The sequence below is a fragment of the Streptomyces sp. NPDC000410 genome, from assembly GCF_040300305.1.
In the GTDB taxonomy this organism is placed as follows: Bacteria; Actinomycetota; Actinomycetes; order Streptomycetales; family Streptomycetaceae; genus Streptomyces.
The window spans coordinates 1-56,800 of record NZ_JBEPDM010000007.1; the positions used below are offsets into that span (position 1 = coordinate 1).

General features: G+C 71.5%; 54 protein-coding genes and 1 riboswitch (1 of these 55 cut by a window edge). Of the genes, 32 read left to right on the forward strand and 22 right to left on the reverse strand.

The features are described 5' to 3' along the window. Nucleotides 1-246 precede the first annotated feature (246 nt). A complete protein-coding gene (locus ABT342_RS11080; RefSeq protein ID WP_351570367.1) occupies nt 247-1,017 on the forward strand; it encodes an endonuclease/exonuclease/phosphatase family protein in 771 nt (256 codons plus the stop codon). Here ABT342_RS11080 and ABT342_RS11085 read toward each other — a convergent pair. Together ABT342_RS11085 and ABT342_RS11090 are read right to left on the reverse strand one after the other, a co-directional pair. Beyond that, a complete protein-coding gene (locus tag ABT342_RS11085) occupies nt 1,014-1,712 on the reverse strand; it encodes a hypothetical protein (RefSeq protein ID WP_351570370.1) in 699 nt (232 codons plus the stop codon). The two genes, ABT342_RS11080 and ABT342_RS11085, sit on opposite strands and share 4 nt — an antisense overlap. Then, nucleotides 1,705-2,484: an alpha/beta hydrolase gene (locus ABT342_RS11090; protein WP_351570373.1), complete on the reverse strand. Its 780-nt coding sequence runs from the start codon at nt 2,482-2,484 to the stop codon at nt 1,705-1,707. The genes ABT342_RS11085 and ABT342_RS11090 overlap by 8 nt, the downstream gene beginning before the upstream one ends. A 226-nt stretch (nt 2,485-2,710) precedes the next feature. On the opposite strand from ABT342_RS11090, the gene ABT342_RS11095 reads away from it, so the two are divergent. The 4 genes from ABT342_RS11095 (at nt 2,711) to ABT342_RS11110 (ending at nt 6,615) form a co-directional block, all read left to right on the forward strand. After that, on the forward strand, nt 2,711-3,451 hold the full coding sequence (locus ABT342_RS11095) for a lysophospholipid acyltransferase family protein (protein ID WP_351570980.1): 741 nt from the start codon (nt 2,711-2,713) through the stop codon (nt 3,449-3,451). 98 nt (nt 3,452-3,549) lie between these two features. Further along, on the forward strand, nt 3,550-4,761 hold the full coding sequence (gene macS, locus ABT342_RS11100; protein WP_351570376.1) for a MacS family sensor histidine kinase: 1,212 nt from the start codon (nt 3,550-3,552) through the stop codon (nt 4,759-4,761). Next, nucleotides 4,758-5,429 carry a response regulator gene (locus tag ABT342_RS11105; RefSeq protein ID WP_351570379.1) on the forward strand — a complete coding sequence of 224 codons (672 nt, stop codon included), beginning with the start codon at nt 4,758-4,760 and terminating at the stop codon, nt 5,427-5,429. Before macS ends, ABT342_RS11105 begins: the two co-directional genes overlap by 4 nt. 157 nt (nt 5,430-5,586) lie before the next feature. Next, nucleotides 5,587-6,615, forward strand: a complete 1,029-nt coding sequence (locus ABT342_RS11110; protein WP_351570382.1) for a 6-phosphofructokinase — start codon at nt 5,587-5,589, stop codon at nt 6,613-6,615. Nucleotides 6,616-6,880: 265 nt separating this feature from the next. On the opposite strand, the gene ABT342_RS11115 is transcribed toward ABT342_RS11110, so the two are convergent. Both ABT342_RS11115 and ABT342_RS11120 read right to left on the reverse strand, forming a co-directional pair. Further along, complete coding sequence (locus tag ABT342_RS11115; RefSeq protein WP_351570386.1) at nt 6,881-8,815, reverse strand: anthranilate synthase family protein; 1,935 nt, start codon at nt 8,813-8,815, stop codon at nt 6,881-6,883. Nucleotides 8,816-8,914: 99 nt separating this feature from the next. Further along, on the reverse strand, nt 8,915-8,971 hold the full coding sequence (locus ABT342_RS11120) for a trp operon leader peptide (RefSeq protein WP_078513512.1): 57 nt from the start codon (nt 8,969-8,971) through the stop codon (nt 8,915-8,917). Nucleotides 8,972-9,080: 109 nt separating this feature from the next. Between ABT342_RS11120 and ABT342_RS11125 the strand changes: the two genes are divergently transcribed. Together ABT342_RS11125 and ABT342_RS11130 are read left to right on the forward strand one after the other, a co-directional pair. Continuing rightward, nucleotides 9,081-10,427, forward strand: coding sequence for a class II 3-deoxy-7-phosphoheptulonate synthase (locus ABT342_RS11125; protein ID WP_351570983.1), 1,347 nt, complete (start codon nt 9,081-9,083; stop codon nt 10,425-10,427). 159 nt (nt 10,428-10,586) lie between these two features. Continuing rightward, nucleotides 10,587-10,868, forward strand: a complete 282-nt coding sequence (locus ABT342_RS11130) for a (2Fe-2S)-binding protein (RefSeq protein WP_351570389.1) — start codon at nt 10,587-10,589, stop codon at nt 10,866-10,868. An 88-nt stretch (nt 10,869-10,956) separates the two neighbouring features. Here the strand turns inward: ABT342_RS11130 and bfr are convergent, their stop codons facing one another. Next, complete coding sequence (bfr, locus tag ABT342_RS11135; protein ID WP_351570392.1) at nt 10,957-11,436, reverse strand: bacterioferritin; 480 nt, start codon at nt 11,434-11,436, stop codon at nt 10,957-10,959. A gap of 165 nt (nt 11,437-11,601) precedes the next feature. On the opposite strand from bfr, the gene ABT342_RS11140 reads away from it, so the two are divergent. After that, the gene (locus ABT342_RS11140) at nt 11,602-12,234 is read left to right on the forward strand and encodes a sulfite oxidase-like oxidoreductase (RefSeq protein WP_351570395.1); all 633 of its coding nucleotides are present in this window, start codon (nt 11,602-11,604) and stop codon (nt 12,232-12,234) included. A 35-nt stretch (nt 12,235-12,269) separates the two neighbouring features. Here the strand turns inward: ABT342_RS11140 and ABT342_RS38210 are convergent, their stop codons facing one another. Further along, entirely contained in the window at nt 12,270-12,692 is a 423-nt protein-coding gene (locus tag ABT342_RS38210; protein WP_502965509.1) for a DUF4396 domain-containing protein, read from the reverse strand. 24 nt (nt 12,693-12,716) lie between these two features. Here ABT342_RS38210 and ABT342_RS38215 point away from each other — a divergent pair, with 24 nt between their 5' ends. Further along, complete coding sequence (locus ABT342_RS38215) at nt 12,717-12,959, forward strand: hypothetical protein (RefSeq protein ID WP_502965510.1); 243 nt, start codon at nt 12,717-12,719, stop codon at nt 12,957-12,959. A gap of 103 nt (nt 12,960-13,062) precedes the next feature. Here the strand turns inward: ABT342_RS38215 and ABT342_RS11150 are convergent, their stop codons facing one another. From ABT342_RS11150 to thiO, 5 genes are all read right to left on the reverse strand, one after another. Next, nucleotides 13,063-13,911: a deoxyribonuclease IV gene (locus tag ABT342_RS11150; protein ID WP_351570401.1), complete on the reverse strand. Its 849-nt coding sequence runs from the start codon at nt 13,909-13,911 to the stop codon at nt 13,063-13,065. A 6-nt stretch (nt 13,912-13,917) separates the two neighbouring features. Next, complete coding sequence (gene pknB / locus ABT342_RS11155) at nt 13,918-15,876, reverse strand: Stk1 family PASTA domain-containing Ser/Thr kinase (RefSeq protein ID WP_351570403.1); 1,959 nt, start codon at nt 15,874-15,876, stop codon at nt 13,918-13,920. A 405-nt stretch (nt 15,877-16,281) separates the two neighbouring features. Next, nucleotides 16,282-17,076 (reverse strand): thiazole synthase, encoded by a 795-nt coding sequence (locus tag ABT342_RS11160; RefSeq protein WP_351570405.1) that lies wholly within the window; start codon nt 17,074-17,076, stop codon nt 16,282-16,284. A gap of 8 nt (nt 17,077-17,084) precedes the next feature. Further along, nucleotides 17,085-17,303 (reverse strand): sulfur carrier protein ThiS, encoded by a 219-nt coding sequence (gene thiS, locus ABT342_RS11165; protein ID WP_351570408.1) that lies wholly within the window; start codon nt 17,301-17,303, stop codon nt 17,085-17,087. Further along, nucleotides 17,300-18,487: a glycine oxidase ThiO gene (gene thiO, locus ABT342_RS11170; protein WP_351570411.1), complete on the reverse strand. Its 1,188-nt coding sequence runs from the start codon at nt 18,485-18,487 to the stop codon at nt 17,300-17,302. The genes thiS and thiO overlap by 4 nt, the downstream gene beginning before the upstream one ends. Then, a riboswitch (TPP riboswitch) is annotated at nt 18,485-18,598 on the reverse strand. It overlaps the preceding gene by 3 nt. A 127-nt stretch (nt 18,599-18,725) precedes the next feature. Between thiO and ABT342_RS11175 the strand changes: the two genes are divergently transcribed. The 5 genes from ABT342_RS11175 to ABT342_RS11195 all read left to right on the forward strand — a co-directional run bounded on the left by ABT342_RS11175 (nt 18,726) and on the right by ABT342_RS11195 (nt 23,203). Beyond that, nucleotides 18,726-19,958, forward strand: coding sequence for an NAD(P)/FAD-dependent oxidoreductase (locus ABT342_RS11175; RefSeq protein ID WP_351570414.1), 1,233 nt, complete (start codon nt 18,726-18,728; stop codon nt 19,956-19,958). Nucleotides 19,959-20,000: 42 nt separating this feature from the next. Next, nucleotides 20,001-20,366, forward strand: coding sequence for an Rv2175c family DNA-binding protein (locus ABT342_RS11180; RefSeq protein WP_351570416.1), 366 nt, complete (start codon nt 20,001-20,003; stop codon nt 20,364-20,366). Between the two features lie 132 nt (nt 20,367-20,498). Beyond that, nucleotides 20,499-21,149, forward strand: a complete 651-nt coding sequence (gene thiE / locus ABT342_RS11185) for a thiamine phosphate synthase (protein WP_351570419.1) — start codon at nt 20,499-20,501, stop codon at nt 21,147-21,149. 190 nt (nt 21,150-21,339) lie between these two features. Beyond that, nucleotides 21,340-22,257 carry a methylenetetrahydrofolate reductase [NAD(P)H] gene (gene metF, locus ABT342_RS11190; RefSeq protein WP_351570421.1) on the forward strand — a complete coding sequence of 306 codons (918 nt, stop codon included), beginning with the start codon at nt 21,340-21,342 and terminating at the stop codon, nt 22,255-22,257. 52 nt (nt 22,258-22,309) lie between these two features. Beyond that, nucleotides 22,310-23,203: a hypothetical protein gene (locus ABT342_RS11195; protein ID WP_351570423.1), complete on the forward strand. Its 894-nt coding sequence runs from the start codon at nt 22,310-22,312 to the stop codon at nt 23,201-23,203. A gap of 88 nt (nt 23,204-23,291) precedes the next feature. Here ABT342_RS11195 and ABT342_RS11200 read toward each other — a convergent pair whose 3' ends face one another. The 7 genes from ABT342_RS11200 to ABT342_RS11230 form a co-directional block, all read right to left on the reverse strand. Beyond that, entirely contained in the window at nt 23,292-24,776 is a 1,485-nt protein-coding gene (locus ABT342_RS11200; RefSeq protein ID WP_351570426.1) for a phytoene desaturase family protein, read from the reverse strand. A 118-nt stretch (nt 24,777-24,894) separates the two neighbouring features. Continuing rightward, on the reverse strand, nt 24,895-25,512 hold the full coding sequence (locus ABT342_RS11205) for a DUF4126 domain-containing protein (RefSeq protein WP_351570429.1): 618 nt from the start codon (nt 25,510-25,512) through the stop codon (nt 24,895-24,897). A gap of 380 nt (nt 25,513-25,892) precedes the next feature. After that, complete coding sequence (locus ABT342_RS11210; protein ID WP_351570432.1) at nt 25,893-26,501, reverse strand: TetR/AcrR family transcriptional regulator; 609 nt, start codon at nt 26,499-26,501, stop codon at nt 25,893-25,895. 29 nt (nt 26,502-26,530) lie between these two features. Beyond that, nucleotides 26,531-28,615, reverse strand: a complete 2,085-nt coding sequence (locus tag ABT342_RS11215) for a YhgE/Pip family protein (protein WP_351570435.1) — start codon at nt 28,613-28,615, stop codon at nt 26,531-26,533. Then, nucleotides 28,587-29,612, reverse strand: coding sequence for an ATP-binding cassette domain-containing protein (locus ABT342_RS11220; RefSeq protein ID WP_351570438.1), 1,026 nt, complete (start codon nt 29,610-29,612; stop codon nt 28,587-28,589). The genes ABT342_RS11215 and ABT342_RS11220 overlap by 29 nt, the downstream gene beginning before the upstream one ends. 92 nt (nt 29,613-29,704) lie before the next feature. Continuing rightward, complete coding sequence (locus ABT342_RS11225) at nt 29,705-30,688, reverse strand: MASE1 domain-containing protein (protein WP_351570441.1); 984 nt, start codon at nt 30,686-30,688, stop codon at nt 29,705-29,707. A 66-nt stretch (nt 30,689-30,754) separates the two neighbouring features. Continuing rightward, nucleotides 30,755-31,627 (reverse strand): PP2C family protein-serine/threonine phosphatase, encoded by an 873-nt coding sequence (locus tag ABT342_RS11230; RefSeq protein WP_351570444.1) that lies wholly within the window; start codon nt 31,625-31,627, stop codon nt 30,755-30,757. A gap of 163 nt (nt 31,628-31,790) precedes the next feature. Here ABT342_RS11230 and ABT342_RS11235 point away from each other — a divergent pair, with 163 nt between their 5' ends. The 3 genes from ABT342_RS11235 to ABT342_RS11245 all read left to right on the forward strand — a co-directional run bounded on the left by ABT342_RS11235 (nt 31,791) and on the right by ABT342_RS11245 (nt 33,904). Further along, nucleotides 31,791-32,366: an SAV_6107 family HEPN domain-containing protein gene (locus tag ABT342_RS11235; RefSeq protein WP_351570447.1), complete on the forward strand. Its 576-nt coding sequence runs from the start codon at nt 31,791-31,793 to the stop codon at nt 32,364-32,366. A 93-nt stretch (nt 32,367-32,459) separates the two neighbouring features. Further along, nucleotides 32,460-33,248, forward strand: a complete 789-nt coding sequence (locus ABT342_RS11240; RefSeq protein ID WP_351570450.1) for a methyltransferase — start codon at nt 32,460-32,462, stop codon at nt 33,246-33,248. Nucleotides 33,249-33,505: 257 nt separating this feature from the next. After that, on the forward strand, nt 33,506-33,904 hold the full coding sequence (locus ABT342_RS11245; protein WP_351570453.1) for an SCO2097 family morphological protein: 399 nt from the start codon (nt 33,506-33,508) through the stop codon (nt 33,902-33,904). A gap of 388 nt (nt 33,905-34,292) precedes the next feature. Here the strand turns inward: ABT342_RS11245 and ABT342_RS11250 are convergent, their stop codons facing one another. The 4 genes from ABT342_RS11250 to ABT342_RS11265 all read right to left on the reverse strand — a co-directional run bounded on the left by ABT342_RS11250 (nt 34,293) and on the right by ABT342_RS11265 (nt 39,946). Further along, complete coding sequence (locus ABT342_RS11250; RefSeq protein WP_351570456.1) at nt 34,293-36,728, reverse strand: transglutaminase TgpA family protein; 2,436 nt, start codon at nt 36,726-36,728, stop codon at nt 34,293-34,295. Beyond that, nucleotides 36,725-38,149, reverse strand: a complete 1,425-nt coding sequence (locus tag ABT342_RS11255; RefSeq protein WP_351570459.1) for a DUF58 domain-containing protein — start codon at nt 38,147-38,149, stop codon at nt 36,725-36,727. The genes ABT342_RS11250 and ABT342_RS11255 overlap by 4 nt, the downstream gene beginning before the upstream one ends. Continuing rightward, on the reverse strand, nt 38,149-39,201 hold the full coding sequence (locus ABT342_RS11260; protein ID WP_351570462.1) for an AAA family ATPase: 1,053 nt from the start codon (nt 39,199-39,201) through the stop codon (nt 38,149-38,151). The genes ABT342_RS11255 and ABT342_RS11260 overlap by 1 nt, the downstream gene beginning before the upstream one ends. A gap of 190 nt (nt 39,202-39,391) precedes the next feature. Beyond that, nucleotides 39,392-39,946, reverse strand: coding sequence for a beta-class carbonic anhydrase (locus ABT342_RS11265; protein ID WP_351570464.1), 555 nt, complete (start codon nt 39,944-39,946; stop codon nt 39,392-39,394). Nucleotides 39,947-40,270: 324 nt separating this feature from the next. Between ABT342_RS11265 and rsmH the strand changes: the two genes are divergently transcribed. The 15 genes from rsmH to ABT342_RS11340 all read left to right on the forward strand — a co-directional run. Beyond that, nucleotides 40,271-41,254 carry a 16S rRNA (cytosine(1402)-N(4))-methyltransferase RsmH gene (gene rsmH / locus ABT342_RS11270; RefSeq protein ID WP_351570465.1) on the forward strand — a complete coding sequence of 328 codons (984 nt, stop codon included), beginning with the start codon at nt 40,271-40,273 and terminating at the stop codon, nt 41,252-41,254. A 50-nt stretch (nt 41,255-41,304) separates the two neighbouring features. Beyond that, nucleotides 41,305-41,751, forward strand: coding sequence for a cell division protein FtsL (ftsL, locus tag ABT342_RS11275; protein ID WP_502965511.1), 447 nt, complete (start codon nt 41,305-41,307; stop codon nt 41,749-41,751). A gap of 4 nt (nt 41,752-41,755) precedes the next feature. Then, complete coding sequence (locus ABT342_RS11280; RefSeq protein WP_351570467.1) at nt 41,756-43,684, forward strand: peptidoglycan D,D-transpeptidase FtsI family protein; 1,929 nt, start codon at nt 41,756-41,758, stop codon at nt 43,682-43,684. A 17-nt stretch (nt 43,685-43,701) separates the two neighbouring features. Next, a complete protein-coding gene (locus ABT342_RS11285) occupies nt 43,702-45,384 on the forward strand; it encodes a UDP-N-acetylmuramoyl-L-alanyl-D-glutamate--2,6-diaminopimelate ligase (RefSeq protein ID WP_351570470.1) in 1,683 nt (560 codons plus the stop codon). Continuing rightward, the gene (locus ABT342_RS11290) at nt 45,381-46,820 is read left to right on the forward strand and encodes a UDP-N-acetylmuramoyl-tripeptide--D-alanyl-D-alanine ligase (protein ID WP_351570473.1); all 1,440 of its coding nucleotides are present in this window, start codon (nt 45,381-45,383) and stop codon (nt 46,818-46,820) included. Before ABT342_RS11285 ends, ABT342_RS11290 begins: the two co-directional genes overlap by 4 nt. After that, a complete protein-coding gene (gene mraY / locus ABT342_RS11295) occupies nt 46,817-47,887 on the forward strand; it encodes a phospho-N-acetylmuramoyl-pentapeptide-transferase (protein WP_351570476.1) in 1,071 nt (356 codons plus the stop codon). Before ABT342_RS11290 ends, mraY begins: the two co-directional genes overlap by 4 nt. Then, nucleotides 47,869-49,320, forward strand: coding sequence for a UDP-N-acetylmuramoyl-L-alanine--D-glutamate ligase (gene murD, locus ABT342_RS11300; RefSeq protein WP_351570986.1), 1,452 nt, complete (start codon nt 47,869-47,871; stop codon nt 49,318-49,320). Before mraY ends, murD begins: the two co-directional genes overlap by 19 nt. A gap of 389 nt (nt 49,321-49,709) precedes the next feature. Beyond that, the gene (gene ftsW, locus ABT342_RS11305) at nt 49,710-51,002 is read left to right on the forward strand and encodes a putative lipid II flippase FtsW (protein ID WP_351570989.1); all 1,293 of its coding nucleotides are present in this window, start codon (nt 49,710-49,712) and stop codon (nt 51,000-51,002) included. A 6-nt stretch (nt 51,003-51,008) separates the two neighbouring features. Beyond that, nucleotides 51,009-52,103: an undecaprenyldiphospho-muramoylpentapeptide beta-N-acetylglucosaminyltransferase gene (gene murG / locus ABT342_RS11310; protein WP_351570479.1), complete on the forward strand. Its 1,095-nt coding sequence runs from the start codon at nt 51,009-51,011 to the stop codon at nt 52,101-52,103. A 26-nt stretch (nt 52,104-52,129) separates the two neighbouring features. After that, nucleotides 52,130-52,948 carry a cell division protein FtsQ/DivIB gene (locus ABT342_RS11315; protein WP_351570482.1) on the forward strand — a complete coding sequence of 273 codons (819 nt, stop codon included), beginning with the start codon at nt 52,130-52,132 and terminating at the stop codon, nt 52,946-52,948. Nucleotides 52,949-53,227: 279 nt separating this feature from the next. Next, entirely contained in the window at nt 53,228-54,433 is a 1,206-nt protein-coding gene (ftsZ, locus tag ABT342_RS11320) for a cell division protein FtsZ (protein WP_351570485.1), read from the forward strand. Nucleotides 54,434-54,461: 28 nt separating this feature from the next. Continuing rightward, nucleotides 54,462-55,187, forward strand: a complete 726-nt coding sequence (gene pgeF, locus ABT342_RS11325) for a peptidoglycan editing factor PgeF (protein ID WP_502965512.1) — start codon at nt 54,462-54,464, stop codon at nt 55,185-55,187. After that, entirely contained in the window at nt 55,184-55,903 is a 720-nt protein-coding gene (locus ABT342_RS11330; RefSeq protein ID WP_351570491.1) for a YggS family pyridoxal phosphate-dependent enzyme, read from the forward strand. Before pgeF ends, ABT342_RS11330 begins: the two co-directional genes overlap by 4 nt. A gap of 147 nt (nt 55,904-56,050) precedes the next feature. Beyond that, a complete protein-coding gene (locus ABT342_RS11335; protein ID WP_351570494.1) occupies nt 56,051-56,683 on the forward strand; it encodes a cell division protein SepF in 633 nt (210 codons plus the stop codon). Nucleotides 56,684-56,752: 69 nt separating this feature from the next. Beyond that, nucleotides 56,753-56,800, forward strand: the start of a protein-coding gene (locus tag ABT342_RS11340; protein WP_351570497.1) for a YggT family protein. 249 nt of this gene lie beyond the right edge of the window; the window shows 48 of its 297 coding nt (coding positions 1-48); its start codon is at nt 56,753-56,755; its stop codon lies beyond the right edge, outside the window.

A 56,800-nucleotide genomic window follows, 5' to 3' on the forward strand; every position in this document is an offset into this window, starting at 1 on the left:
GCCCCCGATTCGGGAAGGGGCGGGGTGGGGACAAAGCCCGCCGCAGGCGCCCCCGCCCGCCGCAGGCGCCCCCGCCCGCCGCAGGCGCCCCCGCCCGCCGCAGGCGCCCCCGCCCGCCGCAGGCGTCCCCGCCCGCCGGCGCGTCCCCGCCCGCCGGCGCGTCCCCGCCCGCCGGCGTGTCCCCGCCCGCCGGCGCGCGCCCGGACACGGGGGCAACGGGGCCCCGCCCCCGTTATCTTGATCCGCATGGGGACGTCCGTGACGCAACCGCTGCCCAACTCCCGCACCGAACCCGACGGTTCCGCCGTCATCCGCGTGCTCAGCTACAACATCCGCTCCCTGCGCGACGACGAGGACGCCCTCGCCCGCGTCATCCGCGTCTGCGCGCCCGACCTCGTCTTCGTCCAGGAAGCGCCGCGCTTCTTCCGCTGGCGCAAGCACGCCGCCCGTCTCGCCGCCAAGAGCGAGCTGGTGGTGCTGAGCGGAGGGGCCACCGCCGCGGGGCCGCTGCTGCTGTGCTCGCTGCGGGCGACCGTGGAGCACACGGAGGACGTACTGCTGCCGCTCACCCCCGGCCTGCACAGACGCGGCTTCGCGACCGCCGTCGTCCGGTTCGGCGCCGCGGCCCGCGTCGGCCTGATCAGCTGCCATCTGAGCCTGCGGACCGACGAGCGGTACGCGCAGGCGGGCATGCTGCTCGACCGGATCGCGGCGATGGACGTGCCGTACGCGATCGCCGCGGGCGACATCAACGAGCGGCCGGGCGGCCGCGGCTTCCGGCGGCTCGCGGCCGAGCTCCAGGACTGCTGGGCGGTCACCCCCTGGGGCGGCGAGTACACCTCGACGCCCACCGATCCGCACCAGCGGATCGACGCGGTCTTCGCGACACCCGGCATCGAGGTCCTCGGCTGCGGCGTGCCGGTCGGCCTGCCGGGGATCAGTGACGCGGACCTGAAGGCGGCCACGGACCACCTCCCGGTCCTGGCCGCCCTGCGGATCCCGCCCCGGACCTCCTAGACCACCGCGCCCCGCCCCGGATCGTCGTCGTCCTCGTCGTCACCGTGCGCCATGCGGGCCACCAGGGTGGCGAAGCCGCCGAGGAAGCCGCCGACGCCGAGCGTGGTGAGCCACCAGGTCATCTCCCACTGGAGGAGCACGGCGAGCAGCAGCAGCACCGGGCCGCCGATCACCGCCAGCCAGGCGAACTTCGCGGCCGTGTCCGCCTCCGGCAGCGGAGGCGGCTCCGGCGGTACGAAGTGGCCCTCGTCGCTCTCGTCGAAGTCGTCGTCGCTCGCCTCGGCGACCTCGTAGTCGCGCGGGCCGCCACCGCCCACGCCCGGCGCGAAGACGATCGAGCTGCCCAGCGGCTTCCGGGAAGAAGCCCCGGGGGGCTCCTCCTTGTCCGACGCGTCCGACCCGTCCGACTCGCCCGACACATCCGGGGCGTCGTCCGATGCGTCGTCCGAGCCGTCCTTCCCGCCCTTGCGCGACGCGTCGTTCACCGGCTTCTCCAGACCCGCGAGATCCTCCACCGACTTGAACGGCTTCGCCCCCGGAGGGTCGGCCGGCTCCTCGCCGTACGCCGCGACGATCGCCGCCCAGGCGGCCTCCTCGTCGATCGGCTGCGGCGTCCTTTCACGGTCCCGGTCCTGGTCCTGGTCCTGGTCCCGCTCCCGGTCCGCGTCGTGGTCCGCGTCGTGCTGCTCAGCCACCGGTCGTGCTCCCCTTCTTCCCGACACTCGGAGCGAGGCGGCCGATGAACGCGTAACTCTCCTCGAAAATCCGCTCCGCGTCGTGGTCCAACGTCGCCACGTGGTAGCTCTGTTCCAGCAGGATCTCCCGCACGTCCGTCGACGAGACGCGGCTGAGGATCCGGGCCGAGTCGGCCGGCGGGACCACGTGGTCCTGCGGGCTGTGCAGCAGCACCATCGGCTGGGTCACCTGGGGCAGCTCGCCGTCGACCAGCCGGAAGAACTGCCGCAGGGAGTGCGCGGCGTGCAGCGGGACCCGGTCGTAGCCGATCTCCACCGCGCCTTCCTTGGCGATGTCGCTCGCGATGCCGTTGGTCGACCGGACGAAGTGGCGGGCCACCGGAAGGGCGTACGCCGACAGGCCGTGCACCTTGTTCGCCGGGTTGACGACGACGATGCCGCTGATCGCGTCCCCGTGCTTGGCCGCCAGCCGGAGTGTCAGGGCGCCGCCCATGGAGAGCCCGAAGACGAACACCTGGGAGCAGCGCTCCCGCAGCGCCCGCAGCTCCCGGTCCACCTCCGCGTACCAGTCCTGCCAGCCGGTCAGCAGCATGTCCTGCCAGCGGGTGCCGTGTCCGGGCAGCAGCGGAAGCGACACGGTCAGGCCGCGCTCCGCCAGATACTCCGCCCAGGGGCGCAGCGACTGCGGGGAACCGGTGAATCCGTGACAGAGAAGGACACCGACCTCGCCACCCTCGTGGTGGTACGGCTCGGCTCCAGGGAGGACCGGCACCGGGGTCTCCTGTTCGTGAGAAAGGATCGAAAGGAAGGATCGAAGGCTCATAGCAGGTACTCGGAAGTAAGTCTCCCGGAAGTGCCTTCACCGTACGCGACCGGACTGACACCGACCAGGGCCGACGGCGCCTTGGCGGGACACCGGGAGAGGGAGCGCAGGCCCCGCACGGGTTAAGGTCATTGCGACGACACCAGGGAAGGCATTCGAGTTGATCTACGGCGCAATGAAGTTCTCCATCGGAGGGTCGCTGAAGCTCGCCTTCAGGCCCTGGGTGGAGGGCCTCGAGAACATCCCCGCCGAGGGGCCCGCGATCCTCGCGAGCAACCACCTGTCGTTCTCGGACTCGTTCTTCCTGCCCGCGGTCCTCGACCGCAAGGTCACCTTCATCGCCAAGGCCGAGTACTTCACCTCGCCGGGAGTGAAGGGCAAGCTCACGGCGGCCTTCTTCAAGGGGGTCGGCCAGCTCCCGGTGGACCGCTCCGGTGCGCGCGGCGCCGGTGAGGCGGCCATCAAGAGCGGCATCGAGGTCATCGAGCGCGGTGAGCTGTTCGGCATCTACCCCGAGGGCACCCGGTCACCCGACGGCCGCCTCTACCGGGGCAAGCCGGGCGGTCTGGCGCGCGTGGCGCTGGCGACGGGTGCGCCCGTGATCCCGGTCGCGATGATCGACACCGAGAAGATCCAGCCGCCCGGCAAGATCATCCCCAAGCTCATGCGCCCCGGCATCAAGATCGGCAAGCCGCTCGACTTCAGTCGCTACCACGGCATGGAGCACGACCGCTTCATCCTGCGCTCGGTGACCGACGAGGTCATGTACGAGATCATGAAGCTGTCCGGCCAGGAGTACGTGGACATCTACGCGACGGCGGCGAAGCGCCAGATCGCCGATGAGGCCAAGGCGGCCGAGAAGGCGCAGAAGGCCGGGGCGAAGGCCGAGAAGGCGGAGCGGAACGGCGTCCAGTAGCGTCGCTCGCCGCAACAGGGGTGCCGCGTCAAGGGCGCTGCATCAGGGGTGCCGCATCAGGGGTGCCGGACCAGGGGTGGGGAACACGGTGGGGGAACATGGCCAAGCGTGAACGTGTCGTGCGCATGTCGGTCGAACTGCCGCTGTGGCGTGCGCTGACCGCGTACCGAGCCCTCACCATGGTGTACGCGGTGCTGATCTTCGTCGCGGCGCGCGACGACTTCGAGCGCCCCTGGGTGGCCGTCGGCTACCTCGCCTTCCTCGCCGTCTGGACCCTCGCCACGCTCCCCAAGGTGGCGAACGCCGCCGCCTGTACCAGGCGGTTCCTCGTCGTGGACCTCACCGTCGCCCTCACCGGCATCATGCTCACGCCGCTCGCCGACGACCACGCCCAGCTGATGGACGGCCCGACCCTGCCGACGATATGGACGGCCGGTTCGGTCCTCGCGTACGCGATCAAGGGCGGCTGGCGCTGGGCCGGCTTCGCGTCCTCCCTGGTCGCCGTCGCCAACATCATCGAACGCGGCCAGCCCAGCCGGGACACCCTCCACAACGTCCTGCTGGTCTGGGTCGCCTCCATCGCCATCGGATACGTCGTCGAGGTAGCCCGCGCCTCCGAACGCACCCTGGCCCGCGCCCTGGAGATCGAGGCCGCGACCCGCGAGCGGGAGCGGCTGGCCCGCGACATCCACGACAGCGTGCTGCAGGTGCTGGCCATGGTCCAGCGGCGCGGCACCGCGATCGGCGGCGAGGCCGCGGAACTCGGCCGGATGGCCGGCGAGCAGGAGGTGGCCCTGCGCACCCTGGTCGCCGGTGGACTGGTGCCCGGCTCGCGGGTCTCCGAGGACGAGACGCAGGGCGCGATCGTCCGCATCGTCGAGGAGGCCGAGGAGCCCGACGACGACAGCCCGCGCGATCTGCGCACGCTCCTCGCGCCGCACGCCGGATCGCGGGTCACCCTGTCCGAACCGGGCGCTCCGGTGCTGCTGCCGAAGCCCACCGCCAAGGAACTCGCGGCCGCTGTCAGTGCCGCCCTGGACAATGTCCGCAGACACGCGGGGGACGACGCCCAGGCGTGGATCCTGGTCGAGGACTGGCCGGACGAGGTGATCGTGACGGTCCGGGACGACGGACCCGGTATCCCGGAGGGGCGGCTCGCCCAGGCCGAGGGGGAGGGGCGGCTCGGAGTCACGCTCTCGATCCGCGGCCGGCTGCGGGACATCGGGGGCACGGCCGAGCTGATCTCGGTACCGGGCCAGGGCACGGAAGTCGAACTGAAAGTCCCACGGGGGAAGGCAGGCAGCAGATGAGCGAGCAGCAGATCAAGGTGATGGTCGTCGACGACCACCCGATGTGGCGGGACGCCGTGGCGCGCGACCTGGCCGAGTCCGGCTTCGACGTGGTCGCCACGGCGGGCGACGGCGAGCAGGCGGTGCGGCGCGCCCTGGCCGCCGCCCCCGACGTGCTCGTCCTCGACCTCAACCTGCCCGCCAAGCCGGGAGTCCAGGTCTGCAAGGAGCTCGTGGGGTCGAACCCCGCCCTGCGGGTCCTCGTGCTCTCCGCGAGCGGCGAGCACGCCGACGTGCTGGAGGCGGTGAAGTCCGGCGCGACCGGCTATCTGCTGAAGTCGGCCAGTACGGAGGAGCTGATCGACGCGGTGCGCCGGACCGCCGTCGGCGACCCGGTGTTCACCCCGGGTCTGGCCGGCCTGGTCCTGGGGGAGTACCGCCGCCTGGCCACCGACCCCGTGCCGCCCGCCGGTTCGGACGAGCCGAAGGCGCCGCAGCTCACCGAGCGGGAGACGGAAGTGCTGCGGCTGGTCGCCAAGGGGCTCTCGTACAAGCAGATCGCCGAGCGTCTCGTCATCTCGCACCGCACCGTGCAGAACCACGTGCAGAACACCCTGGGCAAGCTCCAGTTGCACAACCGGGTCGAGCTCGTGCGCTACGCGATAGAGCGCGGCCTTGACGACGCCTGACCACTCTTCGGAGTGAATTACGGTTCGTCAGGAACGGCCTCCCCTACCGGAATTCACCTTTCGTACCGCCTTCGCCCCGTCCCGGAGTGACCTGGGTCACTACTAGCGTGGCTCTCGTGTGTCACCACTGACGGCACTGACGGCGAAGGGAACTTCCATGCGGGTCGGAGTACTGACCGGGGGCGGCGACTGCCCCGGCCTCAATGCGGTCATCCGCGGCATCGTCCGCAAGGGTGTCCAGAATTACGGGTACGAGTTCACCGGTTACCGGGACGGCTGGCGCGGGCCGCTGGAGGGCGACTCCGTCCCGCTGGACATCCCCGCGGTACGCGGCATCCTGCCGCGCGGCGGGACCATCCTCGGCTCCTCGCGCACCAACCCGTTCAAGCAGGAGGACGGTATCCGCCGGATCAAGGACAACCTCGCCAAGCACGAGGTGGAGGCCCTGATCGCGATCGGCGGCGAGGACACGCTCGGAGTCGCGGCCCGGCTCTCCGGCGAGTACGGCGTCAAGTGTGTGGGCGTCCCGAAGACCATCGACAACGATCTGTCCGCCACGGACTACACGTTCGGTTTCGACACGGCCGTCGGCATCGCGACGGAGGCCATCGACCGGCTGCACACGACGGCCGAATCACACATGCGGGTCCTCGTCGTCGAGGTGATGGGCCGTCACGCCGGCTGGATCGCCCTCCACTCGGGCCTGGCGGGCGGCGCGAACGTCATCCTCATCCCTGAGCAGCGCTTCGACGTCGATCAGGTCTGCGCCTGGGTCACCTCCCGCTTCCGGGCCTCGTACGCGCCGATCGTCGTGGTCGCGGAGGGCGCCATGCCCAAGGACGGCGACATGGTCCTCAAGGACGGCACGCTCGACTCCTTCGGGCACGTGCGGCTCTCGGGCGTCGGCGAGTGGCTGGCCAAGGAGATCGAGAAGCGCACGGGCAAGGAGGCCAGGACGACGGTCCTCGGCCACGTCCAGCGCGGCGGCACACCGAGCGCGTTCGACCGGTGGCTCGCCACGCGCTTCGGCCTGCACGCGATCGACGCGGTGCGGGACGGGGACTACGGGAAGATGGTGGCGCTGCGCGGCACGGACATCGTGCGCGTACCGATCGCCGAGGCGACCGCGAAACTGAAGACGGTGAACCCGGCGCTGTACGAGGAGGCCGGCGTCTTCTTCGGCTGAGCCCTGGCCACGGGTGGGGGCCCCTGCGGCGGGCTTCTCTCCCCGCCCCGCCCCTTCCCGATAACTGGGGCTCCGCCCCCGAACCCCCGCGCCTCAAACGCCGGCGAGGCTGGGTTATGGGGGTCTGGGGGCGAAGCCCCCGATCCTTCAGCCCCGCCGGCGATTGAGGCGCGGAGCCTGGGGAGCCCCAGTTCGGGAAGGGGCGGGTAGGGGAACAAGCCCGCCGCAGGCGCCCCCGCCCCCCCACCCGCCCCGCCCCGGCCCGCTAGGCCGAAGGGGTTCGCACCACCGACGTGAGGAGCGAGCGCACGACCTCGGGCCCGCGCAGCGTCAGCACCGACTCCGGGTGGAACTGGATGCCCGCGAAACCGCGCCCCCGCAACGCGTGCACCTCGTCCGTCGCCGAGTCGCGGCTCACCTCGATCCCCCGCCCGGCCAGCTCCACCGCCGCCCCCTCGTCGCACACCGCCGTGAAGCTGTTGTAGAAGCCCACGGTCTCCTCCTCCCCGAACAGATCGATCCGCACCTGGGCGCCCTGGAAGGGCGTCCGCTTGCGGACGATCCCCAGGCCCAGCTCCGCGGCGATCAGCTCATGGCCGAGGCAGACCCCGAGCAGCCCGCCCCGGCGCCCGGACCCGTCGGAGGCGCCGCGCACCAGTTCCGCCGTCAGCGCGCGCAGGAAGCGCATCTTCGGGTCGGTGGCGTCCGACGGGTCGCCGGGCCCCGGGCCCAGCACCACGGGCCCCCGGTGGGCGAGCGCCGCCTCCCGCACCCCGGGCTCGTCGTAGCGGCGGACGGTCACGTCCAGACCGGCGCCGCGCAGCAGGTGGGCGAGCATCGCGGTGAAGGTGTCCTCGCCGTCCACCACCAGGGCCTGCCCGGTGACCCGTTCCGGCCGGGACTGCATCCTCAGCCAGAACGGCGCGAGATCCGCCCGCCGGGCGTCGAGGGCCGCCCGCACCCGGGGATCGGCGGCCAGCCGGGGCTCCCGGCCGGACTCCTCGTGCGGGCGCCCGGGACGTACCCCCAGCGCGGTCAGCACCCCCGCCGCCTTGGCGTGCGTCTCGGCGACCTCGGACAGCGGGTCCGAATGGCGGACGAGGGTCGCCCCGACCGGGACGCGTACACGACCGTTCGCCGAGATGTCGGCGGTGCGGATCAGGATCGGCGAGTCCAGGCTCTGCGCCCCGCCCGCGTCCCGCCCGATCAGCGCCAGCGCGCCCGCGTAATAGCCCCGGCCCCCTTCCTCGTACCGCTCGATCACCCGGCACGCGTTCTGCACCGGCGACCCGGTGACCGTCGCCGCGAACATGGTCTCGCGCAGCACCTCGCGCACATCGAGCGGTGAGCGGCCCCGGAGCTCGTACTCCGTGTGCGCCAGGTGAGCCATCTCCTTGAGCCGCGGGCCGACCACCACCCCGCCCGTGGGGGCGACGGTGCACATCATTTTCAGTTCCTCGTCGACGACCATGGAGAGCTCGTCCGTCTCCTTGCGGTCGCCGAGGAAGGCCAGCAGGTCCTCGGGCGACGGCCCGCCCGCCGGATAGCGGTACGTGCCGCTGATCGGGTTCATGACGACCGTTCCGCCCGACATCCGGACATGCACCTCGGGGCTCGCGCCGACCAGGGTGCGTTCCGCAGTGTGGACGACGAACGTCCAGTACGCGCCGCGCTCACCCGCCAGCAGCCGCCGGAACAGGGCGAGGGCGTCGGCGCGGCCGAAGCCGGGGATCTCCCCCGTGTACGTGCGCCGGATGACGAAGTTCGCGCCCTCGCCGCGCCCGATCTCGTCCTCGACGACCCGCCGGACCGTCTGCGCGTACTCCTCGTCGGCGATGTCGAACCCGCCGTCCTCGACCCGTACGTCATGGCGGGGCAGCCGGTCGAGCGCCTCGGCCAGCGGCAGCTCGTACGACTCGTCGGCGACCAGCACGGCGAGCGGCGTGCCGTCGTCCCGTACGTCGAACCCCCGCTCCCTGATCTGCCGGAACGGCACGAGGGCGAGCGAGGGCAGGTCCCCGACCGGGATGTCGGCGAGCCGCTCGGCCTCGTGGACGCGGCCGATCAGCACCTCGACGGTGTCGTGGCCACGGCCGGGGGTGCGCCTGCGCAGCACGGCGAAGGGCGGGCAGTCGGCGTCGAGCAGCCGGTCGAGGACGCTGGGGATATCAGAGACGCCGGGGGTACCGGGCAGGTGCATGGTGATCGGTGTTCCTTCCGTAGCGGAGAGGAACGGCCCGCGAGCATGAGAAAGGCCGCCCCTCGGGCGGCCTTCGCGATCTTCAGTGCGCGCGATCGGTCAGTGGGCCGCCGGATGAGCGGTCCACCACCAGTTCTGGGTCGTCTGCGCGAACATGCCGGGAACCCTACAACACGGAGCGGCGACGTTTCCCGTAACCCGCGTCTCACTTTCTGGTCCAGGCCTCGGACTACGCGAATCACCCCGTAATGTTGTCGAGGTGACCGTGAACGCTAAGACCACCGCAAGCGGTGGCAACACCTGGCGAAACCTGCCCGCGGCGCAGCAGCCCGAGTACCCGGATGCCGAGGCTCTGCGCGATGTGATCGCGGACCTCGAATCGTATCCGCCGCTCGTCTTCGCGGGCGAGTGCGACCAGCTGCGCGCCCGGATGGGAGCCGTCGCCAAGGGCGAGGCGTTCCTGCTCCAGGGCGGCGACTGCGCCGAGGCCTTCGACGCCGTGTCCGCCGACCACATCCGTAACAAGCTCAAGACCCTGCTCCAGATGGGCGCGGTCCTGACCTACGCGGCCTCGGTGCCGGTGGTGAAGGTCGGCCGGATCGCCGGCCAGTACTCGAAGCCGCGCTCCAAGCCGACCGAGACCCGCGACGGCGTGACGCTCCCGACCTACCGGGGCGACTCCGTCAACGGCTTCGACTTCACCGAAGAGGCCCGTATCCCGGACCCCGAGCGCCTCAAGCGGATGTACAACGCCTCCGCCTCCACGCTCAACCTGGTGCGCGCCTTCACCACCGGTGGCTACGCCGACCTGCGCCAGGTGCACGCCTGGAACCAGGACTTCGTGAAGTCGTCCCCGTCGGGCCAGCGCTACGAGCAGCTCGCGCGCGAGATCGACAACGCGCTGAACTTCATGAAGGCCTGTGGCACCGACCCGGCGGAGTTCCGCACGGTCGAGTTCTTCGCCTCCCACGAGGCGCTGCTGCTGGACTACGAGGGCGCGCTGACCCGCGTCGACTCCCGTTCCGGGCAGCTGTACGACACGTCGGGCCACATGGTCTGGATCGGTGAGCGCACCCGCCAGCTGGACGGCGCGCACATCGAGTTCGCGTCGAAGATCCGTAACCCCATCGGCATCAAGCTCGGCCCGACGACCACGGTCGACGAGGCGCTGACCTACATCGACCGGCTCGACCCGGACCGCGAGCCCGGCCGGCTGACCTTCATCGTCCGCATGGGCGCCGACAAGGTCCGCGACAAGCTCCCGGAGCTGGTCGAGAAGGTCACCGCCTCCGGTGCGGTCGTCGCCTGGGTGACCGACCCGATGCACGGCAACACGTTCGAGGCCGCCTCGGGTCACAAGACCCGGCGCTTCGACGACGTGCTCGACGAGGTCAAGGGCTTCTTCGAGGTCCACAAGGGCCTGGGCACCCACCCGGGCGGTATCCACGTCGAGCTCACCGGTGACGATGTCACCGAGTGCGTGGGCGGCGGCGACGAGATCTTCGTCGACGACCTGCACCAGCGCTACGAGACGGCCTGCGACCCGCGGCTGAACCGCAGCCAGTCGCTGGACCTGGCCTTCCTGGTCGCGGAGATGTACCGCGACCAGTGATCTCCTGAGATCACCAGAGGTACGACGGTGGGGCACGGATCGATGTGATCCGTGCCCCACCGGCATATCCGGGCTTTTGCGTCCCCCGAGCGGCGGGTAAGGTTAGGTTAGCCTCACCGATTAATCGGGACGGGCAACAGCAATCGATCCCGCCGGGAGGTGAACCGCGTGTACGTCTGCTCATGCTTCGGAATCACGGAGAAGCAGGTCAAGGAGCATGCGGAGGCGGGCGCCTGCACCCCCCGTCAGATCGCCTCGGTCTCCAAGGCCGGAACCGACTGCGGATCGTGCGTGCGCCGTATCCAGGGGATCCTCGGCCGGGGCGCGTGCCCCCGCCGTGAACTGCTCGACCAGGGCGTGGACGTCCTCGCGGTGGCCCCGGACTCCACCGCCGACCCGGCCTCCTCCGGCTCCGAGCCCGCGCTCAGCGAAGCGGCCTAGCGCGGCGAAGCGGCCTGCGAGCCGGCTGCTGACCGCCGCTGCCGACTGCTGACAGCTGCTGCCGACCGCCGACGGGCAGACTCGTCGGCTAGCCCTCCGGCTGCTCGATCAGCTGCGCGATGTAGAGCGCCTCACCGAGCTTCTCGACCAGCTCCAGCTGTGTGTCGAGATAGTCGATGTGGTGCTCCTCGTCCGCCAGGATCGACTCGAAGATGTTCGCGGACGTGATGTCGCCCTTGCTGCGCATGACCTCGATCCCGCGCTTCAGCCGGTCGATCGCCTCGACCTCGACCTGCCGGTCGGCCTGGAACATCTCGGTGACCGTCTGCCCGATCCGGACGTGGAACAGCCGCTGGTAGTTGGGGAGTCCTTCCAGGAAGAGGATCCGGTCTGTCAGGACTTCCGCGTGCTTCATCTCGTCGAACGACTCGGCCCGGGTGTACTTCGCGAGCTTCGTCCAGCCGAAGTTCTCCTGCATCTTCGCGTGCAGGAAGTACTGGTTGATCGCGGTCAATTCGGCGGTCAGCTGCTCATTGAGGAATTCGATGACCTCGGGGTCGCCCTGCATCGCAGAGGCTCCTTCCGCACGTATGACTGGGCAGATGGGCGCATCCTCGCACCGTGATCGGAGGTCGTCCAGTAAGTGCATGCTTAGTAGGAGTTGCCCGAATCGGCCCATGTCTGGTCATAGCCTGGTCATGACCACCCCTCCCGGTCTGTCACCATTGAAGGCATGGGTCAGCCGGAGAGCCGGGAACATCGCGAGTCAGAGCAGTCCGAGCTTCCTCCGGGGCAGCGGCTGCAGCGTGGCTGGCCCGTCACCCACTACGGGCCCGTCCCCAGGTTCAAGCCGGACCGCTGGGAGTTCCGCGTCTTCGGGGCCACGGCCGACGGCGACAAGCACTGCTGGAACCATGAGGAGTTCTCCGCCCTGCCCTACGCCACCGTCGTGGCCGATCTGCACTGCGTGACGAAATTCAGCATGCTGGGGGCCGAATGGGGGGGTGTGCCCGCCCGGACCGTCGTCGAACTCGCACCGCCGGCGCCGAACGTCACGCACGTCATGGTCTGGGCCGAGTACGGCTTCAGTGCCAATCTGCGGCTCTCCGACTTCATGTCCGAGCGCACTATCTTCGCCACCCACAAGGACGGTGAGCTGCTCACCGCCGAGCACGGCTTCCCGCTGCGGCTGGTCGTACCGCACCTGTACGCCTGGAAGGGCCCGAAGTGGGTGCGCGGTGTGGAGTACATGACCGCCGACCGCCGGGGCTTCTGGGAGGAGCGCGGCTATCACAACGTGGGCGACCCCTGGCGCGAGCAGCGGTACTCGTACCAGGAGGAGCCGGGCGACGGCCCCGAGCTGTAGCTGCTGTGCCGCTGTAGCCGTGCCCGGGACCGCCGTCAGTGGTGGTACTGGTGCACCACCGCGTGCCCCTTGCCGCGGCCGATCAGCCACTTGTTGACCGGAGTGGTGACCAGGAAGGCGACGAGGAAGGCGAAGGCCAGGGCGCCCCAGAAGAGGGCGTCGGAGAGGTGTGCGTCCATCGCGCCGGGCACCAGGAGCAGAACGCCGTTGTCGACGACTTCCATGACGAAGATGGAGATGGTGTCGGCGGCGAGGGCGACGCCGATGGCCGCCTTGAGGGGCAGCCCCGCGCGCAGGATCGGCGAAAGGGTCAGCGAGTAGCCGAAGAGGAACGCCAGGGCGATGGCGAGGGCCATCGTCGCGAAGGTGCCCCAGCCCAGCGCGGTGCCGATGATCATGCCGAGCACTTCGCCGATGGCGCATCCGGTGAGGCAGTGGAGGGTGGCCTTGGCGGCCATCGGCCAGCTGGCTCCGCCACCGGCGTGGTGCGCGTGATGGTGCGCGTGGCCGTGCTGGGTGTGGTCGTGGTCGCCGCCACCGTGGTCGTGCTGCGCGTGCTGGGCGTGGTCACCATGGTCGCCGTGACCGTGCTGCGTGTGCTCATGCTGGGCGTGGTCACCGTGGTCGTGCTGCGCGTGGTCGGCTTGACCGTGCTGCGCGTGCTCGTGCTGCGCGTGGTTGTGGTCACCGTGGTCGTGCTGCGCGTGCTCTGTGTGCTGCATTGAGAAGACCCCCATAGCGAGGTAGCGGTTCCTGCCGTCCCGTCGACAGCAGAACCGTATACCCCCTAGGGGTATTCCTCAATGGGGATTCATCATCCGAGATCCCTCACCGGAGCTTCTTCAGCAGCGCCACATCGGCCGCGTACGCCTCCTGGGGTCCCGGAGTCTCGATGATCAGCGGTACGCCCTCGGTCGCCGGGTGGGCCATCAGTGCCCGGAACGGCTCTTCGCCTATGTGACCCGCGCCGATGTTCGCGTGCCGGTCCTTGTGCGCCCCCACCACGTCCTTGGAGTCATTGGCGTGGATCAGCTTGAGCCGGCCCTCGCCGACCGTTTCCACCAGCAGGTCGAGGGTCTTCGCCACGCCGCCCGGCTCCGCCAGATCGTGCCCGGCCGCGAAGATGTGGCAGGTGTCCAGGCAGATGCCCAGCTTGGGATGGGCCTCCAGGGCCTCGAAGTACGGGCCGAAGTCCCAGGCCTGGGAGCAGAGCGAGAAGCCCTGCCCGGCGGTGGACTCCAGCAGCAGGTACGGGTCGTCGTCGTGCGTCAGCTCGTCCAGCAGCGGCAGCACCAGCTCGCGCACCTGCGCGAGCGCCACGTCGCGCGAGCGCCCCCCGGTCGCCGAACCGGTGTGCACGACCACGCCCAGCGCGCCGATCTCCCGCCCCCGCCGCAGCGAGTGGCGCATCGATTCCACGGACTTCTCGGCCGTCGCCTCGTTGTGCGAGCCGAAGTTGATCAGGTACGGGGCATGGACGTACGCCGGTATCCCCTCGGCCCCGCACCGCTCGCGGAACTGTTCGTCCTGCGCCGGGTTACCGGCCGGCGTCGCCCAGCCGCGCGGATTGGCGACGAAGACCTGGACGGTCTCCGCGCCGATCTCGCGGGCGTACGTAAGACCGGTCCTGGCGAGGCCGCCGGCCACCGGGACATGGGCGCCGACTGGGTTGCGCATCTGAATCTAGAGTCCCTTGGTCTTGATGGTGATCGTGCTGCCTTCGGGGGCCTGCTCGCCGGCGGCGACCGACTGGCTCTCGACGGTGTCGCCGAGGAAGGGGAAGCCGCGGTCGACATCGACCTTGAAGCCCGCCTTCTCCAGCTCGCGCGTCGCGTCGTCCACGTTGTCGCCGACGACGTCGGGAACGTCGATCATCCGCGGGCCCTTGGAGACGGTGAGGGTGACGGTGTCGCCCGCGGCGGCCTGTCCGCCGTGCGCGGGGGACTGCCTGGCGACGGCGCCGGCCGGCTCGGGGGAGTGGACCTGCTCGTCGGCCACCCTCACCTTCAGCCCGGCCTCCTGGAGCGTGCTCGTGGCGTCCTCGACGGACTCGCCCGTCACCTCCGGTACGTCGATCGGGGTGCCCTTGCTGACGACGAGCGCGATCGCGGAGTCGGGGCGGCGATCGCTCCCGGCCGCCGGGTCCGAGCGGATGACGGTGCCCTGCGCGAACTCCTCGCTGAACGCCTTCGTGATCACGCCAGTGGCCAGTCCGGCCTCACGCAGCTCGCTCTTCGCCTCGGCGAGCGTCCTGCCGCGGAGCGTGGGCACCTTGACGATCTCCGGGCCACGGGAGATGACCAGGGTGACGGAGCCGTTGTCGCGGATGCGCCGGCCCGGGTCCGGGTCGATGTCCATGACCGTGCCGCGCTTGTAGGTGTCGCTGAAGCCCTTCTTCGTCTGCTCGACCTCGAGCCCGGCGTCGGTGAGGCGCTTCTTCGCCGCGGCTTCGGTGCGGCCGAGGACGGAGGGCACCTGGGTGAACTGTCCGGAGTTGATGTACCAGACGCCCGCGCCCACGCCGATGAGCAGCAGTACGGCGACGACGGCGGCGAGGACACCACGCCGGGGCACGCTTGTCCGGCGCGCCGGGGGCTCTGCCGGGAGCGGCATCTCCAGCCGGCTGGTGTGGGAGGGGAGGGGGAGGGCCCGGGGGATCACGCTCGTGGGGTCCTCGGCGCCGTGCTGCCCCGAGGACTGGCCCTCGGCCTGGTCCGAGCCCTTGTCCGGGTCCTTGTCCGGGGCCTGGTCCGCGGTGCGGGTACGGGCCTGCGGCGGTACGGCGTCGAGCTGGTCGTCGCTCAGCGCGGCGCGCGCCTCGCGGGTCTGCGCGAGCAGCGCAACGGCGTCGTACGGGCGCACCTCCGGATCACGGGCGGTCGCGCTCGCCACCAGCGCGTCCAGCTCCGGCGCCAGGCCTGGCACGGCGGCCGAGGGGGCGGGCATGTCCTCGTTGAGGTGCCGGTAGAGGATCGCGGCGGGGGTGTCGCCCGTGTGCGGCTTGGCGCCGGTCAGCATCTCGTACAGCACGACACCGCAGGCGTAGACGTCGGCGCGGGTGTCGGCGGAGCCGGACTCGATCTGCTCCGGCGCGAGGTAGGACACGGTTCCCAGGACCGACCCCGTGGTGTTCGTCACCGAGCCCACGGCCCGAACGAGACCGAAGTCGGCGACCTTGACCCGGCCGTCGTCCCCGATCAGCACGTTCTCCGGCTTCATGTCCCGGTGCACGAACCCGGCCCGGTGCGCCGCCCCGAGCGCGGCGAGCACCGGCTCCAGGATGTCGAGCGCGGCCCGGGGCTGGAGCGCGCCGCGCTCGCGCAGGACGTCGCGCAGGGTGCATCCGGCGACGTACTCCATCGCGAGATAGACGTACGCGCCCTCCGCGCCCTGGTCGTACACCCCCACCACGTTCGGGTGGGAGAGCCGTGCCACGGACTTCGCCTCCCGGATGAACCGCTCCACGAACGAGGCGTCCGTGGCGAGCGCCGGGTGCATCACCTTGAGGGCGAGCACCCGGTCGAGCCGGGTGTCCACGGCCCGGTAGACCGTGGCCATCCCGCCGACGGCGACGCGCGCCTCGACGCGGTAGCGGCCGTCGAGCAGCTGCCCGACGAGGGGGTCGTGAAGGGTCGTATCCACGCAGGCGAGTCTACGAGCCACGCGTCCCTCCCCTGACGCCTCGGTCCCGACCGGCTGCTTTTCCCGGCAGCCCGGGGCCGGTGGGCGCCTGCGGCGGGCTTCGTCCCCTACCCGCCGCTTCCCGAACCGGGGCTCCGCCCCAGCCCCCGTTGCGGGGGCTCCGCCCCCGAACCCCCGCTCCTCAATCTCCCCCTACGCCCTAGCGGGCGTGGGGGGACCCCCAGCGGGGCTCAGAATGAGCCCGTCCGGCGATTGAGGACACGGCCGAAGGCCGTACGGGGGGCTGGGGGCTTGCCCCCAGCCACGCGGCGAAGCCGCAAGTCGACACTGCGGGAAGGGGCGGGTAGGAGAAAGAGGCCCGCCGCAGGCGCCCCCTCGGCCGGGGAGCACCTGAGGGGCCGGCCCTCAGAACGCCGGGCGTTCCGGGTCCAGGGTCGCGCGGCCCTCCGTCGGGGACGAGGCCTCCGCGAAGTGGCGGCGCGGGATCCGGCCCGCCCGGCTCGCGAGCCGCCCCGCCTCCACCGCGTGGCGCATCGCCTCCGCCATGAGCACCGGCTCCTGCGCCCGCGTCACCGCCGACGCGAGCATCACCGCGTCGCATCCCAGCTCCATCGCCAGCGCCACGTCCGACGCCGTCCCGGCCCCCGCGTCCAGGACCACCGGCACGCCCGCCTGCTCGGCGATGAGCTGGAAGTTGTGCGGATTGCGGATCCCGAGGCCGGAACCGATCGGCGAGCCCAGCGGCATGATCGCGGCGCAGCCGACGTCCTCCAGCTTGCGCGCGAGCACGGGGTCGTCGTTCGTGTACGGCAGCACGGTGAAGCCGTCGTCGACGAGGACCTCCGCCGCGTCGAGCAGCTCGATCGCGTCGGGCAGCAGCGTGCGCTCGTCCGCGACCACCTCCAGCTTGATCCAGTGCGTCCCGAGCGCCTCGCGCGCGAGCCGCGCGGTCAGCACCGCCTCGCCCGCAGTGAAGCAGCCCGCCGTGTTCGGCAGCACCTGGATGCCCAGGCGCTGGAGCACGGACAGCACCGACCCCTGCACGGTCGGATCCAGCCGCCGCATCGCCACCGTCGTCAGCTCCGTGCCGCTCGCGATCAGCGAGCGTTCGAGGACGTCGAGACTGGGCGCTCCGCCCGTACCCATGATCAGCCGGGACGAGAACTCGATCCCGCCCAGCATGAAACGGTCATCGGCCATAGCTCTGATCAGCCTCCCTGCACCGCGGTGAGCACCTCGACCCGGTCGCCCTCGACGAGCCGTGTGGCGGACCATTCGCCGCGCGGGACGACGGTCTCGTTCACGGCCGCCGCGACCCCGGACGGCGCGGCCGTCAGCGTCGCGACCAGCGCGTCCAGCGTCGTACAGGCCGCGATGTCCCGCGGCTCTCCGTTCACCGTCACGGAGACGGTCATGAACACGGTCATACGGACAACTCCTGACGTGTAGGAGAAAAGCGGCGGGGGGTGAAGGGGTGTGCCACCTCGGGCAGCTCGCCGGTGACCAGCGCGTGCGCCATCACATCGCCCGTCACCGGAGTGAGCAGTACGCCGTTGCGGTAGTGCCCGGTGGCCAGCAGCAGACCGGGCAGCCGCGTCGGCCCCAGCAGTGGCGCGTTGTCGGGCGACCCGGGCCGCAGCCCCGCCCGGGTCTCGGTGAGCGGCAGCTCGGTGATGCCCGGTACCAGCTCATGGGCGTCGCGCAGCAGCTCGTACACGCCGCCCGCCGTGACCGTCGTGTCCCAGCCGAGCTCCTCGCTCGTCGCGCCCACGACCAGCTCGCCGTTCTCGCGCGGTACGAGATAGACATGGCTGCCGCGCACCACAGCCCGTACGGTCCGTGACAGGAACGGCGCGTACGCCCGCGGCACCGTCAGCCGCAGCACCTGCCCCTTGACCGGCCGCACCGGCGGCAGCACCTCTTCCGGTACGCCCGCGAGCGTGCCGCTCAGCGACCCCGCGGCCAGCACCACCTGGTCGGCGGTCAGCTCCAGGCCGTCGTCGAGTACGGCCCCGGTCGCCCGGTCCCGTATCACCGACAACCGGTCCACCCGGCGGCGGTGGAACACCACCCCGGCCCGCTCGCACGCCACGACCAGCGCGCTCGCCAGCCGCCGCGGATCGATCTGGTGGTCGCCGTCGACCCGCAGCCCGCCGCGCACGCCCGGCGCCAGCATCGGCTCCAGGCGGCGGCACTCGCGGCCGGTGAGCCACTCCGAGTCCAGTCCCGAGCGGCGCTGCAGCTCGTGCAGCTCGCGCAGATGCGCGCGGTCGTCCGCGTCCAGGGCGACGGCGAGCGTGCCGCACGCCCGGTATCCGGTCTCCTGGCCGCTCACCTCCTCCAGCTCCGCCACGAAGTCCGGATAGCGCCGCGCGGAGGCCAGATTGAGGCCGAGCAGTGTCTCCTCGCCGTAGTGGAGCTCGGTGACGGCGGCGAGCATGCCCGCCGCGACCTGCGCGGCCCCGCCCCCCGGCTCGGGGTCGGCGAGCGCGACACCCAGTCCGCGCTGTGCCGCCCGCCAGGCGGTGACCAAACCGATGATGCCCCCGCCGATGACGAGGACGTCCGAGGTCGTACGTGATGCCGTACGGGATGTCGTACGTGAATGCATGGGCGTCCAGCCCCTCCCTTCGCCGGCATGACCCGGATCAGGTTCGTACGGTCGGAGGCCGCGTCAGCCTCCCTCTCAGCCCGGTGCGTCCGGGCTCCCGCGAGTAGCAGTACGGCCGCCAGCCTAGCTCTCGTGCCCGGCGCGGAGTAAGGGTGCCCGGACCGCGCCCCTCCCGGCTCCCTCCCGGCTTCCGTCCGGCGTACTTCCTGACGCATCGTCAGCTGGATAGGCTGGTCCGGTGAGCGAGCAGACGCAGACAGCGCAGCGCCGAGTCGTCATCGTCGGGGCCGGCATGGCCGGCGTACAGACCGCCGTGGCCCTGCGCGAAGAGGGCTTCACCGGCACCATCACCCTGATCGGCGCCGAGCCGCACCAGCCGTACGACCGGCCCCCGCTGTCCAAGGCGGTGCTGCTGGGCAAGGCCGAGGGCTCCGCCTTCGACGTCGACTTCGAGGCGATCGAGGTCGACCTCCAGCTGGGCCGCGAGGTCGGCGGCCTGCGGCCGGCGGACCATGAGCTCGACACCCCGGACGGGCCCGTCCCGTACGACGTGCTGGTCATCGCCACCGGCGCGGAACCGGTCACCCTGCCGGGCACCGAAGGTGTCCCCGGCGTCCATCTGCTGCGCACGCTCGACGACGCGGAACGCCTCCGTCCGGTACTGGAGCGGCAGCACGACATCGTGGTCGTCGGCGCCGGCTGGATCGGCGCCGAGTTCGCCACCGCCGCCCGCGAGGCGGGCTGCGCCGTCACCGTCGTCGAGGCCGCCGGACGCCCGCTCGCGGGCGCGCTGCCCGCGGAGGTCGCGGCCCCGATGGCCCAGTGGTACGCGGAGAGCGGTGCGCGGCTCCTCACGAACGCGCGCGTCGCGGGCGTCGAACCCGGCGCGGTCGTGCTCGAGGACGGCCGGAGGCTGACCGCCGGTGCCGTCGTCGTGGGCATCGGCGCCCGCCCCGCGACCCGCTGGCTCGCGGGCTCCGGCATCGCGCTGGCCGACGACGGGGCGATCGTCGCGGACGAGCGGCTGCGCACCTCGCTGCCCGATGTGTACGCCGTCGGGGACTGCGCCTCCTTCCCGTCCCGGCGCTACGGCGAACGGCTCCTCGTCCACCACTGGGACAACGCCCTCCAGGGCCCGCGCACGGTCGCCGCCGACATCATCGCCGCCGCCGTCCCGGACGCGGTGCCGCGGACGTACGACCCGGTGCCGTACTTCTGGTCCGAGCAGTTCGGCCGCTTCGTGCAGTACGCGGGCCATCACGGGGGCGCCGGGACACTCGTATGGCGGGGCGCCCCGGACGACGCGGCCTGGTCGGTGGTGTGGCTGCGGGACGGGGTGCTGGTCGCCGTGCTGGCGGTCGGCAGGCCCAGGGACCTGACCCAGGGGCGCAAACTCATCGAGACCGGAGCACGGCTCGATCCGCTGCGTGCGGCGGACCCCGGCGTCCCTCTGAAGGCGGCAGCTCTGTAGGCCCGGCTACCCACTGTCAGTCCGGGATGGCACGCTTGTCCCGTGACCGAGATTGACGCAAAGATCGATGCTCTCGTCCCCGCCTGGCTCCACCTGCCGGACATCGCGGAAATGCTCGATGTCGAGGTGACGCGCGTGCGCCAGATGGTCAAGGAGGGCCAGCTGATCGCCGTGCGCCGCGGTGAGAACCGGACGCTTCAGGTGCCGGCCGCCTTCATCAAGGACGGCAAGGTGGTCAAGGGTCTCTTCGGGACCCTGACGCTCCTGAGGGACGACGGCTTCACCGACGAAGAGATGCTGGAGTGGCTCTTCACGGCGGACCCGACCCTGCCGGGTACCCCCGCGGATGCCCTCAGCGAGAATCGCGGCACGGAGGTGAAGCGCCGGGCCCAGGCGCTCGCCGTCTGACGCACCACCCCACGCCCGGCGCATCCCCGCGTCAGGCGTGACCACGACACCACTGGACGCGGTGTACGGAGCCGTCGCATGTGCATGCGGCTGCGTACACCGCCCAACCGGCCCACCCAGGGGGAGCACCTCATGTCCACGGTTCGCACGCGCCTGTCCGACGCCCGGCTGTACCTGTGCACGGACGCGCGCAAGCGCCAGGGGGACCTCCCCGCGTTCCTGGACGCCGTTCTCGCCTCGGGCGTGGACATCGTGCAGCTGCGCGACAAGGGCATGGAGGCCGGTGAGGAGCTGGAGCACCTCGCGGTCTTCGCGGACGCCTGCCGCCGCCACGGAAAGCTGCTCGCGGTCAACGACCGGGCCGACGTCGCCCATGCCATCGGTTCGCACGTGCTGCACCTGGGACAGGGCGACCTGCCCGTCCCCGCCGCGCGGGCGATCCTCGGCGAGGACGTGCTCATCGGGCGCTCCACGCACTCGGAGGCCGAGGCCGCCGCGGCGGCCGCCGAGGCCGGTGTGGACTACTACTGCACCGGTCCCTGCTGGCCCACGCCCACCAAGCCGGGGCGCCACGCCCCGGGCCTGGACCTCGTGCGCTACGCGGCCGCGCTGCCGCAGGACCGCCCCTGGTTCGCGATCGGCGGCATCGACGCGGGCAATCTCGACGAGGTGCTGGCCGCGGGCGCGCGCCGCGTCGTCGTCGTCCGGGCGATCACCGAGGCCGCCGATCCGGCCGCGGCGACGGCGGACCTCGCGAAGCGGATCCGGGCGTACGACGCGTAGCCGCATCCGGACGTACGGCGCGGACCCGGCGTACGGCACGGATCCGGCGTACGGCGCATGGACGGATCCGGGCGTACGGCGCGGATCCGGACGAGGGGCCAAGACGACGGATCGGGCCGAATGCCAATATTGGGTGTCCGATAGGTGGACGCCGGTTGGGCGGCCCGGAGGCCCTGGCTAACCTGCGACTATGGCCCTCGGCACTGCTTCCACCAGATCGGATCGCGCACGCACCGTGCGCGAGCTGCTCGCTACCGGCAAGGCGTCCTACTCCTTCGAGTTCTGGGCGCCCAAGACCGAGAAGGGCGAGCGGAATCTCTGGAACGCGCTGCGCCGGGTCGAGGCGGTGCGTCCGAACTTCGTCTCCGTGACGTACGGCGCGGGCGGCTCCACCCGCGAGGGCACGGTCAGGGCCACCGAGCGGATCGCCGCCGACACCACCCTCACGCCCGTCGCGCACCTCACGGCGGTGGACCACTCCATCGCCGAGCTGCGCAACATGATCGGCCAGTTCGCCGACGCGGGGATCAGGAACATCCTGGCGCTGCGCGGAGACCCGCCCGGCGACCCGATGGGCGAGTGGATCGAGCACCCGGAGGGCGTGCGCTACGCCGCCGACCTGGTCCGGCTGATCAAGGACTCGGGTGACTTCTGTGTCGGCGTCGCGGCCTTCCCCGAGATGCACCCCCGCTCGGCCGACTGGGACTCGGACATCCGGCACTTCGTGGACAAGTGCCGGGCGGGCGCGGACTACGCGATCACCCAGATGTTCTTCCATCCGGAGGACTATCTGCGGCTGCGCGACCGGGTCGAGGCGGCCGGCTGCGACACCCCGATCATCCCCGAGATCATGCCCGTCACCAGCGTGAAGCAGATCGAGCGCTTCAGTCAGCTCAGCAACGCGTCCTTCCCTTCCGCCCTGGAAGACCGGATCCGCGCGGTCGCCGACGACCCGGCCGCTGTACGCTCCATTGGCATCGAGTTCGCGACGGAGTTCTGCGCACGGCTGCTCTCCGAGGGTGTCCCCGGATTGCACTTCATTACGCTCAACAACTCCACCGCAACGCTCGAGATCTACGAGAATCTCGGACTGCACGAGCAGTCGTAACCCGGTCGCATCGCCATCTCCCTGGCGGCGGTGGCCGAGGAGAGGGGCGGGCATGGGCTGGACGGTGCTCTACATCGCGTTCGGCATCGTCGCGCTGTGGCTGCTCGGCGAGGTGCTGCTGCAGTACAAGGCGCGACTTCGCTGGCGGCTGCTCGCCTTCGCCGGGTTCCTGGGCGTCGTCGTCGGCGTCCTGGTGCCGTCCGTGGTGGTGATCGTGATCGGCGCGGTCGCCTTCGCGATCGGGCAGACGTACGTCACGCTCTCCTTCCGCCGCGGCTTCTCCACCGGCTGGGCCATCGGAGGCAGCCCCGGAGCCAGCCGCCGCCGCAAGTCCGGCGACCGGCCGGCCGCGACGCGTGAGCCCACGCTGGAGGTCTCCGACCTGGAGGTGTCCGGCCACGGCTACGCGGACGCGGAGGCGGCGCGGCCCGAGTCGGCGGCGGAGCGGACGGCTGTCTACGAGCCCGTTCCCCTGCCCGACGACACCGGTCAGTACGGCGTCTACAGCGACTCCGCGCACGCCGCGAGCCAGGGGCAGGATGTCTACGGGAGCTACGCCTCCCCGTACGAGCAGCCGACCGCCGCCCAGGCGCAGGACGCCTACGCCGGGCAGGCCGGGGCGTACGACTACGGCACGGGCCAGCAGCAGTACGCCGCGTACTCCGACCCGTACATCGGCAACCAGAACTACGGCGCGTACGACAGTTACGGCGGCCAGCAGCAGTACGCCGACCCGTACGCCACCCCTCAGCAGGGCTACAGCGAGACGCCGCCCGGCGGAGTCTGGGTGCCGCAGCAGCGAGACGGCGACCAGGTCCCGCCGATGCCGCCCATGCCGCCGGGGCCGCCCTCGCCGTACGGAAACGAACCGTACGGGAACGAGCCCTACGGAAACGATCAGCCCGGATACGAGAACGGCTACAACGGCCAGCCCTACCGCTACTGACCGCTGATCGCCGCCACCGGTGCCGACCGGGCGCCATTTGGGTGGTCGTTACCCAGTGGTCGTCACTCGGTTCGTCACTCGGCGGTCGTCACTGAGAGCCGCGGAAGCCGTCGCCCTCCACGATCAGACCGGCCACCAGCGCGCCGGACATGCCCGCGTGCGCCAGTCCGCCGCCCGGATGGGCCCAGCCGCCCGCGAGGTACAGGCCGGGAAGCCGGGTGCTGTTCGACGGGCGCAGATACCGGCCGTCGTCCCCGGCCAGCGCCGGCGGGTGCACCAGCCCGGTCTCGGCCGGGGTGAGGATCTCGCGCCACAGCAGCCGCTCACGTATGTCCGGGATCGCGGGTCGCGCCGCGGCGACGATCGTGTCCGCGAAACGCTCGCGCAGCGCCTCGTCCGCCCAGTCCGTCGCGGCGACCGTCGCGGTGAGCGTGACCGCCTCATGGGCGTCGTCCGGGCGCGTCGTCGGGTCGTCGGGCCGCAGCACGGTGACGGTGGGCGCCCCGGCCGTCGCGCCGCCGAAGACCGCGCCCGCCTCGGCCGCCGTGTCGGGGGAGTGGACCACGGTGCGGTGCGTCGCGCCCTCGGGGCGGGCGCCGCGCACCGCCAGCAGCACGGTGAACCTGCCCGGCGCCCCGGCGGCCGACGCCCGGGGTCGTACGTCCCCGTCCCGCCACGGCTCCAGGCCGCCGAGACCGGACGGCCCGGCGCCCGCCACCACGTGGTCGGCCTCGACCGTCCTGCCTCCACCGGAGGCGCCCCCGGCCAGCTCCAGGCCCGCCGCCCTGCCGTCCCGCTCCACGAGACCCGTCACCTCGGCGCCGAAGACGAACTCCACCTTGCGCTCCAGGCAGCGCTCGTAGACCGCCTGGGCGAGCGCCCGCATCCCGCCCCGGACGTACCAGCTCCCGAACGTCTGCTCCATGTACGGCAACAGCGCGGCGCTCGCCGGGGCATGCCGGGGGTCCAGTCCGTACGACAGCGCGCACGCGCCGAGCAGGGCCTCCAGCCGCGCGTCGGCCAGCTCCCAGCTCCCCACCTCCGCGAGGGTGCGGGCCTGACGGGTGCGCAGCATCCGGCGCTGCCGGACCGAGGGGTACGGATCGCGGCCGAGCACCTGCCAGTCGGGCCACAGAGGCTCCTCCAGCAGTGGCCGGCGCGAACGGTCCCAGGCGTCCCTGGCGCGCCCGAGGAAGTCGCCCCACCGCGCGCCCGCGCCGCCCCCCAGCGCCGCGTCCAGCGCGGCGACGACGCCTGCCCGCGAGGCGTTAGGAAGCGACACGTCCGTGCCGTCCGCGAACAGATGCCGGCTCGCCGGGTCGACCTGGGTCATCTCGACCCGGCTCTCCAGAGGCTCCTTGCCGGTCTTGATGAACAGATCCCGGTACACGGCAGGCAGATGCAGCAGCCCGGGCCCGGTGTCGAACGCGAACCCGTCCCGCTCGAACCCGCCCACCGCCCCGCCGAACGTCGCCGAGCGCTCGTACACCACCACCCGGTGGCCTGCCACGGCCAGCCGGGCAGCAGCCGCCATGGCGCCCATCCCAGCGCCGATCACCGCAATCCGTGCCATGTCAGGGACTTTATCGGCCACCACTGACAACGCCGCCCGGCGGCTGCCCCGACGCCCGCCGTGCCCGGCCTCGGCGGCCGGGCCGGGCGCGCGGAGCCCGGCAGCCGGGGGCCGAGCGTCACGGGGGCGGTCCCGGCAGGCCGGAGCGGGCCAGGCGGCGTTCCTCGCGGCGCTGGGCCGTGCGGCGCAGGAAGCGGCGGATACGGGAGGCGAGGAAGACCAGTGTCACGAGGCCCAGCACGAGCAGCGTCGCCGCGATGATCGCCGCCGGGACCGGGTGGAAGACCGCGAGGAAGATGATCCCGGCGACGCCGAGGTCCTCGGCCATGCTCATGGCGGCATTGCTGAACGGCTCCGGGGACGTGTTGATCGCCATTCTGGTGCCCGCCTTCACCAGGTGACTCAGCAGCGCCGTGGACCCGCCGACCGCGCCCGCCGCGAGCTCCGGGAGCGACCCGCTCTCCCCGGCCAGCAGCGCCGCCACGACAGCCCCCGCCACCGGCCGGATCACCGTGTGGACGCTGTCCCAGAGCGAGTCGACGTACGGGATCTTGTCCGCCACCGCCTCGCACAGGAAGAGCACCCCGGCGACGATCAGGACATCGGTGCGCTGCAGCGACTCGGGCACCTCGTCGGAGATCCCGGTCGCGCCGAAGACGCCGAACAGCAGGACCACCGCGTAGGCGTTGATTCCGCTGGCCCAGCCGCTGGTGAAGACCAGAGGGAGTACGGACACGGACGCGATCGTAACCAGAGCGCCGCGCCCAGGAGTGGGGATGAGCGCGGGCGTCTGAGTATCCGTACCTAGTGCGGGAGATGAGTAGGTACGCGGATGGGCTCTCACCTGCGCAGACGGGAGAGTGGAGACCACGGAAGGGGCGCGGCGCCGGCACCGCCGGCACGGGGCGGCGGAACGGCGCGGCGCACCCGACCGAACGGGGTTGCCCGGACCCGGGGGAACGGTGGAACAGGGCAACGGGGGTAACGGGGAAACGGGGTAACGGGGGAAACGCCGGTCCGGCGAAGCTCGGGGGGATCGAGCTTCGCCGGACCGGCACTTCTCTTTTCCCAGCCCTTTTCCCAGCCCTTTTCCCGGCCCTGTGCCCGGCGCTGTTCTCAGCGGCCGCTGACCCGCCCGTGCAGCAGCCGCGACAGCGCCGCGTGCACGTCGTCGATCGAACGCTCCCGCTGGAACGCCTGCCAGTCGAGCGCTGCCACCAGCACCATGCCGACAAGCGCGGCGGCGGTGAGCGGAATGTCGATCTCCTCGCTCAGCTCACCGCGCTCGACCCCTTCCCGCAGGACCGTCTCGACCACCGCGACCGCCTGCTGCCGGACGACGAGCAGCGTGGACTGCCAGGCCCTGTTGGTGCGCCAGAGCTCGGCGACGTACAGCTGGGTGAAGGCGGGGTACCGGTCGATGAAGCCCAGACCGGCCTTGATCATCCCGTCCAGCGCCTCGACCTTGGTGCCGCCGCGTTCCTCCGTCTCGTCGGCCGCGGCCTGGAGCGAGGCCGTGAGCAGCCCCACGCCGTACCGCAGAAGCTCCTCGAAGAGCTCGGTCTTGCTCTTGAAGTTGTAGTAGACCGTGCCCTTGGCGACCCCGGCGCGCTCGGCGATCTCGTCCACCGTCGTCGCCGAGAAGCCCTGCTCGGCGATGAGCGTCACCGCCGCCTCGTAGAGCTTGGCGCGGGTCGCCTGTCTCCGGGTGCTGCTGCTGTTCATGGCGTCGATTCTCACAGGTCTCCCGGGGCTCACAGACTCAGCTCGGGATGAAGCCGGTCGAAGGTCCACACCTGCTTGCGGCGCGCGGACACGGCGGTCAGGGCGAGCGCCCCGGCGGTGAAGGCGGCCAGGACGGCCGTGGCCTGCCAGACCGGTCCGATCCCGCCGCCCGTGATGAGCCGGCGCAGCGCCTCGACGACGTACGTCATCGGCAGGAACGGGTGCAGGGCGTTGAAGAAGCCCGGGCTGGTCTGGACGGGATACGTACCGCCCGCCGAGGTCAGCTGGAGCATCAGCACCGCCAGGACGAGGATCCGGCCCGCCGCTCCGAAGCGGGCGTTGAGCCACTGGATGATCGCGGCGAAGCAGCACACCACCAGTGCCAGGAAGCCGACCGTCCCGGCCGCGCGGGCCATCTGGAGGCCGAGGCCCCAGTGGAGGACGGACATGAGGGCACCGACCTGGAGCAGGCCGATCGCGGCCACCGGCAGCCAGCCGGCCAGCGCGATCCGCCAGGCGGAGGCGCCGGCGGCCAGGGCGCGCCGGTTGAGCGGCTGGATCAGCATGTACGCCACCATCGCGCCGACCCACAGGGAGAGCGGAATGAAGTACGGGGCGAAGCCCGTGCCGTAGTTGGGCGCCTTGTTCAGCGACTGGGCGGCCAGCTGGACCGGGTCGGCCATGACCTCCGTACGGCGGTCGCGGTCCTGCTTGTCGTAGTCGGGGATCTTGCCGACGCCCTCGTTCAGCCCGCCCGCCAGTTCGCCGGAGCCGTCGACCAGCTTGAACATTCCCCCGTCCAGCTCGTTGGCGCCGTTCTTGAGCCGGTTCACACCGGAGTCGAGATCGGTGGAGCCCGTCTTGGCGCCGCCCAGCCCGGTGTGGATCTGGTCCGCTCCCTTGGCGACCTTGTGCGCGCCGGTGTTCAGCGCGTTGATCTCGGCCACGGCCGACTCGACGTCGTCGTCCAGGTGCGGGGAGCGGTCGGCCAGGGCCTTCGCCTGCTTCTCCAGCTTCTTCAGCTGCGCGTCGAGCTTCTTCAGATCGCCGTTGTTGTCCTTCACGAGCGTGTTGAGGTCGTCGGCGATCTCGGCGGCGTCGGCGGCGTTCGTCTTGGCGTGCTCCAGGTCGGCGCAGGCCGGGTCGGGGAGCACGGCGTCCACACAGCGCGCCTTGTGGATCTCGGCGAGCTTGTCGGCGGCCTTGTGGGCGCCGGTGGCCACCCCCGGCGTGAGCTTCACGAGCGTGTCCAGGTTGTTCCGCGCCAGCCGGGAGGTGTCCTCGACCAGACGCGCCGTGTCGCCGATCATCTTGCCGTTGTCCTTGAGGAACGGGCGTACGTCGGCGGCGATCCCGTTGACCTTGTCGGCCAGTGCCTGGGTGCCGTCCGCGACCTTCCCGGCGCCCGTCTCCAGGTCGCCCGCGGCCTTGTTGAGCCGCGTGATGCCCCCGGCCAGCTTCCCGCTGCCGTCCTTGGCGTCCTTCAGGCCGTCGGCGAGGTCCTTGGAGCCCTTCTTGGCCTTGCCGATGCCGCCCTTGAGCTCGTCGGCGCCCTCGGCGGCCTTCTCCGTGGCGTCATGGATGTCGGAGAAGGAGATGAAGATCTTGTCCAGGAAGGAGCGGGAGGCGTTCTTGGAGGCGGCCGTGCGCACCTCGGAGAAGACCGTCCGCGAGATCTGGCCGACGATGTAGTTGTTCGAGTCGTTCGTCCGCACCTCGAGCGCGCCGGTCTCCGGGGAGTCGCCGGAGCTGGAGGCGATGCGCTTGCTGAGGTCGGCGGGCATGGTCAGGGACAGGTAGTACGTGCCGTCCTCGACGCCCTCGCGGGCGTCCTCGGCGCTCACCTCGTGCCACTCGAAGACCTTGCTGTCGCGCAGGCCCTCGGTGATCTCGTCGCCGGCGGTGATCTTCTTGCCGTCGGCGGTGGCGCCCTTGTCGGCGTTGACGAGGGCGACGGGTATCCGGTCGAGTCGGCTGTACGGGTCCCAGAAGGACCACAGGTACAGGGCGCCGTAGAGCAGCGGCAGCAGCAGGATCGCGACGAGCGCGGCGGCGGGCAGCTTGCCCCTGCCGAAGCGCTTCAGCTCAAGCGCGGCCAGTTTCGGCGAGCGCATCGGCCGCCCCCTCCTCGGTGTCGGTCTCGTCCGCCTCAGCGGTCGTGTCGGTGTCGGTGCCCTTGCCGGTCTTCGCGGTCGCGGCGGTCTTCGGGGTCCGGGCGGCCTTGGCGGTCTGGGCGGCGTTGGCCTTGGTCGCGGACTCGCGGGTCTCGGAGCCGTCGTCAGAGCCGCTGTCGGAGCCCTCTTCGGAGCCCTCTTCGGAGTCGTCCTCCGCGCCGGCCTCCGCGCTGTTTCCTGCCGCGTTCCCCGCGCTGTCCTTCGCGCTGTTGTTCGTGGGGCTCTCCGCGTGGTCCTCCGTGCCGGACGGGCCCATGGAGACCCGGACCGCGTCCTCCGGCGCCTCGCTGCACACGGCAAGCACCGTCGGGCCCGTCGCCGCGACCCGGCGCAGCAGCTCCCAGGCCTCCGCCCGGTCCGCGTCCGAGAGCTTGAGGTCGGTGTCGTCGAGCGCCAGCAGCCGGGGCCGCCCGATCAGCGCCAGGGCGAGCGACAGGCGCAGCGCCTCCAGCCGCTCCAGGTCCCGTACCGCCGTACGCCCTTCCTTCGGAAGGGCGTCCAGGTCGAGCCCCACGGTCTCCAGCGCCTCCTCGATACGGCTACGGGCCGCCGCGGACCGCTCGGCCCTCGGCCGCAGCAGTGCGCGCAGGGAGCCGTCGAACCGGCGCTGGAGCAGCGCGCGCTCGCGCAGGTGCTCGGTGACCGTGAAGGCCGGGTCGAGGTCGCTGACTCCCGGGACGGGGCCGAGCGCGCTGACGCGGCGTACCGCGGCCATGTGGCGCGGCAGCCGCAGCCCGCCCACCTCGGCGTGCCCCTCCGAGGGCTTCATGCGGCCGGTGAGGGCGAGCAGCAGGCAGGTGCGACCGGAGCCGGACGGGCCCTCGACCGCGATGAGCGAGCCGGGCTCCGCCGTGACGCTCACCCCGCGGAACGCCCAGCCGCGCGGGCCCTTGAGTCCGAATCCGTCGGCGCTGACGGCAGCCCCGTGCGCGTCCACGTACCCCCCAAAGTTTTTGAACTGACTGGTCAGTTCAAAAACTATCCCGAACCTCTGCCCGAAGCAAAGCCGGGTTGCCGGGCTCCGGCCGGTCAGTTGTTCCCGTCGCTCTTCGGAGGCCACTCGCGCGGATCAAGGCGTGGCTCGATCTGGTCCACGATGTCCTCGAGCCGTGCGCAGACCCGTTTGATCTCCTCGTGCGTCTCGTTCCGCTCGGTGATGACCGACGCGACCAGCAGGGCCGTCAGCGCCGTGGAGCCGTTGAAGGCCTGCAGCGTGACCATGTTGGCGAACAGGTCCTGACCGGCGAACGGACCGACTTCCAGGGCCGCGGCGTGGATCGCCAGCGTCGACACCAGCAGCGCACACGGCGCGGCCCCGGCCAGCTGGAAGCGGAACGCGGCCCAGATGAGGAACGGGAAGACGAGGAAGAGCAGCCTCGAACTGCTCGTCCCCGTCGCCAGCAGCGCCGCGAAGACCGTGCAGAGCAACAGCGCCGCCGCCTCGGCCCAGCGGTGGACCGGGACATCCCGGGGCCACCGGGCGTGGCGCAGGACCAGCAGGAACGGGGTGACCACGAGGACGCCCATCGCGTCACCGGTCCACCAGACCGACCACGTGGGCCAGAAGCCGCTCGGCTCCAGTGCCCCGGAGAGCACCAGCACGCTGCTCCCCACCGTCGCGCTGACCAGCATCCCGGCCAGCGCACCGAGGAAGACCAGGGCGAGTACGTCGCGCAACCGGTCGAGTTTCTCGCGGAACCCCACACGGCGCAGCAACGCGTACGCGAGGAGCGGGGCCAGGGTGTTGCCGGCGACGATGGCCAGCACGGCGGGGAGCGAGGGACCGATGGACACATTGACCAGGAAGGCGCCGAGCGCGATACCCGGCCAGATCCACGGCCCGAACACGAGCAGCGCGGCCAGGGCCACCCCGGTCGGCGGCCACAGCGGAGTGACCTGGCCGCCCACGAGCTGCTGGAGCAGCCCCAGCTTGGCGGAACCGTAGTAGACAGCCGCCACGGCGAGGGCCCACAGCACCGCGGCGCCGTAACCCCGGATCTGCTCGTCGCGCACCACAGCAGTCTGCGCCGTCGGCGGGAGCGCGGCGAGTCAGGCGCGCTGGTCGGGCCGACCGGCGGATCAGGCTGGGCTCGCGCCTGATCCACCGGACACCCCCTGGTCGGGCCGACCGGCCGCGGGTCCGTCGTAGCGGGCGACGAGGACCGCGGCGTCGTCGCGGTGACCGGTCAGTTCGGCCACCTTGATGACCGCGGAGGCGAGCACCTCGGGGTCGGCGTCGAATCCCGCGCGCACCAGCCGGAGGACCTCGTCCAGACCGGCTTCCATCGGGTAGGTCGGCCCTTCCACGACCCCGTCGGTGAGCAGGACGAGGACCCCGGCCTCGATCAGCCGCCGATGGGTCACCGGATAGCGCTCACCCCGCACGATGCCGAGCGGCGGGCCGCCCCGGTCGAGGGCGATGCCGGAACCGCCGCCGGCGGTGGCCCAGATCATCGGGACATGACCGGCCCGGGACACGGTGAGATCGCGGCCGACCGGGTCGAATCGCAGGAAGCAACAGGTCGCGAAGAGCCCGAAACCCATCGAGATCAGCAGGTCGTTGGTGCGGCTCAGCACCTCTCTCGGATCGCTCGTCGCCTCGGCGAGGGCCCGCAGGCTGGTGCGGACCTGACCCATGAACGCGACGGCTTCCACATCGTGGCCCTGCGCGTCGCCGATCGCGAGCCCGAGCGACCCGTCCAGCATCATGAAGGCGTCGTACCAGTCGCCGCCCACGGCCAGCCCGTCCCGTGCGGGCGAGTACCGGGCCGCGATGCGCACGCCGGGGAGCTGCGGCAGCTCGGACGGGAGCATATGGCGCTGCAGGGCCATGGCCAGCTCGACCCTGGCCCGCTGCAGCTTGATGCCTTCCAGGGCCTGGTCGACGAGCCGCCCGAGGGTGATCAGGAGTTGCTGCGCATTGTCCGGCGAGTCGGCGCGATGTTCGGGCATGACCGCTCCGAGGGTTCGTCACGGCTCCTCACCTCACCCTAGCGGTCACCCCCGATCTTCACCTCCACAAGCAAAGCAGCAGGTCAGAGCCGATTGTCAGTGGCAGCCCCCACGATGGGCACATACGGCCACCGCGCCGTCACCAGACGACAGGAGGTTCGTCATGGCCAGCTCGTACGCCTCTGCCGCACGCCGGCTCCGCACAGAGCGCCCTGCCCCCTCACTGACCGGTTCCTCGCCGGGCGGCTCCGCGTCCTCGCCGGGCGGCCCCGCGAGCGATGTCCACCCCGTGCTGCGGCGCTCGTCGGCGCCGCCCGCCGCCCTCGATCTCCTCACCCAGGCACGGGCCGGCCTCGAAGAGGCCGCCGCCCTGGACACCCCCAACGAGCGGTACGCCACCGCCCATCTCGCCGCGCTGCGCACCGCCGCGGCCGTCCTGGCCGCGCGTGGCCGGCCGGAGACCAACGAGCGGCGCCGCGCGCGCATACGGTCCGCCTGGGAAGTGCTCCCCGAGATAGCGCCGGAGCTCACCGAGTGGAGCGCGCTGTTCGCCTCGGGCGCCCGGCGCAGGGCACGCGCGGAGGCGGGCATCCAGGGCGCGGCCAGCAGCCGCGACGCCGACGACCTGCTGCGCGACGTGGCCATGTTCCTGCGCCTGGTCGAGCGGATGCTGGTGCTCCAGCCGACGCTGCCGCAGCCCAGGTCGCAGGCGCCGGGGGCGGGGGAGGGCGTGGGATGACGGGGCCGCCCGGCCGAGGCAATAGGGTGGAGTGAGTCTGCCCTGTTCACGCCCCGTCCGTCGGGGCGGCACCGCGCCGAGGAGTCAACTGCCGTGTCGGACCGTTCCCCTGCCTCCGGTGCGGAGACCCCACCGCGCCCCTCTCGCGCCTCCCTCCGTACGGCCGTGGTCTGGGACGTCCTGAGGGACGCTCTCGACCGCAGGGTCAAGGCCACGGGACGGGACGCTCTGGACGTCCTCGACACCGGCGGCGGCTCCGGGAACTTCGCGGTGCCCGCCGCCCGTCTCGGCCACCGGGTCACCGTGGTCGACCCCAGCCCGAACGCGCTGTTCGCGCTGGAGCGTCGTGCCGCCGAGGCCGGGGTGGCCGACCGGGTGCGCGGTGTCCAGGGTGATGTCCACGGGCTCTTCGACGTGGTCGAGCGCGGCGGCTTCGACATCGTGCTGTGCCACGGCGTGCTGGAGTACGTCGACGACCCCGCCGAGGGCGTACGGAACGTGGCGGCGGCGCTGCGGCCCGCCGGAGCGCTCAGCCTGCTCGCCGCCGGGCTCGGCGGTGCCGTCCTCGCCAGGGCCCTGGCCGGGCACTTCACCGAGGCCCGCCACGCGCTCGGTGACCCGGCGGGACGCTGGGGCGAGGGCGACCCGGTGCCGCGCCGCTTCACCGCGGAGCAGCTCACCGAGCTCGCCGCGGCGGCCGGACTGGAAGTCGGGGCCGTGCACGGTGTCCGGGTCTTCGCCGACCTCGTTCCCGGCGTTCTGGTGGACACCGAGCCCGGCGCGCTGGACGCCCTCCTCAAGCTGGAGGCGGCCGCGGCCGAGCTGCCGGCGTTCCACTCGGTCGCGACCCAGCTCCATCTCCTGGGCGAGAAGCACGCCTGACGCGCCGCTGATCAGCGGCGCAGCCGCACATGGAGTACGCCGCAGGCCCCCCGTTCGGGGCGTTCGCCCCGTATGATCGGTGGACACCATCCGGCATGACGGATCGGCGGTTGGGGAATTCACCCTTCAGCAGTCGAACCGGCATGGCGACCCCGAGGGCTATTGGTATTGGGCGGGTTTCACGGGGGCGATTCCCTGCCTATCCTGAAAGGGCCGCATACCGGTCGCCCCCAGCGACCGACGACTAGGAGGACTCCGTGCCGCTCTCGGAGCACGAGCAGCGAATGCTCGAGCAGATGGAGCGAGCGCTGTACGCCGAAGATCCCAAGTTCGCGACAGCGCTCGAGGGAAGCGGACTGCGTACGTACACCCGGCGACGGGTCTACCAGGCGGTCGCGGGCTTCCTGGTGGGTATCGCGCTCCTCATGGCCGGAATGATCGTCCAGCAGATCTGGCTGGTCAGCGTGGTGGGATTCCTCGTCATGCTCGGCTGTGCGGTCCTCGCGGTCACCGGTTGGCGTAAGGCGCCCAAACCCGGCGAGCAGGGCCCCGGGACCCAGGGTGAGCGCCGCCAGCCCAAACAGCGCCGGTCGATGATGAACCGGATCGAGCAGCGATGGCAGCGCCGTCGCGACGAGCAGGGCGGCGGCCACTAGGGCCTGCCTTTCGGCCTTCGCCCTACGGATGGGCGCCCCAGCCTGCCCTGTGACACGGCCCCACGTCTCGCGTAACGGGTGAGGGGGTGACCGCGGAAATCCGCGGTCACCCCCTCACCCGTTACGCGTACCCGACCCCGGGAGCCCGCCACCGGACGGCCGCGCGGCCCGGCGGCTCACGGGAGACCCGTGCTCACGGAACCGCGCCCACCGACGGACCCCATGCACCGGCGGGCCCATTCATCCTCAGCCCCGGGGCACGGAGACCGTGGCCACCGGCGGGCCCGTTCCAGCAGTCCGTTCACCTGCGGCGGGCCCCGTTCCAGCGGTCCCGCTCACCGGCGGCGGCCTCCGTTCGCCGGGGGCCGCCGGACTTTCGGTGCGCGGGTCAGCCGCGTTGGCGGGACAGCCTGCGGAACTGCACCGTCCAGCGGTCCGTGATCCTGCGGGCGGCGGCGGAACAGCGATCGGTCAGGGCCGTCCAGCGCTCCGAGAACGCCCACACCGCCCGCACGGTCGACCGTGGCAGGAGCAGGGCGCGCAGCCGTGTCACCCGGCCCGCCGCCGCGGCCAGGCCGACGCGGACCTGCTGGGCGTCATCGGCGAGCCCCGTCGCGGGCACCGGCTGTGGCGCGTACAGCACCTGTTCCACTGCGTGCGCCACCCGGTGCACCGCGTCGGCGGGTGCACCCTCCAACTGCCCCAGCCGGACGATCCGAGCGGCGGCCTTGCGCGGCGTGCACGACCCGTCCGGGGCGATGCCGTGGTCCCAGGCCGTATCGCCGACCTCCCGCCAGGCGGCCAGGGTCCGGGCCGCGACCTCCTCCGGGGTGCGCCCCCCGGAACTCAGCCGGCGCGCCCGCACCCGCAATCGCCACAGCATCGGCAGCAGTGGCACGAGCAGCACGGCCACCGCGGCCAGCGTCCACAGGGCGATCGTGCCCAGTGACGGACCCGGATCGACCGGCGGCAGCACGTCCTGCGGCGCCGCGGCCCCGCAGTCGCCGACCCGCTGCTGCTGCGCCGTGCAGTCCTGGGAGACCGACGGCGCGGGCGCCGGGGCGGAAACGCTCGCCTGCGGCTCGGCCGGGCTGGACGGTGCGCCGGAAGGTGTCTCCGTACGGGTGTAGTCGGGCGTGCTGCCCCGGGTCGGGGTCGGCTCGAACCTGGTCCACCCCACACCCTCGAAGTACAGCTCGGGCCAGGCGTGGGCGTCGCGGTTGCTCACCGACATCGACCCGTCCGCGGCCCGGGTGCCCGGAGTGAAGCCCACCGCGATCCGTGCCGGGATCCCCAGCGACCGCGCCATCGCACCCATGGCGAACGAGAAGTGGACGCAGAAGCCCGCCTTGTCCTTCAGGAACCGGGACAGCGCCTGCATGCCGCCGCCCGATTCCCCGGAGGTGCCCGAGTCCACATCGGTGTCGTAGGTGAAGCCGCCGTTCACGGCGAACCAGTCCTGGAGCTTGACCGCCCGCTCGTAGTCGTTCGCCGCTCCCTCGGTCACCGACGCCGCCATGGACCGCACCTCGGCCGGCAGGGTGGCGGGGACCTCCGTGTACTCCCTCAGCAGCTCGGCGGGGGGCCGGGGCGCGCGGGCGAGCTGTTGCGCGGTCGGCTTCACCTTGAGGCCCGTGACCGAGTACTGCAGACCGCTCACCGTCTGGCCGCGGTCACCGATCACGGTGCGCCGGGCCGCGTCGAAACGCCAGTCGCCCTCCACGCGGACCTCCGTGGCCGGATAGGGCATCGGCAGCCAGGCCTGCTTGTACTCGCGAGCCGCCGAGATGTTCGTCCTGATCTCCGTCGTGCTGACGTCGTCGCCGAGGCCGTCGGGCCGCGGCAGCTCGCCCGGGACCGCCGTCAGCGAGCGCGTCGCCGACTTCCAGCTGTCGCCGTCGAACCTGTCCAGCGCCATGAGCCGCAGGTACATGTCACTGGTGTCACCCGCGTTGGTCTTGTACTTCAGCCACTCGCGGGCCTCCGGCTGGTTGAGGGTCTCCTGGAGCCTCAGCACCGGGTTCACCGAACCGATGTCACCGCCGCCGGGCCCCTCACCAGGACCGCCCCCCGCCGCGCCCAGCAGACCGCCGCCCATCGCCGGAAGAGCCACCGGGACGACCAGCGCGATGCCCAGCGCGACCGCGCCGATCCGCCGGCCCGTACGCACCGGGGCGTGCGCGCCGCCCCCGCCGAGCCCCGCCAGGCCCCGGCCAGGACCGCGTGGCGCGCCCCCGAACACCCGCCCCCACTGCGACAGCCGGTCCCGGCCCTCCGCCAGCAGCAGCACCAGGTAGCCCGAGGCGGCCAGCAGGAACCAGAGCCAGCTCGCCCCGCCGCCGGACAGCCCCGCGGCCACCGAGTACAGCGCGAGCAGCGGCAGACCGGCCGGTGCGGCGCTGCGGTACGTCACCGCGAGCGCGTCCACGGCCAGGCCGATCACCAGCACGCCGCCGACGAGCATCAGCTTGATGCCGTCGGTGGCGGGCGCCGGAATCGCGTACCTTCCGACGTCCCCGGCGCCCGCCTCCAGCAGGTCACCGAAGCGCGCGAAGGCGTCGGGCCCCGGGATCAGCCCGACGAGGGCGACCTCCTGGGCGAAGATCAGAGTGAGGCTCAGCAGCATGACGACGGCCTGCGCCACCACCGTGAGCGGCCGGGCCAGCGGCACCCGCCGGGCCAGCGCGCCCACCCCGCTCACCACCGCCAGCAGGAACGCGGCCTGCACGATCCATGTCGCAGGATCGACCAGCGGCAGCATCGCGCCCGCCGCCATCAGCGTGGCGACGAAGGCGCACAGAGCCAGCCTTCCACGACCGCTCATGACCATCCCCCAGCCCCAGAAGCTCCAGAAGCCCCGGGAACACCAGCGAATCCGGCAGCACCGGAGAACCCGGAAGCACCGGAAAGACCCGTCGTACCACCCGCCGGAGCGGAGTCGGTCCGCTCCCCGGGCACCTGTCGCCACAGCTCCGGCAGCGCCGCTCCCGGGGACACGGCCATCGCCGTCCACCCCGCCTCGCGCAGCCCCCGCAGCCGCTCCTCCACCGCGCCCGCAGGCGCGCCGTTCACCACCCAGGCATCACTGTCCAGGACGAAGGCGACGGCGGCCGCGCTGCGCTGCCGCATCCGGGCCGCCAGGGCCGTCTGCTCCTCGTCCAGATCGCCGATGAAGGCGACCAGCAGCCCTTCGTTCCCGCCGCGCAGCACGTCGTGGGCGCGCGAGAGCCCCACCTCGTCCGAATGGTCGACGACCGCGAGGGCGTCCAGCATCAGCCCGGCCGCCTCCGCGGACTCCTGTGTGGATCCGGCGAAGCCGTCGGTGCCCTCACCGGGCACCGACATCCCCGTGTCCGTCAGCAGCCGGACCGAGAATCCGCGCTCCAGCATGTGCACCAGCACGGAGGCCGCCGCCGACACCGCCCACTCGAAGGCCGAGTCGGGCCCAGCGCCGTGGTAGGCGACGCCCCGGGTGTCCAGCAGCACCGTGCACCTGGCGCGCTGCGGCTGCTCCTCACGGCGCACCATCAGCTCGCCGTAGCGCGCGGTGGAGCGCCAGTGCACCCGGCGCAGATCGTCCCCGTGCCGGTACGCGCGGGGAATGATGTCGTCGTCGCCGGCCAGTGCCAGCGAGCGCTGCCGCCCGTCGCCGTACCCGGCGGCCTCGCCGGTGAGCCGCACCGGCGGCAGCGGCTCCGTACGCGGGATGACGGTCAGCGTGTCGTACGCGCTGAACGAACGGGTCAGCTCGCACATCCCGAACGGGTCGCTGAGCCGCAGCTGGAGAGGTCCGAGCGGATAGCGTCCGCGCAGGTCCGAGCGCACCCGGTACGACACCTCGCGGCGGCCGCCCGCCTCCACCCGGTCCAGTACGAACCGGGGCCGGGGCCCCAGCACGTACGGCACATGGTCCTGGAGCATCAGCAGACCGGTCGGCATCCGCGAGACGTTGTCCATCCGCAGATGCACCCGGGCCTCGGCACCGGCGGGCACCCGGGAGGGGGAGAGCCGCCGGCTGCCCGCCACCCGGTAGCGCGTGCGGTACAGCACGGCCACACAGAGCAGCGGCAGCACGGCGAGCAGCAGGCCGACCCGGAGCAGATCGCCCTGCCCCAGCACATACGCGCACACCGCCGCGGCCACACCGGCGGCCAGGAAGGAACGCCCCCGCGTGGTCAGCCCGCCGAGAGCCGCCCACACACCGCCGTCCCCCTCACCGCCCGCGGCCGGGCCCCCGGCCGCCATCACAGCCGCCGGCCGCCGGGCAGCCGCTGGTCGTAGGCCGGGCCGCCGGGAACCTGCCGGCCCACGCCGCCGTATCCGCTGTCCGTGCCGGAGGTGGGCACGGGCGTGCGCTGAATGATCTCCAGGACGACCTGCTCGGCCGTGCGCCGGTTCAGCTGGGCCTGCGCGGTGGGCAGCAGCCGGTGCGCCAGCACCGGCACGGCCAGCGACTGCACGTCGTCCGGCAGCGCGTACTCCCGGCCGCTGAGGGCGGCCGAGGCCTTCGCCGCCCGCAGCAGGTGCAGGGTGGCCCGGGGCGAGGCGCCGAGGCGCAGGTCCGGGTGGTTGCGGGTGGCCGCTACCAGCTCCACCGCGTACCGCCGGACGGACTCGGCGACATGGACCGAGCGCACGGCGTCGATCAGCTTCACGATCTCGTGGGTGTGCGCCACCGGCTGGAGATCGTCGAGCGGGGACACGGCGCCGTGCACATCGAGCATCTGCAACTCGGCCTCGAGCGTCGGATACCCCATCGACACCCGGGCCATGAAGCGGTCGCGCTGCGCCTCCGGGAGCGGATACGTGCCCTCCATCTCCACTGGGTTCTGCGTGGCGACGACCATGAACGGGCTCGGCAGCTCGTACGTCTGCCCGTCGATCGTGACCTGCCGTTCCTCCATCGACTCCAGCAGTGCCGACTGCGTCTTGGGCGACGCGCGGTTGATCTCGTCCCCGATGACTATCTGGGCGAAGATCGCACCCGGCTTGAACTCGAAGTCACGCCGCTGCTGGTCGTAGATGGACACACCCGTGATGTCCGACGGCAGCAGGTCCGGCGTGAACTGGATACGCCGCACCGAGCAGTCGATGGAGCGTGCCAGCGCCTTGGCCAGCATCGTCTTGCCCACGCCCGGCACATCCTCGATGAGCAGATGTCCCTCGGCGAGCAGCACGGTCAGCGAAAGCCGTACGACCTCAGGCTTGCCCTCGATCACACCCTCCACCGATCTGCGGACACGCTCCGCTGTGGTGGTCAGATCTGTGAGGCTCGCTCGATCGTCATAGGTCGTCACCCGGCCCTCCTCGGCCCGTTCCATGGGCCGGTGCGCTGCTGACGGCACGGCCCACCCCGAAACACGGACACCTCTTGCGGACGGTTCCGTCGAGGTGTCACACACGCATTCTTGTTGGCGTTACCGCTTCGTGTCACTCGCCTGTGGACAACTGGGCGCCATATGTCAGGGCTTGCCGTGTTTTAGCCGCTCACGCGGCGGGATCGGCCTCCGGGTCGATCTCCCGCAGCAGACCGCTGGTGACATCGAAGACGAAACCGCGGACGTCGTCCCTGTGCAGCAGGAACGGCGAGGTGCGCACCCGCTGCATGGACTGCCGGACATCCTGTTCGACATCGCGGAACGCCTCGACCGCCCAGGCCGGTCGCTGCCCCACTTCGTCCTCCAGCTCGTGCCGGAAGTCCTCGGTCAGGCTCTCCAGACCGCAGTTGGTGTGGTGGATGAGTATCACGCTGCGGGTGCCGAGCGCGCGCTGGCTGATCGTGAGCGAGCGGATCACGTCATCGGTGACCACACCGCCCGCGTTCCGGATCGTGTGGCAGTCGCCGAGCTGGAGGCCGAGTGCGGCGTGCAGGTCGAGCCGGGCGTCCATACAGGCCACCACGGCGACCTGGAGTACCGGACGGGCGTCCATGCCGGGGTCGGAGAACCCTTCGGCGTACCGCTCGTTCGCCTCGACGAGCTGGTCGGTGACCTTGCTGCGCGGAGGGGCGGCGTCTGCGGGGAGGTGTGCGGGGGTCGACATGTCTATGACGGTAATGGTCACGGAGGTCGCGGGCTCGCTGTGAGAGGGGACAAAGAACGTCAATGAGTCTTGTTGTGAGGTAACCCACAGGCATGAGCGCGCGGGGCCCATATGGGTGAGGTATCCCTTTTGCGGGTGCCGTCGCGGCCGGTCCGTGCGACGCGCCAGCCGGTTGATTGACCGGCCCGGTCAGTCGACTAGAGTGACGCGAAGTTCACGGACACATCCTGCACATTTCCATGATTTCCCCGCGTGTGCGGCGTACGTACGACCCGGCCTCGTCCCGCCTCGCCGGTACGCCCGCGCCGGACCTGAGAGGGCGACTTGAGCCAGCGACACGTCCCGGTGATGCTCCAGCGGTGCCTGGACCTGCTGGCCCCCGCGCTGGAGAAAATGCCCGGTGGGGTTCCCCATGCCGAAGGCCAGGGGCCCGTCGTCGTCGACTGCACCCTCGGTCTCGGCGGACACAGCGAGGCCCTGCTGACCCGGTTCCCCGAGGCGCGCCTCGTCGCGCTCGACCGGGACAAGGAAGCACTGCGGCTGTCCGGCGAGCGGCTCGCCCCGTTCGGCGACCGCGCCACCCTCGTCCACGCCGTCTACGACGAACTGCCCGAGGTCCTCGACCGGCTCGGCATCACCGGCGTCCAGGGCGTCCTCTTCGACCTCGGCGTCTCCTCCATGCAGCTCGACGAGGCCGACCGCGGCTTCGCGTACGCCCAGGACGCCCCCCTCGACATGCGCATGGACCAGACGACAGGCATGAGCGCCGCCGAGGTCCTCAACACCTACGCGCCCGGCGAGCTGGTGCGGATCCTGCGCGCGTACGGCGAGGAGAAGCAGGCCAAGCGGATCGTGGCGGCGATCGTACGGGAGCGGGAGAAGGAACCGTTCACCAACAGCGCCCGGCTCGTCGAGCTCATCCGCGACGCCCTCCCGCAGGCCGCCAAGCGCACCGGCGGCAACCCCGCCAAGCGCACCTTCCAGGCCCTGCGCATCGAGGTCAACGGGGAGCTGACCGTCCTGGAGCGCGCCGTCCCGGCCGCGGTGAAGGCCCTCGCCGTGGGGGGCCGGATCGCGGTCCTGTCGTACCACTCGCTGGAGGACCGGCTGGTCAAGCAGGTCTTCGCAGCCGGCGCGGCCAGCACCGCGCCCCCCGGACTGCCCGTCGTCCCCGAGCGCTACCAGCCCCGGCTGAAGCTGCTCACGCGCGGCGCGGAACTCCCCACCGAGGAGGAGATCGCCGAGAACCGCCGCGCGGCGCCCGCCCGGCTGAGGGGCGCCCAGCGGATCCGCGAGGACGAGAAGTGACAGCGACCGCGCGGGCGACATCCAACGGCTGAACGGGCGAGGGAGGGCATGTGGTGAAGAAGGCCGCCGGACAGCTCAAGGGGCGCGCGGCACGGCTCACGCGGCTGATGCCGTCCGGGCCCAGCACCGCGGCCCGCACCCCGTTCGTGCTGCTCGTCGTGCTGCTGCTGGGCGGTGGCCTGATCACCCTGCTGATGCTCAACTCCTCCCTCAACGAGGGCTCCTTCAAGCTGAGCGAGCTCAAGAAGAAGACCACCGAGCTCACCGACCAGGAGCAGGCCCTCCAGCGGGACGTGGACGACCACTCCGCCCCCGGCGCCCTGGAGCGGCGCGCCCGTGAGCTCGGAATGGTGCCCGGCGGGAACCCGGCCTTCCTCGGCCCCGACGGCAAGGTCCGGGGCGTACCCGAGAAGGCGTCGCCCGCCCCGCGCCCGGCCACCCCGCCGCCCACCGCGTCCGTGACCCCGCAGCAGCCCCCGACGACCTCCGGCAGGTGACGCAGTGCCCCCTCAGGAACCTCCGCGCCGCCGGGTGCCCGGCCCCGCGGGCCGCGGCCGTCCCGCTCCGCGCCGCCCACGCCCGGGAGCCCCCGGTCCTGGCTCCAGCCGGATCCGGCTCGGCAGCCCCCGCCCCCGGCTGCGGCTCGTCAGCCTCGCCCTGACCCTCGTCATGCTGGCGTTCGTCGTCCGGCTGCTCCAGGTGCAGGCCGTCGACGCGAGCACGTACGCCGCCATGGCGGACAAGAACCGCTACATGAGCCACAAGCTGGCCGCCGAACGGGGCGAGATCACCGACCGGTCCGGGATCGCCCTGGCCACCAGCGTCGACGCCTACGACATCACCGCCGACCCGAAGCTGTTCACGCCCGAGGAGAGCAAGGCGCCCGACGCCCCCGAGCAGGCCGCGGCCCTGCTCGCGCCGATCCTCGGCAAGGACGCCACGGAGATCGCGACCAAGCTGAAGACCCCGGGGTCCCGCTACACCGTGCTGGCCCGGCGGCAGACCCCGCAGGTCTGGAACCAGATCAAGGACCTCAAGAACGTCCACGCGGCTAAGGCCAGGTCCGGCAAGGCCGGCGCCAACGTCCTCGCGGGCGTTCTCCACGAGACCAGCAGCAAACGCGTCTACCCCAACGGCGACCTCGGCGCGGGGATACTCGGATACGTCAACGCCGACGGCAGGGGAGCCGGCGGCCTCGAATCCATGCTCGACAAGGAACTCGCGGGCGAGGACGGCCGGATCACCTACGCCCAGTCCGGCGGACGCCGCGTCCCCACCGCCGGAGCCCGTGAGACCCCCGCGGTCCCCGGCTCCGACATCCAGCTGACCATCGACCGCGACATCCAGTGGGCGGCCCAGCAGGCGATCGCCGACCAGGTGGCCACGTCCAAGGCGGACCGCGGCTACGTCATCGTCCAGAACACCCGGACCGGCGAGATCCTGGCCCTGGCCAACGCCCCGGGCTTCGACCCGAACGACATCTCCCAGGCCAACGCCGCCGCCATGGGCAACGCCGCACTCCAGGACGTGTTCGAACCCGGCTCCACCTCGAAGCTCATGTCCATGGCCGCCGTACTGGAGGAGAAGGCCGCCGTTCCCGGCACCCATGTCGTCGTCCCCAACCGGCTGCACCGCGGCGACCGGCTCTTCCACGACGACCACGACCACCCCACCTACTACCTGACGCTCAACGGCGTCCTCGCCAAGTCCAGCAACATCGGCACGATCCTGGCGACCGGGCGGCTCGGCGACACGCAGGCGGAGGCCAACAAGGTCCTCTACTCGTATCTGCGCAAGTTCGGCATCGGCAGCACGACCGGCCTCGGCTACCCCGGAGAGTCGCCCGGCATCCTCGCCAAGCCCCAGGACTGGTCCACCTCGCAGCAGTACACGATCCCGTTCGGCCAGGGCCTGTCCGTCAACGCCATGCAGGCCGCCTCGGTCTACTCGACCATCGCCAACGGCGGCGTACGCATCGAGCCCACCCTCGTCCGCGGCACCAAGGGCCCCGACGGCCGCTTCGCCCCGGCGCCCGCGCCCGAGAAGACCCGGGTGGTCAGCGAGAAGACCGCGAAGACCCTCGCCACCATGCTGGAGTCCGTCGTCGACGACGAGGGAGGCACCGGCACCAAGGCTCACATCCCCGGCTACCGCGTGGCCGGGAAGACCGGCACGGCGAACAGGGTCGACCCGGTGCTCGGCCGCTACAAGGGCTACACGGCCTCCTTCGCCGGCTTCGCACCCGCCGACCGCCCGCAGATCACGGTCTACTGCGCCATCCAGAACCCGACCAAGGGCAGCTACTTCGGCGGCCAGATCTGCGGACCCGTCTACAAGAAGGTCATGGAATTCGCGCTCAAGACCCTCCGGGTCGCGCCCACCGGCGACACACCCGTGCGGCTGCCGATCACCTTCGCACCCGGTGAGTGACCGGGAAGGAACCACCAGTGAGAACGATCACCCCCGATTCCGGGAACCACCACGCGAACCACGACGGCGGACCCACCTCGTTTCGCCCCCGTCCCGGTACTCCCGGTACGCTCACCGCCGTGCCACACGCTGATCAGTACCGAACCGCCCCGCCCCGTCCGGCCGAGGTCCGCCCGATCCCCCTCGCAGAGCTGGCCGACCGGCTGGGGACCGAGCCCCCCGGCTCCGGCGCGGTCACCGGCATCACCCACGACTCCCGGGCGGTACGCCCCGGGGACGTGTACGCCGCGCTGCCCGGTGCCCGTCTGCACGGCGCGGACTTCGCCGCCCAGGCCAAGGAGCTCGGCGCGGCCGCGATCCTCACCGACCCGACCGGCGCCGAGCGCGCGGCGGCCACCGGACTGCCCGTCCTGGTCGCCGAGAACCCGCGCGGCCGGATGGGGGAACTCGCGGCGGCCATCTACGGGACCCCCGGCGAGGCCCTGCTCCAGCTCGGCATCACCGGCACCTCCGGCAAGACCACCACGGCCTACCTCATCGAGGGCGGGCTGCGCGGCGCGGGCCACAGCACCGGCCTGATCGGCACGGTCGAGATGCGGATCGGTGACGAACGCATCAAGTCCGAACGCACGACCCCCGAGGCCACCGACCTCCAGGCGCTGTTCGCGGTGATGCGCGAGCGCGGGGTCCAGTCGGTCGCCATGGAGGTCTCCAGCCACGCCCTGGTGCTCGGCCGGGTCGACGGCTGCGTCTTCGACGTCGCCGTCTTCAACAACCTCACGCCGGAGCACATGGAGTTCCACTCCGGCATGGAGGACTACTTCCGGGCCAAGGCGGAGCTGTTCACGCCGCGCCGCTCCCGGCAGGGCGTGGTCAACCTCGACGACGAGTACGGCCGCAGGCTGGCCGGCGAGGTGACCATCCCGGTCACCACCTTCTCCGCCGAGGGCCACCCGGACGCCGACTGGCGGGCCGAGGACGTGGAGGTGGGCGCGGTCGGTTCGCGTTTCACCGCCGTCGGCCCCAAGGGCGAGCGCGTACGCGCCGAGGCCCCGCTGCCCGGACCGTTCAACGTCGCCAACACCCTCGCCGCGATCGTCACCCTGGCCGTCGCCGGTGTCGACCCGCAGACCGCCGCCGACGGCGTCGCCGCCGTCCCCGGCGTGCCGGGCCGCCTGGAGCGCGTCGACGCGGGCCAGCCGTACCTCGCGGTCGTCGACTACGCGCACAAGACGGACGCTGTCGAATCGGTCCTGCGCTCCCTGCGCAAGGTCACCGAGGGCAAGCTGCACATCGTGCTCGGCTGCGGAGGCGACCGCGACCGGACCAAGCGCGGCCCGATGGGCGCCGCAGCCGCCCGGCTCGCCGACACCGCCGTACTGACCTCCGACAACCCGCGCTCCGAGGACCCCCTCGCGATCCTCGCCGCGATGCTCGCGGGCGCCGCCGAGGTCCCCGCGCACGAGCGCGGAGACGTCCTGGTGGACGCCGACCGCGCGGCGGCGATCGCCGCGGCCGTCGCACGCGCCGAGGCCGGCGACACCGTCCTCGTCGCGGGCAAGGGCCATGAGCAGGGCCAGGACATCGCCGGAGTGGTACGCCCCTTCGACGACCGCCAGGTGCTCCGCGAAGCGATCGAACACCGTCACAAGACGGCACAAGACCAGTCAGGGACGAAACAGTCAGGGATGAAGCAGTGATCGCCCTCTCCCTCGCCGAGATCGCCGAAATCGTCGGCGGGCAGACGTACGACATACCGGATCCGGCCGTGCGGGTCACCGGACCGGTCGTGCGGGACTCCCGCGAGGTCGAGTCCGGCAGCCTCTTCGCCGCCTTCGTGGGCGAACGCGTCGACGGCCACGACTACGCCGCCGCCGTCGTCGCCTCGGGCGCGGCCGCCGTCCTGGCCTCGCGTCCGGTCGGCGTCCCCGCCATCGTCGTGGACGACGTACAGCGGGCACTGGGAGCCCTCGCGCGCGCCGTCGTGGAGCGGCTCGGCGCGACCCTCGTGGCGCTCACCGGCTCGGCCGGCAAGACCAGCACCAAGGACCTCATCGCGCAGGTACTGCGCCACAAGGCCCCGACGGTCTGGACGCCCGGCTCCCTCAACAACGAGATCGGGCTCCCGCTGACCGCGCTCAGCGCCACCGAGGAGACCAGGTTCCTGGTCCTGGAGATGGGCGCGCGCGGAATCGGCCACATCAGCTACCTCGCCGGACTCACCCCGCCGCGCATCGGCCTCGTACTGAACGTGGGCACCGCCCACATCGGGGAGTTCGGCGGCCGCGAACAGATCGCCCAGGCCAAGGGCGAGCTCGTCGAGTGCCTTCCGCCCGCCGACGCGGGCGGAGTGGCCGTCCTCAACGCCGACGACCCCCTCGTACGCGCGATGGCATCCCGTACGAAGGCGCGCGTCGTCCTCTTCGGCGAGGCGGGCGAAGCGGACGTACGGGCCGAGAACGTCCGGCTCACACCGTCCGGACAGCCCGCATTCCTGCTTCGCACACCCTCCGGGTGCAGCGACGTGACCCTGCGGCTGTACGGTGAGCACCACGTGTCGAACGCGCTCGCCGCGGCCGCCGTCGCCCATGAGCTGGGCATGTCCGTCGACGAGATCGCCACCGCGCTCTCGGAGGCCGGCACCCTCTCCCGCTGGCGTATGGAGGTCACCGAGCGTCCGGACGGCGTGACGGTCGTCAACGACGCCTACAACGCGAACCCCGAGTCCATGCGAGCCGCCCTGCGCGCGCTCGTGGCCATGGGCGCGGCCTCACGGGCCGACGGGGGGCGCACGTGGGCGGTGCTCGGCCCGATGGCCGAGCTCGGCGGCGAGTCGCTCGCCGAGCACGACGCCGTCGGACGGCTCGCCGTCCGGCTCAACGTCAGCAAGCTCGTCGCAGTCGGGGGCAGGGAAGCGTCCTGGTTGCAACTGGGCGCATATAACGAGGGTTCGTGGGGTGAGGAGTCGGTGCACGTGTCCGACGCGCGGGCGGCGGTCGACCTGTTGCGCAGAGAGCTGCGCCCGGGAGACGTCGTGCTGGTGAAGGCTTCCAGGTCGGCCGGGCTCGAGCGGATCGCTCAGGCGCTGCTGGAGAACTCCGCCGGGTCTTCTGAGGGGCAGGTCGCCGGACGATGAGGCAGATCCTCTTCGCGGGAGCCATCGGGCTGTTCCTGACGCTCATCGGCACCCCGCTGCTGATCAAGCTGCTGGCCCGCAAGGGATACGGGCAGTTCATCCGTGACGACGGCCCGCGCAGCCATGGCAGCAAGAAGGGCACGCCCACCATGGGCGGCATCGCCTTCATCCTGGCCACGCTGATCGCGTACGCCCTCGCCAAGGTGATCACCGGCGAGGACCCGACGTTCTCGGGCGTGCTGGTGCTCTTCCTGATGGCGGGCATGGGCCTGGTCGGCTTCCTCGACGACTACATCAAGATCGTCAAGCAGCGCTCGCTCGGTCTGCGGGCCAAGGCGAAGATGGCCGGGCAGCTGATCGTCGGCATCGCCTTCGCGGTGCTGGCGCTGCAGTTCGCGGACACCCGGGGCCAGACCCCGGCCTCCACCAGGCTGTCGTTCGTCACCGACTTCGGCTGGACCATCGGCCCGGTGCTGTTCGTGGTCTGGGCGCTGTTCATGATCCTGGCGATGTCGAACGGCGTGAACCTCACCGACGGTCTGGACGGTCTGGCGACCGGCGCGTCCGTGATGGTCTTCGGCGCGTACACCTTCATCGGCCTGTGGCAGTTCCAGGAGTCCTGCGCCAACGCCGTGACCCTGACCAATCCCAACGCCTGTTTCGAGGTGCGTGATCCGCTCGATCTCGCGGTCGTGGCCTCCGCGCTGATGGGCGCCTGCTTCGGCTTCCTGTGGTGGAACACCTCGCCCGCCAAGATCTTCATGGGTGACACCGGCTCGCTGGCCCTCGGTGGCGCGCTCGCCGGCCTCGCGATCTGCTCCCGCACGGAGCTGCTGCTCGCGCTCCTCGGCGGCCTGTTCGTGCTGATCACCATGTCCGTGGTGATCCAGGTCGGCTCCTTCCGGCTCACCGGGAAGCGGGTCTTCCGGATGGCCCCGCTGCAGCACCACTTCGAACTCAAGGGGTGGTCGGAAGTCCTCGTCGTGGTCCGTTTCTGGATCATTCAGGGCATGTGCGTCATTGTGGGTCTGGGGCTCTTCTACGCGGGCTGGGCGGCCGAGAAGTGAGTACGCGGGACTGGCAGGACTGGCAGGGCAGGCGCGTCACCGTCGCGGGTCTTGGCGTGAGCGGGATTCCCGCCGCGCGCGTCCTGCACGGTCTGGGCGCGGTCGTCACGGTCGTGAACGACGGCGACGACGAGCGTGCGCGGGCACAGGCGGCGGACCTCGAAGCGGTCGGCATCACGGTCCGGCTCGGCGACGGGGCGACGCTGCCGGAGGGCACCGAGCTGATCGTCACCACTCCCGGCTGGCAGCCCGACAAGCCGCTCTTCCAGGCCGCCGCGGCGGCCGGTGTCGAGGTCTGGGGCGACGTCGAGCTGGCGTGGCGCCTGCGCGGCCGGGACGGCCGGAAGGCGGCTCCGTGGCTCGCGGTCACCGGCACCAACGGCAAGACCACGACCGTACGGATGCTGGCCTCGATCCTGGAGGCGGCGGGCCTGAAGACGGCCGCCGTCGGCAACATCGGCGTCTCGCTCCTCGACGCCGTCCTCGGTGACGAGACGTACGACGTACTCGCCGTCGAGCTCTCCAGCTACCAGCTGCACTGGGCGCCCTCGCTGCGCGCCCACTCCGCCGCCGTGCTCAACCTCGCGCCGGACCATCTCGACTGGCACGGCTCCATGGAGGCGTACGCCGCCGACAAGGGCCGTATCTACGAAGGCAACACGGTCGCCTGCGTCTACAACGCCGCCGACCCCGCCACCGAGGACCTCGTGCGCGAGGCCGACGTCGAGGAGGGCTGCCGGGCGATCGGCTTCACCCTCGGCACGCCGGGCCCCTCGCAGCTCGGTGTCGTGGACGGCATCCTGGTCGACCGCGCGTTCGTCGCGAACCGCCAGAAGCAGGCCCAGGAGCTCGCCGAGGTCTCGGACGTGACCCCCGCGGCCCCGCACAACATCGCGAACGCGCTCGCCGCGGCCGCGCTGGCCCGCGCCTTCGGCGTCGAGCCGCGTGCGGTACGGGACGGTCTGCGGGCCTTCCGCCCCGACGCGCACCGCATCGAGTACGTCGCCGACGTCGCCGGCGTCGCGTACGTGGACGACTCCAAGGCCACCAACACCCACGCGACCGAGGCCTCCTTGGCGGCGTACGACCCGATCGTCTGGATCGCGGGCGGACTGGCCAAGGGCGCGACCTTCGACGAGCTGGTCCAGAACTCGGCGAAGCGACTGCGGGGCGTCGTGCTCATCGGCGCGGACCGGGCACTGATCGCCGAAGCCCTCGCGCGACACGCGCCCGAAGTCCCGGTGGTCGACCTCGACCGGACCGACACTGGGGCGATGTCGGCGGCGGTCCGCGAAGCGGCGGCGCTCGCGCGGCCGGGGGACACGGTGCTGCTCGCCCCCGCCTGCGCCTCGATGGACATGTTCGCCAACTACAACAAGCGAGGCGAGGCCTTCGCGGACGCGGTTCGCTCCCTCGCCGCCGAGCGCGCCTGACCGGCCCGTGCCGGCGCCGCCGGCCACGACTGGAGGGGACAGCGACCATGCCACCCGATGCCACCGCCGCCCCGGACTCCGGGGCGCCCGAGCCCACGGCACGCGCCTGTGACAGGCCCTCGGGGACGCTGCCCCCATACCCAGCCTCGCCGGAGTTCGAGGCGCGGGGTCCGGGGCGGGGGTACTCCCCCTGGCTTCGCCGGGGGGACCCCCACCCAGGCGAAGCTCCGGGGGAGGGCGGGGTGGGGCCGCGTCGATATGCGGCTCCGCCGCGTGGGCTCGCGGCAGGTGCCGCCCGGCTCGGCGCCGCGCTCGGGCGCACCCTCCTGCCCACACCCGCCCTCTCGGGCCTCCCCGGCGTCGCCCTGCGCAGCGGGACCGCCGGGCCGGTGCGGCGGGCCCCCGCGCCCCGTGGGGGCGGCGCACGCGCGCCCAGGCCACCCCGTGGCGGGGCGGTCCGGCGTGCCTACGAGCAGGCCCGGCGGGCCTGGGACCGGCCTCTCACCGCCTACTACGTGATTCTCGGCGCCGGTCTGCTGATCACCGCTCTCGGCCTGGTCATGGTCTACTCCGCCTCGATGATCACCGCGCTGAAGTACGACCTGCCGTCCTCCTACTTCTTCCGCAAGCAGTTCCTGGCGGCGGCCATCGGCACGGTACTGCTGCTGGTCGCTTCCCGGATGCCGTCCAAACTCCACCGCGCGCTCGCCTATCCCCTCCTCCTGGGCAGTGCGTTCCTGATGGTGCTCGTACAGATCCCCGGGATAGGGCAGTCGGTCAACGGCAACCAGAACTGGATCTCGCTGGGCGGCCCCTTCCAGCTCCAGCCCAGTGAGTTCGGCAAGCTCGCCCTCATCCTCTGGGGCGCCGATCTGCTCGCCCGCAAGCAGCACAAACGGCTGCTGACCCAGTGGAAGCACATGCTCGTCCCGCTGGTCCCGGTCACGTTCATGCTGCTCGGCCTGATCATGCTCGGCGGTGACATGGGGACCGCGATCATCCTGACGGCGATCCTCTTCGGGCTGCTCTGGCTCGCGGGCGCCCCCACGAGGCTGTTCGTCGGGGTGCTGAGCGTCGCGACGCTGATCGGCGCCGTCCTGATCAAGACGAGCCCGAACCGGATGGCCCGGTTCCAGTGCGTCGGGGCCACGGACCCGGGGCCGGGCGACGGCTGCTGGCAGGCCGTGCACGGGATCTACGCACTCGCCTCGGGCGGATTCTTCGGCTCCGGCATCGGTGCGAGTGTGGAAAAATGGGGCCAACTCCCCGAAGCGCACACCGACTTCATCTTCGCCATCACCGGGGAGGAACTGGGGCTGGCGGGGACGCTGTCGGTGCTCGCCCTGTTCGCGGCTCTAGGCTATGCGGGTATCCGCGTGGCCGGACGCACGGAGGACCCCTTCGTGAGGTACGCCGCGGGAGGTGTGACCACCTGGATCACGGCGCAGGCTGTGATCAACATCGGTGCGGTGCTCGGCCTGCTGCCGATCGCCGGAGTCCCGCTCCCGCTGTTCTCCTACGGAGGCTCCGCCCTGCTGCCGACCATGTTCGCCGTGGGACTGCTGATCGCCTTCGCGCGAGAGGATCCCGCCGCGAAGGCCGCCCTGGCCATGCGGAGGCCCGGGGTGAGATGGAAGACGATGAGACGGCGCGTCAAGAAGCGTCCGTCCGGAGAGCGGTGAATTTCGGTGCATGTCGTACTCGCCGGCGGGGGGACCGCCGGCCACATCGAGCCCGCGCTCGCCCTCGCGGACGCCCTGCGCAGGCAGGACCCGACCGTGGGCATCACGGCCCTCGGCACGGAGCGCGGACTGGAGACCAGGCTCGTCCCCGAGCGGGGCTACGAGCTGGCGCTCATCCCCGCGGTTCCGCTGCCACGCAAGCCCACCCCCGAGCTGATCACCGTCCCAGGGCGGCTGCGCGGCACGATCAAGGCCGCCGAGCAGATCCTGGAGCGCACGAAGGCCGACTGCGTCGTCGGCTTCGGCGGCTACGTCGCGCTGCCCGGCTATCTCGCCGCCAAGCGCCTCGGTGTGCCCATCGTCGTCCACGAGGCCAACGCCCGCCCGGGCCTGGCCAACAAGATCGGCTCGCGGTACGCCGCCGCCGTCGCGGTCTCCACGCCCGACAGCAAACTGCGTGACGCCCGCTACATCGGCATCCCGCTGCGCCGCTCCATCGCCACCCTCGACCGGGCCAGGGTCCGGCCCGAGGCGCGCGCGATGTTCGGGCTCGACCCCAACCTGCCGACCCTGCTGGTGTCCGGCGGTTCCCAGGGCGCCCGCCGGCTCAACGAGGTGGTCCAGCAGGTCGCTCCGCTGCTCCAGCGTTCCGGCATCCAGATCCTGCACGCGGTCGGCCCGAAGAACGAACTGCCGCGCGTGGACAACATGCCCGGAATGCCGCCCTACATCCCGGTACCGTACGTGGACCGGATGGATCTCGCGTACGCCGCTGCCGACATGATGCTCTGCCGCGCGGGAGCCATGACCGTCGCCGAACTCTCCGCCGTCGGGCTGCCCGCCGCGTACGTACCGCTGCCGATCGGCAACGGCGAACAGCGGCTCAACGCCCAGCCGGTGGTGAAGGCGGGCGGCGGACTGCTGGTCGACGACGCCGAGCTGACCCCCGAGTGGGTCCAGGGGAACGTGCTCCCGGTGCTCTCCGATCCGCACCGGCTGTACGAGATGTCCCGCGCCGCGGCCGAGTTCGGCCGCAGGGACGCCGACGATCTGCTTGTCGGAATGGTGTACGAGGCGATTTCCGCACGGGCGCGCCGATAGGCGCAGCGAAGGGCAGGGCAGGGAGCATGGCCGGACCGACGACCGCCGACCGCGGCACGCGGAAACCGAATGGTTCGTCGACGGTCCGGTCCGGCCGCTCCGGCCCTGGCAAGGGCCCGCGCATCGGGGGCCGCCACCTGAAGCTGCCGGGGCGCCGCGTCCTGTTGACCGCTCTCGCCCTCATCGCCCTCACCACCGGCGGGATCTGGGTGCTGTACGGCTCTTCCTGGTTGCGCGTCGAGCGAGTCAGCGCCTCCGGTACGCGGGTTCTGACGCCTCGCGAGGTCGAGGAGGCGGCCGCCGTGCCGATGGGGACGCCGCTGATTTCCGTCGATACGGACCGGATTGAGGACCGGCTGCGCCAGAAGCTGCCCCGTATCGACTCGGTGGACGCCGTCCGTTCCTGGCCGCACGGAATCGGTCTGAAAGTGACAGAACGGATCCCCGTACTCCTCATCGAAAAGGGCGCGAAGTTCATCGAAGTCGATGCGAAAGGTGTGCGTTTCGCAACGGTGGACAAAGCGCCCAAAGACGTACCACTACTGGAATTGACGACGGATCAGTCACCGAGTCTGCTCCGGTTCGGCGAGCGCAGGCTGGTGACGGAGGCGGTCCGGGTCACCGCCGAACTGCCGGAAGGCATCGCGAAGGACACCAGGGCCCTCCAGGTCGACTCCTACGACTCCATCACCCTGAAGCTGACCAGGGGCCGCACCGTCATGTGGGGCAGCAGCGAGGAGGGCGACGCGAAGGGGCGAGCGCTCACCGTCCTGATGAAGGCGGCGCCGGGTGCGGCGCATTTTGATGTGAGCGCCCCCAGTGCCCCTGCCTCGTCGGCCAGTTGACGCACAAATGCCCAGGCCAGCACCCTGGTTGGTCAGCGCAACGGCTGATCACATAGGGTGAAAAGAAAAACGGGAGGTTCGGCGTGTTCGTTGAACGCGCACGGCTTGTCGACTTAGTGTCTCGTTCGGAAGAGTCCAAGGAGCAGAGACACTGGTAACCCTAAACTTCAACGTTAGGGTTTGGGTCGGCGTTTCGGACCGTCCCATCGGCATCAGTCGTCGCAGCGCGAAGACCAACGCGCGGCGGCGACACGTAACTCGAGGCGAGAGGCCTTCGACGTGGCAGCACCGCAGAACTACCTCGCAGTCATCAAGGTCATCGGTGTCGGCGGCGGTGGTGTCAATGCCATCAACCGAATGATCGAGGTCGGTCTCAAGGGCGTCGAGTTCATCGCGATCAACACTGACGCGCAAGCCCTGTTGATGAGCGACGCCGACGTCAAGCTCGACGTCGGCCGCGAACTCACCCGCGGCCTCGGGGCCGGAGCCAACCCGGCAGTCGGTCGCAAGGCGGCAGAGGACCACCGAGAGGAGATCGAGGAGGTCCTCAAGGGGGCCGACATGGTCTTCGTCACCGCCGGCGAAGGTGGCGGCACCGGCACCGGCGGCGCACCCGTCGTGGCCAACATCGCGCGCTCGCTCGGCGCCCTGACCATCGGCGTCGTCACCCGGCCCTTCACCTTCGAGGGCCGCCGCCGCGCCAACCAGGCGGAGGACGGCATCGCCGAGCTCCGCGAAGAGGTCGACACCCTCATCGTCATCCCGAACGACCGCCTGCTGTCCATCTCGGACCGCCAGGTCAGCGTTCTCGACGCGTTCAAGTCCGCGGACCAGGTGCTGCTGTCGGGTGTTCAGGGCATCACCGACCTCATCACCACCCCGGGCCTCATCAACCTCGACTTCGCCGACGTCAAGTCCGTCATGTCCGAGGCCGGCTCGGCGCTCATGGGCATCGGCTCGGCCCGCGGCGACGACCGCGCGGTGGCCGCGGCCGAGATGGCGATCTCCTCGCCGCTGCTCGAGGCCTCCATCGACGGAGCCCGCGGCGTACTGCTCTCGATCTCCGGCGGCTCGGACCTCGGTCTGTTCGAGATCAACGAGGCCGCCCAGCTCGTCAGCGAGGCAGCCCACCCCGAGGCCAACATCATCTTCGGCGCCGTCATCGACGACGCCCTGGGCGACGAGGTACGGGTCACGGTCATCGCGGCCGGCTTCGACGGGGGGCAGCCCCCGGCCCGCCGCGACCACGTGATCGGCTCCGCGTCCGCCAAGCGCGAGGAGCCCCCGGCCGCGCCGCGCCCGGAGCCCCGCTCCACCGGCGGCCTCGGCACCGTGCCGGTCCGCGAGGAGCCCGCGGCCCCCGCCGAGCCGGCCCCGGTGGCGAGCGAGAGCTCGTACGCGCAGCCCAGCTCGCCGCAGGTCCCGCCGGCCCGGCCGTACGACAGCTCGGCCGAAGAGCTGGATGTCCCGGACTTCCTGAAGTGACCTTGAAGTGATACGGGAGCACGACAGTGTGAGCGGCGCGCACTTCGCTTTCACCGACAGGTGGGGCGGGGTGAGCGCCGCTCCGTACGAGGAGCTCAACCTCGGCGGCGCGGTCGGCGACGACCCCGCCGCCGTCGCCGCGAACCGGGAGCTCGCCGCCAGGTCGCTCGGGCTCGACGCGGGGCACGTCGTCTGGATGAACCAGGTGCACGGGCGCGATGTCGCCGTCGTCGACGGACCGTGGGCGGACGCCCCGGTCCCGGCGGTGGACGCGGTGGTCACCGCCCGGCGGGGCCTCGCTCTCGCCGTCCTCACCGCCGACTGCACCCCGGTGCTGCTGGCCGACCCCGTCGCCGGGGTGGTGGGCGCGGCCCACGCCGGCCGTCCCGGGATGGCCGCCGGAGTCGTACCGGCCGCCGTCGAGGCCATGATCGCGCTCGGGGCCGACCCCGCCCGCATCACCGCCCGTACCGGACCGGCGGTCTGCGGACGCTGCTACGAAGTCCCGGAGGCGATGCGCGCCGAGGTCGCCGCGGTGGAACCGGCGGCCTGGGCCGAGACCAGCTGGGGCACCCCGGCCGTCGATGTCACCGCCGGAGTGCACGCCCAGCTCGAAGCGCTCGGCGTACGCGACCGGCACGCGTCGCCGGTATGCACACTGGAGTCGCGGGACCACTACTCGTACCGGCGTGACCGCACCACCGGACGGCTCGCCGGGTATGTCTGGCTCACGGCAGAAGAGAACGAGGCATGACCGACCGCAGATCCGAACTCGCCGAGAACCTGGCGCGCGTGGAGGAACGTATCGCCGCCGCCTGTGTCGCGGCCGGCCGTAAGCGGGAGGAAGTGACCCTGATCGTGGTCACGAAGACCTACCCCGCGAGCGACGTACGGCTGCTGCACGAGCTCGGGGTGCGCCATGTGGCCGAGAACAAGGACCAGGAGGCGGCACCGAAGGCCGCCGCCTGTTCCGACCTCGACCTCAACTGGCACTTCGTCGGCCAGCTTCAGACGAACAAAGTCCGTTCTGTTGCGAGTTATGCCGACATCGTGCAGTCCGTCGACCGGTTGAAGCTCGTCCGCGCACTGTCGACCGCGGCGGCGCGCGCCGAGCGGGAACTGGGGTGTCTGATCCAGGTCGCGCTGGACGCCGAGTCGGGGCAGCAGGGGGAGCGGGGCGGCGTCTCGCCGGACGGCGTCGAGGAGTTGGCCGCCGCGGTCGACGACGCGCCCGGACTCAGGCTCGACGGGCTGATGACCGTCGCGCCGCTCGCGGGGCCGTACGCGGGGCGCCAACAGGCCGCGTTCGAGCGGTTGATGGATTTGTCGACTGCCCTGCGCCGGGCCCGTCCTGCTGCGAACATGGTGTCAGCAGGGATGAGTGCGGACCTCGAAGAGGCCGTCGCGGCCGGGGCGACACATGTGCGCGTCGGTACGGCGGTACTCGGAGTCCGACCCCGGCTCGGGTAACGTCGCGAAGCAAGTCGGACCACAGCAGAAAATATGGTCATTTCCACCGAAAGGTGGACATGCCGAGTGGATCGCGGGACTTGGTGGCGTAGTCGAAGTGACGTAGCCGAACGAAGCCGATCCACCACAGAGCGGAGGACTCAGAGAATGGCCGGCGCGATGCGCAAGATGGCGGTCTACCTCGGCCTCGTGGAGGACGATGGATACGACGGCCGGGGCTTCGACCCCGACGACGACTTCGAACCCGAGATGGAGCCGGAGCCCGAGCGGGACCGGCGTCGGCACCAGCACCAGCAGCCCTCGCACCAGGTCGAACGGGAAGAGCCGGTGCGAGTGGTGCAGCCACCCGCGCCGCGTGAGCCGGTGCCCCACGCCGCTTCGCTGTCGGCGGACTCCGGGCGTCCGGCGCGCATCGCGCCCGTGGCGTCTATCACACCTGAACGTCCGAGCCTGGAGAAGAACGCACCGGTGATCATGCCCAAGGTCGTGTCCGAGCGGGAGCCGTACCGCATCACCACGCTGCACCCGCGGACCTATAACGAGGCCCGTACCATCGGGGAACACTTCCGTGAGGGCACCCCGGTGATCATGAATCTGACCGAGATGGACGACACCGATGCGAAGCGACTTGTCGACTTTGCCGCGGGACTTGTCTTCGGGCTGCATGGCAGCATTGAGCGGGTGACGCAGAAGGTGTTCCTGTTGTCGCCTGCTAACGTCGATGTCACGGCGGAGGACAAGGCCCGCATCGCAGAGGGCGGATTCTTCAACCAGAGCTGAGAACACGACCACGGAACGACCCGGCCGGAAGGCCGGTGAGACGAGAGCCAGGGGAGAGGGAAGCGCAGGATGGGCGTCACGCTGGATGTGATCTACATCGCTCTGATGTGCTTCCTG

Bases quoted from the DNA above. Each gene is read 5' to 3' on its own strand.
- ABT342_RS11080 (WP_351570367.1), top strand. From the start codon at position 247: ATGGGGACGTCCGTGACGCAACCGCTGCCCAACTCCCGCACCGAACCC.
- ABT342_RS11095 (WP_351570980.1), top strand. From the start codon at position 2,711: ATGAAGTTCTCCATCGGAGGGTCGCTGAAGCTCGCCTTCAGGCCCTGG.
- macS (WP_351570376.1), top strand. From the start codon at position 3,550: ATGGCCAAGCGTGAACGTGTCGTGCGCATGTCGGTCGAACTGCCGCTG.
- ABT342_RS11105 (WP_351570379.1), top strand. From the start codon at position 4,758: ATGAGCGAGCAGCAGATCAAGGTGATGGTCGTCGACGACCACCCGATG.
- ABT342_RS11110 (WP_351570382.1), top strand. From the start codon at position 5,587: ATGCGGGTCGGAGTACTGACCGGGGGCGGCGACTGCCCCGGCCTCAAT.
- ABT342_RS11115 (WP_351570386.1), bottom strand. From the start codon at position 8,815: ATGCACCTGCCCGGTACCCCCGGCGTCTCTGATATCCCCAGCGTCCTC.
- bfr (WP_351570392.1), bottom strand. From the start codon at position 11,436: ATGCAGGGCGACCCCGAGGTCATCGAATTCCTCAATGAGCAGCTGACC.
- ABT342_RS11140 (WP_351570395.1), top strand. From the start codon at position 11,602: ATGGGTCAGCCGGAGAGCCGGGAACATCGCGAGTCAGAGCAGTCCGAG.
- ABT342_RS38210 (WP_502965509.1), bottom strand. From the start codon at position 12,692: ATGGCCGCCAAGGCCACCCTCCACTGCCTCACCGGATGCGCCATCGGC.
- ABT342_RS11150 (WP_351570401.1), bottom strand. From the start codon at position 13,911: ATGCGCAACCCAGTCGGCGCCCATGTCCCGGTGGCCGGCGGCCTCGCC.
- ABT342_RS11160 (WP_351570405.1), bottom strand. From the start codon at position 17,076: ATGGCCGATGACCGTTTCATGCTGGGCGGGATCGAGTTCTCGTCCCGG.
- thiS (WP_351570408.1), bottom strand. From the start codon at position 17,303: ATGACCGTGTTCATGACCGTCTCCGTGACGGTGAACGGAGAGCCGCGG.
- thiO (WP_351570411.1), bottom strand. From the start codon at position 18,487: ATGCATTCACGTACGACATCCCGTACGGCATCACGTACGACCTCGGAC.
- thiE (WP_351570419.1), top strand. From the start codon at position 20,499: ATGTCCACGGTTCGCACGCGCCTGTCCGACGCCCGGCTGTACCTGTGC.
- metF (WP_351570421.1), top strand. From the start codon at position 21,340: ATGGCCCTCGGCACTGCTTCCACCAGATCGGATCGCGCACGCACCGTG.
- ABT342_RS11195 (WP_351570423.1), top strand. From the start codon at position 22,310: ATGGGCTGGACGGTGCTCTACATCGCGTTCGGCATCGTCGCGCTGTGG.
- ABT342_RS11200 (WP_351570426.1), bottom strand. From the start codon at position 24,776: ATGGCACGGATTGCGGTGATCGGCGCTGGGATGGGCGCCATGGCGGCT.
- ABT342_RS11210 (WP_351570432.1), bottom strand. From the start codon at position 26,501: ATGAACAGCAGCAGCACCCGGAGACAGGCGACCCGCGCCAAGCTCTAC.
- ABT342_RS11215 (WP_351570435.1), bottom strand. From the start codon at position 28,615: ATGCGCTCGCCGAAACTGGCCGCGCTTGAGCTGAAGCGCTTCGGCAGG.
- ABT342_RS11230 (WP_351570444.1), bottom strand. From the start codon at position 31,627: ATGCCCGAACATCGCGCCGACTCGCCGGACAATGCGCAGCAACTCCTG.
- ABT342_RS11235 (WP_351570447.1), top strand. From the start codon at position 31,791: ATGGCCAGCTCGTACGCCTCTGCCGCACGCCGGCTCCGCACAGAGCGC.
- ABT342_RS11250 (WP_351570456.1), bottom strand. From the start codon at position 36,728: ATGAGCGGTCGTGGAAGGCTGGCTCTGTGCGCCTTCGTCGCCACGCTG.
- ABT342_RS11255 (WP_351570459.1), bottom strand. From the start codon at position 38,149: ATGGCGGCCGGGGGCCCGGCCGCGGGCGGTGAGGGGGACGGCGGTGTG.
- ABT342_RS11265 (WP_351570464.1), bottom strand. From the start codon at position 39,946: ATGTCGACCCCCGCACACCTCCCCGCAGACGCCGCCCCTCCGCGCAGC.
- mraY (WP_351570476.1), top strand. From the start codon at position 46,817: ATGAGGCAGATCCTCTTCGCGGGAGCCATCGGGCTGTTCCTGACGCTC.
- ABT342_RS11315 (WP_351570482.1), top strand. From the start codon at position 52,130: ATGGCCGGACCGACGACCGCCGACCGCGGCACGCGGAAACCGAATGGT.
- ABT342_RS11330 (WP_351570491.1), top strand. From the start codon at position 55,184: ATGACCGACCGCAGATCCGAACTCGCCGAGAACCTGGCGCGCGTGGAG.
- ABT342_RS11335 (WP_351570494.1), top strand. From the start codon at position 56,051: ATGGCCGGCGCGATGCGCAAGATGGCGGTCTACCTCGGCCTCGTGGAG.